This is a genomic window from Streptomyces sp. NPDC058240 (assembly GCF_042882135.1).
GTDB lineage: Bacteria > Actinomycetota > Actinomycetes > Streptomycetales > Streptomycetaceae > Streptomyces.
Window position 1 is genome coordinate 76,366 of sequence record NZ_JBHVWT010000012.1, and the last position, 57,671, is coordinate 134,036.

41 protein-coding genes and 1 pseudogene (1 of these 42 running past the window's edge) are annotated in these 57,671 nt (G+C 69.4%); 17 read left to right on the forward strand and 25 right to left on the reverse strand.

All coding sequences use genetic code 11. The annotated features are described in order from the left end of the window. Positions 1 to 102: 102 nt before the first annotated feature. Together hemQ and hemG are read right to left on the reverse strand one after the other, a co-directional pair. The gene (gene hemQ, locus ACFVX4_RS20860) at positions 103 to 831 is read right to left on the reverse strand and encodes a hydrogen peroxide-dependent heme synthase (protein ID WP_093542266.1); all 729 of its coding nucleotides are present in this window, start codon (positions 829 to 831) and stop codon (positions 103 to 105) included. 4 nt (positions 832 to 835) lie between these two features. Then, positions 836 to 2,323, reverse strand: a complete 1,488-nt coding sequence (gene hemG, locus ACFVX4_RS20865; protein WP_389979302.1) for a protoporphyrinogen oxidase — start codon at positions 2,321 to 2,323, stop codon at positions 836 to 838. A 174-nt stretch (positions 2,324 to 2,497) separates the two neighbouring features. Between hemG and ACFVX4_RS20870 the strand changes: the two genes are divergently transcribed. Together ACFVX4_RS20870 and ACFVX4_RS20875 are read left to right on the forward strand one after the other, a co-directional pair. Then, the gene (locus tag ACFVX4_RS20870; RefSeq protein ID WP_389979305.1) at positions 2,498 to 3,424 is read left to right on the forward strand and encodes a DUF4349 domain-containing protein; all 927 of its coding nucleotides are present in this window, start codon (positions 2,498 to 2,500) and stop codon (positions 3,422 to 3,424) included. 37 nt (positions 3,425 to 3,461) lie between these two features. Beyond that, positions 3,462 to 4,847 (forward strand): FAD-dependent oxidoreductase, encoded by a 1,386-nt coding sequence (locus ACFVX4_RS20875; protein ID WP_389979308.1) that lies wholly within the window; start codon positions 3,462 to 3,464, stop codon positions 4,845 to 4,847. A gap of 34 nt (positions 4,848 to 4,881) precedes the next feature. On the opposite strand, the gene hemE is transcribed toward ACFVX4_RS20875, so the two are convergent. Next, positions 4,882 to 5,955: a uroporphyrinogen decarboxylase gene (gene hemE, locus ACFVX4_RS20880; RefSeq protein ID WP_389979310.1), complete on the reverse strand. Its 1,074-nt coding sequence runs from the start codon at positions 5,953 to 5,955 to the stop codon at positions 4,882 to 4,884. A gap of 91 nt (positions 5,956 to 6,046) precedes the next feature. Between hemE and ACFVX4_RS20885 the strand changes: the two genes are divergently transcribed. The 5 genes from ACFVX4_RS20885 to ACFVX4_RS20905 all read left to right on the forward strand — a co-directional run bounded on the left by ACFVX4_RS20885 (position 6,047) and on the right by ACFVX4_RS20905 (position 12,776). Next, on the forward strand, positions 6,047 to 6,706 hold the full coding sequence (locus tag ACFVX4_RS20885; RefSeq protein WP_389979313.1) for a DUF3000 domain-containing protein: 660 nt from the start codon (positions 6,047 to 6,049) through the stop codon (positions 6,704 to 6,706). Positions 6,707 to 7,027: 321 nt separating this feature from the next. Then, entirely contained in the window at positions 7,028 to 7,690 is a 663-nt protein-coding gene (locus tag ACFVX4_RS20890; protein WP_024488613.1) for a response regulator transcription factor, read from the forward strand. Positions 7,691 to 7,805: 115 nt separating this feature from the next. Beyond that, positions 7,806 to 9,080, forward strand: coding sequence for an HRDC domain-containing protein (locus ACFVX4_RS20895; protein ID WP_389979316.1), 1,275 nt, complete (start codon positions 7,806 to 7,808; stop codon positions 9,078 to 9,080). A gap of 316 nt (positions 9,081 to 9,396) precedes the next feature. Beyond that, the gene (locus tag ACFVX4_RS20900) at positions 9,397 to 10,650 is read left to right on the forward strand and encodes a thiolase family protein (protein ID WP_389979319.1); all 1,254 of its coding nucleotides are present in this window, start codon (positions 9,397 to 9,399) and stop codon (positions 10,648 to 10,650) included. After that, positions 10,647 to 12,776, forward strand: coding sequence for a 3-hydroxyacyl-CoA dehydrogenase NAD-binding domain-containing protein (locus ACFVX4_RS20905; protein ID WP_389979322.1), 2,130 nt, complete (start codon positions 10,647 to 10,649; stop codon positions 12,774 to 12,776). Before ACFVX4_RS20900 ends, ACFVX4_RS20905 begins: the two co-directional genes overlap by 4 nt. A gap of 167 nt (positions 12,777 to 12,943) precedes the next feature. Here ACFVX4_RS20905 and ACFVX4_RS20910 read toward each other — a convergent pair whose 3' ends face one another. The 6 genes from ACFVX4_RS20910 to ACFVX4_RS20935 form a co-directional block, all read right to left on the reverse strand. Further along, on the reverse strand, positions 12,944 to 14,251 hold the full coding sequence (locus ACFVX4_RS20910; RefSeq protein WP_389979325.1) for a phosphodiester glycosidase family protein: 1,308 nt from the start codon (positions 14,249 to 14,251) through the stop codon (positions 12,944 to 12,946). Further along, positions 14,248 to 14,985 carry an Ig-like domain-containing protein gene (locus tag ACFVX4_RS20915; RefSeq protein WP_389979328.1) on the reverse strand — a complete coding sequence of 246 codons (738 nt, stop codon included), beginning with the start codon at positions 14,983 to 14,985 and terminating at the stop codon, positions 14,248 to 14,250. The genes ACFVX4_RS20910 and ACFVX4_RS20915 overlap by 4 nt, the downstream gene beginning before the upstream one ends. Continuing rightward, positions 14,982 to 15,764 (reverse strand): rhamnogalacturonan acetylesterase, encoded by a 783-nt coding sequence (locus tag ACFVX4_RS20920; protein WP_389979331.1) that lies wholly within the window; start codon positions 15,762 to 15,764, stop codon positions 14,982 to 14,984. Before ACFVX4_RS20920 ends, ACFVX4_RS20915 begins: the two co-directional genes overlap by 4 nt. Continuing rightward, the gene (locus tag ACFVX4_RS20925) at positions 15,761 to 20,248 is read right to left on the reverse strand and encodes a glycosyltransferase (RefSeq protein WP_389979334.1); all 4,488 of its coding nucleotides are present in this window, start codon (positions 20,246 to 20,248) and stop codon (positions 15,761 to 15,763) included. Before ACFVX4_RS20925 ends, ACFVX4_RS20920 begins: the two co-directional genes overlap by 4 nt. Beyond that, positions 20,245 to 21,390, reverse strand: coding sequence for a CDP-alcohol phosphatidyltransferase family protein (locus ACFVX4_RS20930; protein ID WP_389979337.1), 1,146 nt, complete (start codon positions 21,388 to 21,390; stop codon positions 20,245 to 20,247). The genes ACFVX4_RS20925 and ACFVX4_RS20930 overlap by 4 nt, the downstream gene beginning before the upstream one ends. Before the next feature lie 248 nt (positions 21,391 to 21,638). After that, positions 21,639 to 23,135, reverse strand: a complete 1,497-nt coding sequence (locus ACFVX4_RS20935; RefSeq protein WP_389979340.1) for a hypothetical protein — start codon at positions 23,133 to 23,135, stop codon at positions 21,639 to 21,641. Between the two features lie 399 nt (positions 23,136 to 23,534). Between ACFVX4_RS20935 and ACFVX4_RS20940 the strand changes: the two genes are divergently transcribed. After that, the gene (locus ACFVX4_RS20940) at positions 23,535 to 24,623 is read left to right on the forward strand and encodes an LCP family protein (RefSeq protein WP_266428276.1); all 1,089 of its coding nucleotides are present in this window, start codon (positions 23,535 to 23,537) and stop codon (positions 24,621 to 24,623) included. A gap of 102 nt (positions 24,624 to 24,725) precedes the next feature. On the opposite strand, the gene galE is transcribed toward ACFVX4_RS20940, so the two are convergent. The 10 genes from galE to ngcE all read right to left on the reverse strand — a co-directional run bounded on the left by galE (position 24,726) and on the right by ngcE (position 37,959). Continuing rightward, entirely contained in the window at positions 24,726 to 25,712 is a 987-nt protein-coding gene (gene galE, locus ACFVX4_RS20945) for a UDP-glucose 4-epimerase GalE (protein WP_389979343.1), read from the reverse strand. A gap of 42 nt (positions 25,713 to 25,754) precedes the next feature. Continuing rightward, a complete protein-coding gene (locus ACFVX4_RS20950) occupies positions 25,755 to 27,266 on the reverse strand; it encodes an amino acid permease (RefSeq protein WP_389979346.1) in 1,512 nt (503 codons plus the stop codon). Positions 27,267 to 27,458: 192 nt separating this feature from the next. Continuing rightward, on the reverse strand, positions 27,459 to 29,387 hold the full coding sequence (gene dxs / locus ACFVX4_RS20955; protein WP_389979349.1) for a 1-deoxy-D-xylulose-5-phosphate synthase: 1,929 nt from the start codon (positions 29,385 to 29,387) through the stop codon (positions 27,459 to 27,461). Between the two features lie 173 nt (positions 29,388 to 29,560). Further along, positions 29,561 to 30,874, reverse strand: coding sequence for a sugar ABC transporter permease (locus tag ACFVX4_RS20960; RefSeq protein ID WP_389979352.1), 1,314 nt, complete (start codon positions 30,872 to 30,874; stop codon positions 29,561 to 29,563). After that, positions 30,871 to 31,665: an ATP-binding cassette domain-containing protein gene (locus ACFVX4_RS20965; protein WP_385328145.1), complete on the reverse strand. Its 795-nt coding sequence runs from the start codon at positions 31,663 to 31,665 to the stop codon at positions 30,871 to 30,873. The genes ACFVX4_RS20960 and ACFVX4_RS20965 overlap by 4 nt, the downstream gene beginning before the upstream one ends. Positions 31,666 to 31,918: 253 nt before the next feature. Continuing rightward, entirely contained in the window at positions 31,919 to 33,016 is a 1,098-nt protein-coding gene (locus tag ACFVX4_RS20970) for a substrate-binding domain-containing protein (RefSeq protein WP_389979356.1), read from the reverse strand. A gap of 122 nt (positions 33,017 to 33,138) precedes the next feature. Next, positions 33,139 to 34,338: an ROK family transcriptional regulator gene (locus ACFVX4_RS20975; RefSeq protein ID WP_389979359.1), complete on the reverse strand. Its 1,200-nt coding sequence runs from the start codon at positions 34,336 to 34,338 to the stop codon at positions 33,139 to 33,141. A gap of 189 nt (positions 34,339 to 34,527) precedes the next feature. Further along, positions 34,528 to 35,445 carry a carbohydrate ABC transporter permease gene (locus tag ACFVX4_RS20980; protein ID WP_266428265.1) on the reverse strand — a complete coding sequence of 306 codons (918 nt, stop codon included), beginning with the start codon at positions 35,443 to 35,445 and terminating at the stop codon, positions 34,528 to 34,530. Between the two features lie 91 nt (positions 35,446 to 35,536). Then, entirely contained in the window at positions 35,537 to 36,460 is a 924-nt protein-coding gene (locus tag ACFVX4_RS20985) for a carbohydrate ABC transporter permease (RefSeq protein WP_266428262.1), read from the reverse strand. Positions 36,461 to 36,510: 50 nt separating this feature from the next. After that, positions 36,511 to 37,959 (reverse strand): N-acetylglucosamine/diacetylchitobiose ABC transporter substrate-binding protein, encoded by a 1,449-nt coding sequence (ngcE, locus tag ACFVX4_RS20990; protein ID WP_389979363.1) that lies wholly within the window; start codon positions 37,957 to 37,959, stop codon positions 36,511 to 36,513. A 501-nt stretch (positions 37,960 to 38,460) separates the two neighbouring features. On the opposite strand from ngcE, the gene ACFVX4_RS20995 reads away from it, so the two are divergent. Further along, positions 38,461 to 42,306, forward strand: coding sequence for a GH92 family glycosyl hydrolase (locus ACFVX4_RS20995; RefSeq protein WP_389979366.1), 3,846 nt, complete (start codon positions 38,461 to 38,463; stop codon positions 42,304 to 42,306). A gap of 108 nt (positions 42,307 to 42,414) precedes the next feature. On the opposite strand, the gene ACFVX4_RS21000 is transcribed toward ACFVX4_RS20995, so the two are convergent. Both ACFVX4_RS21000 and ACFVX4_RS21005 read right to left on the reverse strand, forming a co-directional pair. Beyond that, positions 42,415 to 43,059: a histidine phosphatase family protein gene (locus tag ACFVX4_RS21000; protein ID WP_389979369.1), complete on the reverse strand. Its 645-nt coding sequence runs from the start codon at positions 43,057 to 43,059 to the stop codon at positions 42,415 to 42,417. Between the two features lie 147 nt (positions 43,060 to 43,206). After that, complete coding sequence (locus ACFVX4_RS21005) at positions 43,207 to 43,605, reverse strand: MFS transporter (protein ID WP_389979372.1); 399 nt, start codon at positions 43,603 to 43,605, stop codon at positions 43,207 to 43,209. Between the two features lie 147 nt (positions 43,606 to 43,752). Between ACFVX4_RS21005 and ACFVX4_RS21010 the strand changes: the two genes are divergently transcribed. Next, complete coding sequence (locus tag ACFVX4_RS21010; protein WP_389979375.1) at positions 43,753 to 44,064, forward strand: ArsR/SmtB family transcription factor; 312 nt, start codon at positions 43,753 to 43,755, stop codon at positions 44,062 to 44,064. Between the two features lie 38 nt (positions 44,065 to 44,102). Here ACFVX4_RS21010 and ACFVX4_RS21015 read toward each other — a convergent pair. From ACFVX4_RS21015 to ACFVX4_RS21025, 3 genes and pseudogenes are all read right to left on the reverse strand, one after another. Beyond that, positions 44,103 to 44,273: pseudogene (locus tag ACFVX4_RS21015) on the reverse strand (phosphotransferase); the annotation flags it as partial. A 459-nt stretch (positions 44,274 to 44,732) separates the two neighbouring features. Continuing rightward, positions 44,733 to 47,453 carry an aconitate hydratase AcnA gene (gene acnA, locus ACFVX4_RS21020; protein ID WP_389979378.1) on the reverse strand — a complete coding sequence of 907 codons (2,721 nt, stop codon included), beginning with the start codon at positions 47,451 to 47,453 and terminating at the stop codon, positions 44,733 to 44,735. A gap of 686 nt (positions 47,454 to 48,139) precedes the next feature. Then, positions 48,140 to 48,403: a hypothetical protein gene (locus ACFVX4_RS21025; RefSeq protein WP_389979381.1), complete on the reverse strand. Its 264-nt coding sequence runs from the start codon at positions 48,401 to 48,403 to the stop codon at positions 48,140 to 48,142. A 41-nt stretch (positions 48,404 to 48,444) separates the two neighbouring features. On the opposite strand from ACFVX4_RS21025, the gene ACFVX4_RS21030 reads away from it, so the two are divergent. The 5 genes from ACFVX4_RS21030 (at position 48,445) to ACFVX4_RS21050 (ending at position 54,060) form a co-directional block, all read left to right on the forward strand. After that, complete coding sequence (locus tag ACFVX4_RS21030) at positions 48,445 to 49,053, forward strand: GNAT family N-acetyltransferase (protein ID WP_389979383.1); 609 nt, start codon at positions 48,445 to 48,447, stop codon at positions 49,051 to 49,053. 84 nt (positions 49,054 to 49,137) lie between these two features. Continuing rightward, positions 49,138 to 49,647, forward strand: a complete 510-nt coding sequence (locus ACFVX4_RS21035; RefSeq protein WP_389979386.1) for a hypothetical protein — start codon at positions 49,138 to 49,140, stop codon at positions 49,645 to 49,647. Positions 49,648 to 49,673: 26 nt separating this feature from the next. Then, the gene (locus tag ACFVX4_RS21040) at positions 49,674 to 50,297 is read left to right on the forward strand and encodes an RraA family protein (RefSeq protein ID WP_389979389.1); all 624 of its coding nucleotides are present in this window, start codon (positions 49,674 to 49,676) and stop codon (positions 50,295 to 50,297) included. Positions 50,298 to 50,560: 263 nt separating this feature from the next. Next, entirely contained in the window at positions 50,561 to 52,090 is a 1,530-nt protein-coding gene (locus ACFVX4_RS21045; protein ID WP_389979392.1) for a helix-turn-helix domain-containing protein, read from the forward strand. Between the two features lie 335 nt (positions 52,091 to 52,425). After that, positions 52,426 to 54,060: an amidohydrolase gene (locus tag ACFVX4_RS21050; RefSeq protein WP_389979395.1), complete on the forward strand. Its 1,635-nt coding sequence runs from the start codon at positions 52,426 to 52,428 to the stop codon at positions 54,058 to 54,060. A gap of 8 nt (positions 54,061 to 54,068) precedes the next feature. Here ACFVX4_RS21050 and ACFVX4_RS21055 read toward each other — a convergent pair whose 3' ends face one another. Next, a complete protein-coding gene (locus ACFVX4_RS21055) occupies positions 54,069 to 55,118 on the reverse strand; it encodes a LacI family DNA-binding transcriptional regulator (RefSeq protein ID WP_389979398.1) in 1,050 nt (349 codons plus the stop codon). Between the two features lie 134 nt (positions 55,119 to 55,252). Here ACFVX4_RS21055 and ACFVX4_RS21060 point away from each other — a divergent pair, with 134 nt between their 5' ends. Both ACFVX4_RS21060 and ACFVX4_RS21065 read left to right on the forward strand, forming a co-directional pair. Continuing rightward, positions 55,253 to 56,881 (forward strand): ABC transporter substrate-binding protein, encoded by a 1,629-nt coding sequence (locus ACFVX4_RS21060; protein WP_389979595.1) that lies wholly within the window; start codon positions 55,253 to 55,255, stop codon positions 56,879 to 56,881. Further along, positions 56,881 to 57,671: the 5' portion of an ABC transporter permease gene (locus ACFVX4_RS21065; protein WP_389979402.1), read on the forward strand. 163 nt of this gene lie beyond the right edge of the window; 791 of the gene's 954 nt are visible here — the first part of the coding sequence; its start codon is at positions 56,881 to 56,883; the stop codon falls past the right edge of the window. Before ACFVX4_RS21060 ends, ACFVX4_RS21065 begins: the two co-directional genes overlap by 1 nt.

Here is a 57,671-nt window from a genome sequence, read left to right on the forward strand (position 1 = left end):
AAAACCCGGAGCCGGACCCGGTGTCGCTGGAACGACGGGCAGCGCGAACGCGCCGGTGCCCGCCGTCTGATCTTCCGGGTCGGGGTGGTCGGAGCCCGCTCGCTACGCGAGCCCGGCCACCAGGTCTGCAACCGACTTCCTGCGCCCCGTGTAGAACGGGACCTCCTCGCGGACGTGCATCCGCGCCTCGGAGGCCCGCAGGTGACGCATCAGGTCGACGATGCGGTAGAGCTCGTCGGCCTCGAAGGCGAGAATCCACTCGTAGTCGCCGAGCGAGAAGGAGGCGACGGTGTTGGCCCGGACGTCGGGGTAGCCGCGGGCCATCTTGCCGTGGTCCGCGAGCATGCGACGACGGTCCTCGTCGGGCAGCAGGTACCAGTCGTAGGAGCGCACGAAGGGGTACACGCTGATGTAGTTGCGCGGCGTCTCGTCGGCCAGGAACGCCGGGATGTGCGACTTGTTGAACTCGGCGGGGCGGTGCAGCGCCATGTTCGACCAGACCGGCTCCAGCGCCAGGCCCAGCCTGGTGCGCCGGAAGAGGTTGTACGCCTCCTGCAGCTCGTCGGCCGTCTCGGCGTGCCACCAGATCATGACGTCGGCGTCGGCACGCAGGCCGGAGACGTCGTAGGTGCCGCGGACGGTGATGTCCTTGGCCGCGAGCTGGTCGAACAGCTCCTGGACCTCGTCGGCGTATCCGGCCCGGTCCGCGGGCAGGACGTCGCGCAGCTTGAAGACGGACCACAGCGTGTAGCGGATGACCTCGTTGAGGTCCTTGGCCTTCTTACCCGCGTTGGGGCCCTTGCTTGATTTCACAGTCTCAGGCGCACTCATACGGCTATTGTCCCGCCTCGCTCCGTGTGCCCTTGACCAGGGTCGACGTGGCGATGATCTCTTCCCCGGAACCGCCGGTGAGCTCGGCCGCGATTTCGTCCGCGGCGCGGTGGGCGCTCGCGATGCACGCCGGGATGCCGACGCCGTCGTAGACCGCGCCGCAGACCCGCAGCGCGGGCAGCTTGCCGACCTCGTCGCGGATCCGGGCGACCCGGGAGAGATGGCCGACGGGGTACTGGGGCAGTCCGCCGATCCACCGGGTGACCTCGGTGTCCACGGGCTTCGCGGTCAGTCCGGTCGCCTCGGCGAGGTCGCGCAGCGACACATCGACGAGCTCGCCGTCCTCGCGGTGGATGTGGTCCTCCTCGCCGTAGCGGCCGACGGAGGTACGCAGCACGAAGAGGTCCGGGGCGGATTCGGCGACCCAGTTCCACTTGTGGGAGGAGAAGGTGGACGCCTTGATGGTGCGGCCGTCGACCGGGGGGACGAGGAAGCCGGAACGGCCGTCGAGCGCGGTCGTGGCGGCGACGTCGGAGCGGCGGAACGCCATGGTGACGAGCGCCATCGACGCGTACTCGACACCGGCGAGCTCGGCGGAGGCCGCGGGGGACTCGGCGGCGAGCAGCGTGGAGGCGGACCAGGCCGGGGCGGCGAGCACGATGCCGTCGGCGGTGATCACCCGGGCGTCCGTGCGGACGTCCCAGCCCTCGGCGGTACGGGTCAGGCCGAGGACGGGGGTGGCGGTCAGGATCTCCCCGCCCGCCGCGCGCACGGCGTCGGCGACCGCGCCGGGCAGGGTGCCGATGCCGCCGTCGATGCCCTGGAAGACCGGTCCGGTCTGCTGCCGGGCCGCGGCCCGCTCCTGGATGCGCCGGACACCGTCGAGCAGCGAGCCGCCCTCCCGGGCCGCCTCGAAGAGCTGCGGTACGGCGGCGCGCATCGAGATCCGGTAGGCGTCGCCCGCGTACACACCGCCGAGCAGCGGCTCCACGAGCCGGTCGACGACCTCGCGGCCCAGGCGGTCGGCGACGTACGCGCCGACGGCGACGTCGTCACCGACGGTGGTCGGGGTGAGGTCGCGCTCCTGCGCGATGCGGGCGAGGCCCTCCGGGGAGAGCAGTTCGCCGAGCGCCGCCGGGTCGCCCGGTACGCCCATCACATGGCCCTTGGGCATGGGCCGCAGGGCGTCGCGCGTCCAGACCGACGCGGAGGCCGTGGCGGGCGGCTGGAGCCGCTCGCCGAGCCCGACGTCGCGTGCCAGCCCGACCGCCTCCGGGCGCCGGGCGAGCATCGACTCGGCGCCCAGGTCGACCCGGGTCCCGGCGATCTCACCGGTCATGAGCTTGCCGCCGAGCCGCTCGGTGGCTTCGAGCAGGGTGACGCGCAGTCCGGCCCCGAGGAGCCGGTGGGCGGCGGCGAGTCCGGCGATGCCTCCGCCGATGACGACGACATGTCCGGTGCCCGGGACCGCGCGGTTGAGTGAACGCTGCATGCCCCCACTCTCTCAAACCCTGTCCGAGTCCTGAACGTGACTGCTTCGAAACCGGCATTCGGCAACCCGCACCCGTGTCCGATACGTCGAACCGGCATCGTCAACGACCCGCCTTGGGGGGCAGTCATGCAGACCTACCGACATCCTGGCCGTTCATCCGTCCGTCGTCCGCGCATGGTCCTGGCGGCCGGCCTGGTCGCCGGCCTCCTCGCGCTGAGCGGCTGCGGCGCCGGAGACAGTGCGAGCGACGCGAGTTCCGGCGACAGCAAGAGGGCGATCGGCGCGGACGAGCGGGGCGCCGCGGACTCCGCCGCCGGAAAGGCGGAGCAGGGGACGGGCGGTTCGCCGTCGCAGCAGAAGAAGTCCGATGCCGTGCCTTCCGGCACCCATGTCATCCGTACCGCCGCGCTCTCGGTGGCGGTGAGGAACGTGCCGAAGGCGGCCGCGGTCGCCCGTTCGGCCGCGGAGAGTTCGGGCGGTCTGGTGTCCAAGGAGGAGACCGAGCGGATCGACGACACACACGACATGTCACACCTCGTGCTGCGCGTTCCGCAGGGCGAGTACGACGCGGTGCTGAAGCAACTCGCGGGCACCGGAAAGCTGCTGTCGCGCACCTCGTCGGCGAAGGACGTCACCGACCAGGTGGTCGACGTGGAGAGCCGGATCGCCACCCAGCGGGCGAGCGTGGCGCGCGTACGGAAGCTGATGGAACGGGCCGGGAAGCTCAGCGACGTGGTCACGCTGGAAGGCGAACTGAGCAGCCGTCAGGCGTCCTTGGAGTCGCTGCTCGCCCAGCAGGCGTCGCTGGAGGACCGCACCACGCTCGCCACGATCACCCTCGACCTCTCGGAGCCGGAGACGGCGGCGAAGGACGGCGGTGACGACGACCCCGGCTTCCTGGACGCGCTCGGCGGCGGCTGGCACGCGTTCGTGACGGTGCTGCTGTGGCTTGCGATGGCGGTGGGCGCCGCGGCCCCGTTCCTGGCCGCGCTCGCCGTGCTCCTGCTGCTGTGGCGGCTGCTGCGCCACCGGCTGCCCGGACGCCGAAAGCCCCGGACGCCCGAGCCCGCCGGGTCCTCGCCCGCTCCCCCGGCGTCGTAGCGTGGTCCCTTCGGACTCGGTGTCGAAGGGACCAGGCATGACGGCGGAGCGACTGGTGGTCATCGGTGGGGACGCGGCGGGCATGTCCGCCGCGTCCCAGGCCCGCAGGCTCAAGAGCCCCGACGAGCTGAGCATCGTCGCCTTCGAGCGGGGGAACTTCACCTCGTACTCCGCCTGCGGCATCCCGTACTGGGTCGGCGGCGACGTCGCGGGGCCGGACGAGCTCATCGCGCGTACCCCGAAGGAGCACCGGGCCCGCGACATCGACGTCAGGATGCGCACCGAGGTCACGGAGATCGATGTCGCCGGGCAGCGGGTGCGGGCCCTGGACCTCGGCACCGGCGAGGCGTACTGGACGGGCTTCGACAAGCTGGTGATCGCGACGGGGGCCCGCCCGGTGCGTCCGGCGCTGCCCGGCATGGAAGCGCCCGGGGTGCACGGCGTGCAGACGCTGGACGACGGACAGGCGCTGCTGGAGTCGCTGGACCGGGCGCCGGGCAGCAGGCGTGCGGTCGTCGTCGGGGCCGGCTACATCGGCGTGGAGATGGCGGAGGCGATGCTGAAGCACGGCTTCGACGTGACCGTGCTCAACCGCGGCGAGCAGCCGATGGCGACGCTCGACCCCGACATGGGGCGGCTGGTGCACGACGCGATGGACGGTCTGGGCATCACCACGGTCAACCGGGCCGAGGTCACCGCGATCCGCACCGGCTCGGACGGCCGGGTCCGCGCGGTCGCCACGGGCGACGCCTCCTACCCTGCGGACGTGGTGGTGCTCGGTATCGGTGTGGAGCCGGAGACGACGCTGGCGCGCGCCGTCGGCCTGCCGCTGGGCCCCCACGGCGGGCTGCTGACCGATCTGTCGATGCGGGTCGTCGGGCACGACAACATCTGGGCGGGCGGCGACTGCGTCGAGGTCCTCGACCTGGTGGCGGGACGTACCCGCCACATCGCGCTGGGCACCCATGCCAACAAGCACGGCCAGATCATCGGGTCCAATGTCGGCGGCGGCTACGGGACGTTCCCGGGCGTGGTCGGCACGGCGGTGAGCAAGGTGTGCGATCTGGAGATCGCCCGCACCGGCCTGCGCGAGAAGGACGCCCGCGCGGTGGGCCTGCGGTTCGTCACGGCGACGATCGAGTCGACGGGCCGGGCGGGCTACTACCCGGGGGCGCGGCCCATGACGGTGAAGATGCTCGCGGAGTACCGCACGGGCCGGCTGCTCGGTGTGCAGATCGTGGGCCGGGACGGGGCGGCCAAGCGCGTGGACATCGCGGCCGTGGCGCTCACGGCCGGGATGACGGTGGAGCAGATGACCGCCCTGGACCTGGGCTACGCCCCGCCGTTCTCGCCGGTCTGGGACCCGGTCCTGGTGGCGGCCCGCAAGGCGGTGACCACGGTACGCCGGGCGGGCACCGCCTAGGGCCGGGCAGGCCCTGAGTGCCCGCCCCGGCGGCTCAGCGCTCGGTGCTGGTGTGCACGTACTCGACGAGCCGGCTCAGCGCGTCCGGGTCCATCGTCGGCATCACGCCGTGGCCCAGGTTGAAGACATGGCCTTCGAGGCCGGCGGCGGCGTCCAGCACCTCCTGGGTCTTCTCCTCCACCGTCGCCGTCGGTGCGAACAGCACCGCGGGGTCGAGGTTGCCCTGGAGCGCCTTGCCGGGGCCGACCCGGCGTACGGCCTCGTCCAGCGGGACGCGCCAGTCGACGCCGACGACGTCCGCGCCCGCCTCGCCCATCAGTCCGAGGAGTTCGCCGGTGCCGACACCGAAGTGGATGCGCGGGACGCCGTAGTGGGCGACGGCCTCGAAGACCTTCGCCGAGGCGGGCAGCACCGAGCGCCGGTAGTCGGCGGGGGCCAGCGCGCCCACCCAGGAGTCGAAGAGCTGGACGGCCGAGGCACCCGCCTCGATCTGCACCTTGAGGAAGGCGCCGGTGATCTCCGCGAGCCGGTCCAGCAGATCCGCCCAGAGCTGCGGGTCGCCGTACATCAGGGCCTTGGTGTGCTCGTGGTTGCGGGACGGGCCGCCCTCCACGAGGTAGCTGGCGAGAGTGAAGGGCGCCCCGGCGAAACCGATGAGCGGGGTGGCGCCCAGCTCGGCGGTGAGCAGGCCGATGGCCTCGGTGACGTAGCCGACGTCCTCGGGCGTGAGGTCGCGCAGCCGGGCCAGATCCGCGCGGGTACGGATCGGGTCGGCGATAACCGGGCCGACACCGGGCTTGATGTCGAGGTCGATCCCGATGGCCTTGAGCGGTACGACGATGTCGCTGAAGTAGATCGCGGCGTCGACCTTGTGACGGCGGACGGGTTGCATCGTGATCTCGGCGACCAGCTCCGGCATCATGCAGGAGTCGAGCATCGGGATGCCTTCGCGCACCTTCAGGTACTCCGGCAGCGAGCGCCCCGCCTGGCGCATGAACCAGACCGGCGTGTGCGGCACGGGCTCGCGCCGGCACGCCTTCAGGAACGCCGACTCATGGGCGGCGGAGGTCTTCGTCTGCTGGCCCATGGGGCGATCGTTGGCACTCACACCAGGAATCTTCGCACGAAGCCCTAAGCAGCCGGGCCCGCCCGGGTGTCCCTCCCTGCGCGAAGCGCCGGTTCCGCCTACTCTTCCCCGCATGGCTCCGGCTCAGGGACAGTTCTCCGATCAAACCGATGGCGCTGACAGCAAGGACAGCGAGGAGGGTGGTTCCGTCCCGCCCGCGTTCCGGTCGGCGGTGGACGCGTTGCATGCGGCGCGGCTCCGCCCCGAGCTGGAGGTGGAGTCGATGAGGCCGCCCAAGCGGCTCGCTCCGTACGCGTACGCCCTGGAGGCGGCGGTCGTCGACGGCGAGGACGATCTCGCCGACGGCCGCCTCGTGCTGCTCCATGACCCGGCCGGGCACGACGCCTGGCAGGGCACCTTCCGCCTGGTGACGCTGGTGCGGGCCGAGCTGGAGCCGGAGATGGCTTCCGACCCACTGCTGCCGGAGGTGTGCTGGTCCTGGCTGACCGGTGCGCTGGAGGCGCGGGGTCTGTCGTACGGGGAGGCAGGCGGCACGGTGACCCGGGCGGGGTCGCACTACTTCGGCACGCTGGGCACGAGACGGCCGGCGACCCAGATCGAGATCCGGGCGTCGTGGACACCGCGCGAGGGCCGCGACGGGGTGCCGGACACGGGGGCGCATCTCATGGCGTGGGGCGACCTGCTGTGCCAGATCGCCGGCCTGCCTCCGTCGGGCCCCGCCGACGCGGCGGTGGTGACCCTCCCCCAGCGGCGCGGCCCACAAGTCTCCTGAACTCCCTCTCCGACCTCTTTCCCGAACTTTCTTTCCTGCCTCTTCCCTGAACTTCTTCGCTGAACTTCTTCGCTGAACTTCTCCTCTGGCCGAAACCTATCCCTCGCCGGTAACTATGCGTGATATTCGCCGCGCAGCTACCGGCGTTCTTTTCGTACAATCGATCGCATGTCCGATTTGCCCGAATTGTTACTCATCAATTCGCGATCTTCCCCTAAAGGAGCACGGGTCTGCTGCCGAAGAGGTCAATGACCCTTCAAGCACGGTTCGCCCCGGCTTCATCCCCGAGCCGGCCCGTCCCGCCACTCCCCAGGAGGCCTGGTGTCCGTTCTCCTAGAGCAGCCCGCAAGCCTGGTCGCCTACCGCCCGAACAAGCCGACGGCCATGGTCGTCGTGGCCGACCCGCGCGTCCGTTCCACCGTCACCCGCCATCTGTGGGCACTCGGAGTACGTGACGTCATCGAGGCGTCGTCCATCGCGGAGGCTCGTCCCCGCGTCGGCAATCCGCGCGACATCTGCGTAGCCGACGTCCACCTGCCCGACGGTTCCGGGCTGACCCTGTTGTCCGAGACCCGAGCAGCCGGCTGGCCGAACGGCCTCGCCCTTTCCGCCGCCGATGACATCGGCGCCGTACGCAACGCCCTCGCGGGCGGCGTGAAGGGCTATGTCGTCACCGGCACACGAACCAATATCGGCCACCCCACCCGTCCCGGCGTCGCCCCCATCGGCGCCAACGCCGCCCGTATGCACCGCCGGCCCCCCGGCACCCCGAGCCACCCGGGCGGCTACCGCGAACTGTCCGGCCGCGAGGTCGAGGTCCTCCGCCTCGTCGCCGAGGGCCAGTCCAACAAGGCCATCGGTGTCTCCATGGGCCTGTCCGCCCTGACCGTCAAGAGCCATCTCGCCCGAATCGCCCGCAAGCTCGGCACCGGAGACCGCGCAGGAATGGTCGCCGTCGCCCTGCGAACGGGAATCATCCACTGACGCCCGCACCCCGGCGGGTCCGCACAGGAACGGACCGGCTGGTTTGCATTCATCGGCGCCCGTCGACGGAACGTTCCGTCGACGGGCGCCGTACATACACAGATACCCTTGACACGTGACCGACGCCCAAGAGACCGCAGCAGACACTTCACTGCGAACCACCGGGGGCGCCCCCCCGGACGACGTCGCCCCGGCGCCGACCCCCTTGCTCGAACCTCGCGAGGGCATTCCCCCGGTGGTGGCGTCCGACGACGCCCTCGCCCGGGTGATCGCCGCCTTCGCCGCCGGCTCCGGCCCAGTGGCCGTCGATGCCGAGCGGGCCTCCGGCTACCGCTACGGCCAGCGCGCCTACCTCGTGCAGCTGCGCCGTGACGGCGCGGGCAGCGCGCTGATCGACCCCGTCGGCTGCCCCGACCTGTCGGGCCTCGGCGAAGTCCTGAGCGGCAGCGAGTGGATCCTGCACGCCGCCACCCAGGACCTGCCCTGTCTGCGCGAAATAGGGATGACCCCCACCGGGCTCTTCGACACGGAGCTGGCCGGGCGGCTGGCCGGCTTCCCGCGCGTCGGCCTCGGCGCCATGGTCGAGAACGTGCTCGGCTACTCGCTGGAGAAGGGCCACTCCGCCGTCGACTGGTCCACCCGCCCGCTGCCCGACCCCTGGCTGCGCTACGCGGCGCTCGATGTCGAGCTGCTGATCGATCTGCGCAACGCCCTGGAGGGCGAGCTCGACCGGCAGGGCAAGCTGGAATGGGCCCGCGAGGAGTTCGACGCGATCGCCTCGGCGCCGCCCGCTCCCCCGCGCAAGGACCCCTGGCGCCGCACGTCCGGCATGCACAAGGTCCGCCGCCGCCGCCAGATGGCGGTGGTACGGGAGCTGTGGACCGCTCGTGACCAGGTCGCCCAACGCCGCGACATCTCGCCCGGCAAGGTCCTGGGCGACGCCGCGATCGTCGAGGCGGCACTCGCGCTCCCGCCGAACGCGCAGGCGCTGACCGCGCTGCCCGGGTTCGGCCACCGCATGGGCCGGCGCCAGCTGGAGCAGTGGCAGGCGGCCATCGACCGGGCCAAGGCACTGCCGGACGCCGAGCTCCCCCAGCCCGGCCAGACCCTCGCCGGTCCGCCGCCGCCCCGTGCGTGGGCGGACAAGGACCCCGCGGCGGCGGCCCGGCTCTCGGCCGCCCGTGCCGCGGTGTCGGAGCTCGCCGAGCGGCTGCACATGCCGCAGGAGAACCTGATCACCCCGGACACGGTGCGCCGGGTCTGCTGGGAGCCGCCCAAGAACCCGACCCCGGACGCGGTCGAGACCGCACTCTTCGGGTACGGGGCGCGCCGCTGGCAGATCGAGCAGGTGGCACCGCTGCTGGTCCGTGCGCTGACACCGGCGGCCTGAGGGGCCGCTGCCGGAGGGCTTGCCGAGGGGCGTAATCGCGCCAGGTTGTGGCGCTGCGGCCACGTCGTGTTCCCGATCGCCGGACGGGCTGATTTCAGCCCGTCCGGCGATCGGCGTTCCGGGGCCGGCCCCGGTGCACCGGCGCCGTGGCCGCGGACGGAGCGGCCCCCCGCACCCGGCCCGCCCGCATGTGACCTTCGCCGCTCCCGACGTGGGGGGTGGGCAGTCTGGTTACCCGCAAGTAGCATGATGGTGGCGGCGCGCTTCCGGGCGTGCCGCGCAGCAGTGCCATCCCGCACCCTGGAGGAGAGCCACCGTGCCTCGTACCATCCGGGACGTCGTCTTCGTCGACGGCGTCCGCACCCCGTTCGGCAAAGCGGGCCCGAAGGGCATCTACCACGAGACCCGCGCCGACGATCTCGTCGTGAAGGCCATCCGGGAGCTGCTGCGCCGCAACCCGGGCCTGGACCCCGCGAAGATCGACGAGGTCGCCATCGCCGCGACCACCCAGATCGGCGACCAGGGCCTGACGCTGGGCCGTACCGCCGGAATCCTGGCCGGGCTGCCGCAGTCCGTCCCCGGTTACTCCATCGACCGCATGTGCGCGGGCGCCCTGACCGCCGTCACGTCGACGGCCGGCTCCATCGCCTTCGGTGCGTACGACGTCGTCGTCGCCGGTGGTGTCGAGCACATGGGCCGCCACCCGATGGGCGAGGGCGTGGACCCGAACCCGCGCTTCGTGTCGGAGAAGCTGGTCGACGAGTCCGCCCTGTTCATGGGCATGACCGCGGAGAACCTGCACGACCGGTACCCGCAGATCACCAAGCTCCGGGCCGACGAGTACGCGGTCCGCTCGCAGGAGAAGGCCGCCAAGGCGTACGCCAACGGCAAGATCCAGCAGGACCTGGTGCCGATCTCGGTGCGCCGCACCGCTGTAGCCGATGGCGGCTCCGCCGCGGGCTCGGCCGGCGAGACCGGCTGGGGCCTGGTCACCGCCGACGAGCCGATGCGCCCGGGTACGACCCTGGAGTCGCTCGCCGGTCTGAAGACCCCGTTCCGTGCCCACGGCCGGGTCACCGCCGGCAACGCCGCCGGTCTCAACGACGGCGCCACCGCCTCGCTGCTCGCCGCCGAGGACGTCGCCCGCGAGCTGGGCCTCCCGGTCAAGATGCGCCTCGTCTCGTACGCCTTCGCGGGCGTCGAGCCGGAGGTCATGGGCTACGGTCCGATCCCGTCGACCGAGAAGGCCCTGGCCAAGGCCGGGCTGACGATCGATGACATCGGTCTGTTCGAGATCAACGAGGCGTTCGCCGTCCAGGTGCTCGCCTTCCTCGACCACTACGGCATCGCCGACGACGACGCGCGCGTCAACCAGTACGGCGGCGCCATCGCCTACGGCCACCCGCTGGCCTCCTCCGGTGTGCGTCTGATGACGCAGCTGGCCCGCCAGTTCGAGGAGCAGCCGGAGGTCCGCTACGGCCTCACCACCATGTGCGTCGGCTTCGGCATGGGCGCCACGGTCGTCTGGGAGAACCCGCACTTCGACAAGGCAGACGGAGGCAACAAGTGAGCTCCACCACTGAGCTTCTGAAGGGTGCGGCCGAGCTGTTCCCCGGCGAGGTAGTCACCCAGGCGCACGTTCGTCACCTGGACCTGCCGGCCGGTGCGGGCCGCTTCGCCCTCATCACGCTGGACAACGGCCTGGACCACACCAAGCCGACCACCTTCGGACCGCAGTCGCTGGCGAACCTGGACGCCGCCATCGACCAGGTCGAGAAGGAGGCCGCCGAGGGTGCGATCACCGGTATCGGCATCACCGGCAAGCCGTTCATCTTCGCGGTCGGCGCCGACCTCAAGGGCGTCGAGCTGCTGAAGAACCACGACGACGCGCTGGCCATCGGCAAGGGAGGCCACGACGTCTTCCGGCGCCTGACCGGCCTCGCGGTCCCGACGTTCGCGTACTACAACGGCGCGGCGATGGGCGGCGGTGTCGAGGTCGGTCTGCACTGCTCGCACCGCACCGTCTCCAAGGCGCTGCCCGCCTTCTCGCTGCCCGAGGTCTTCCTCGGCCTGGTGCCGGGCTGGGGCGGCTGCGCGCTGCTTCCCAACCTGATCGGTGCCGACCGCGCGGTCTCGGTCATCATCGAGAACTCGCTGAACCAGAACCGTCAGCTCAAGGGCAAGCAGGTCTTCGAGCTCGGGATCGCCGACGCGCTCTTCGAGGGCGCGGACTTCCTGGAGCAGTCGCTGATCTGGACCGCGAACGTGCTGAACGGCACGGTCGCGGTGGAGCGTCCCGAGGTCGACCGCGGTGACGCCTGGGACCAGGCCGTCGCGCGTGGCAAGGCCATCGCCGACTCCAAGGTGCACGGCGCCGCCCCGGCCGCGTACCGCGCGCTGGAGATCATCGCCGCCGCGAAGGACGGCGACCTGGGCGCCGGCTTCGACCGCGAGGACCAGGCCCTCGCGGACCTGATCATGGGCGGCGAGCTGCGCTCCGGGATCTACTCCTTCAACCTGGTCCAGAAGCGCGCCAAGCGCCCGGCCGGTGCCCCGGACAAGAACCTGGCCCGTCCGGTCACCAAGGTCGGCGTCGTCGGTGCCGGTCTGATGGCCTCGCAGCTGGCGCTGCTGTTCCTGCGCCGCCTGGAGGTGCCGGTCGTGCTGACCGACATCGACCAGGAGCGCGTGGACAAGGGTGTGGGCTATGTCCACGCCGAGATCGAGAAGCTGCTCGGCAAGGGCCGGATCAACCAGGACAAGGCCAATCGCCTGAAGGCCCTGGTCTCCGGTGTGCTGGACAAGGCGGAGGGCTTCTCCGACGCCGACTTCATCATCGAGGCCGTCTTCGAGGAGATCGGCGTCAAGCAGCAGGTGTTCGCGGAGGTCGAGGCGGTCGCCCCGGCGCACGCGATCCTCGCCACCAACACCTCGTCCCTCTCGGTCACCGAGATGGCGTCGAAGCTGAAGCACCCCGAGCGGGTCGTCGGCTTCCACTTCTTCAACCCGGTCGCGATCCTGCCGCTGCTGGAGATCGTCCGCGGCGAGCAGACCGACGACGCCTCGCTGGCCACGGCGTTCGGTGTGGCGCGGAAGCTGAAGAAGACCGCGGTGCTGGTGAAGGACGCCCCGGCGTTCGTCGTCAACCGCATCCTCACCCGCTTCATGGGCGAGATCCAGAACGTCATCGACGAGGGCACCCCGGTCGAGGTCGCCGAGAAGGCCATCGAGCCGCTCGGTCTGCCGATGTCCCCGCTGGTCCTCCTCGAGCTGGTCGGACCGGCGATCGGCCTGCACGTCTCCGAGACCCTGAACCGCGCCTTCCCGGACCGGTTCACCGTCTCCGAGAACCTCGCGGCGGTCGTCAAGGCCGGCAAGCGCGGCTTCTACGTCTACGACTCCGGCAGGCCGGAGCTGGACCCGGAGGTCGCCGCCCTTCTCAAGCAGGGCGATGTCGTCCTGTCCGAGGAGCAGGTCCGCGACCGGGTCCTGGACGCGGTGGCGCAGGAGATCGGTCTGATGCTGGACGAGGGCGTCGTCGCCGAGGCCCAGGACATCGACCTGTGCCTGATCACCGGCGCGGGCTGGCCCTTCCACCTGGGCGGCATCACGCCGTACCTGGACCGTGAGGGCGTCTCGGAGCGGGTGAACGGCACGAAGTTCCTCGCGCAGGGCGTGGCGAGCGTTCCGGCGTAACACCACCTGGTCGGTAGCGACGGCGGGCCGTACGGAGAACTCTCCGTACGGCCCGTCCGGCGTACGCCCGTGATGTGCCGTGCCACGTGCGCGCACGTACGCCCGCGAGGTGCCGTGTCACATGTGCGCACGTAAGCCGAGCACATGTGCCATGTCACATGTGCGCGTCAGAGCGGCAGGACGACCACCGCATCGCCCACGGCGCGTTCCCGTACCGGTGCTCCCTCCGCGCTCCTGGGCCGGTTGCGGAGCCGTCCGTTCACCACCATCGTGGTGGAGCCTCCGCCGTCGAGGTTCATGGCGTCCCGTGCTCCCAGCGAGCGCATCAGTCCGGCGGACTCTGCCAGGGTCGCCCCGATGCTCACCCCGGGATCACGGCCGTCGACGGTCACCAGGAGGAGTGTGCCGTCGGCCGTGCTCCCTGCCAGGGTGCGGGGGTGGCGCTGGGTCAGGGCGGTGGCCGGCACCCCGTTGGCCTCGATGTCGATGTCGACGGCTCCGTCGCGCAGCAAGCGGGGCCCGGCCTGGACGACGGTCGGCCCCTCCCCCGGGATCCGGTGCCCCGTCCCGTCGTACACCCGGGAGGTGATCCGCAGCCGGGTGCCGGTACGGGCGTGGCGGCGCAGCCATGCGGCCCCTTCGCCGATGCCGGTCAGGACGGTGCCGCTCGCGGGTATCGGGCCGCCGCCGGGTGAACGCAACAGGGCGACGCGGCCGTCGGGCCCGAGCACGGCCTCGGTCGAGCCGGGGCCGGTGCGTGCGGTGCCGGTTCCCCATTGCCGCGTGAACAGGACCAGTTCGTCGGGGTCCTCGCACAGTTTGTTGTGGGCGGGAGCGAGCCGCACGCCCCGGGTGCCTCGCAGGACGTCCCCGCCGACACCGCCGCATCCGACGATGCGGCCCGGCATCCGGTTGATCCCGTCGATCCTCCGGCGGGTGCCGTCGGAGGCCACCACACCGCTCACCGACCGCGATTCGGTGATGCGCCCGACTCCACCGCCCTCGCCGAGCACCAGCGCGGTACGGCCGTTGGCCGCTTCGCTGAGCAGCGCGCCGTTCTCCATGTACAGCCCGAGCGGATCCCCGTCGTACCCGCTGAACACCGCGCTGGTGGCGATGTCGAAGAAGGAGCCGTTGACGGCGGCCACCGCCCGGACACGGTCCGCCATGGCGCGCACGGTCTCCGCCGTGTCGAGCCGGGCTCCGTGGGCCGCGCCCACGCGCACCCGTGCGGCCGGCGAGACGGACAGCGCCTGAAGGCGCACGGGGCCCGCGGCCGACAGCCGGCCGGTGTGCTGGTGATATGTCACACCCTCGGGCAGTCGGCCGACGGGTTCCGGCGAGCGGGGCGGTGCGTATGCCGGTGCCGACGTCCGGCCGCCGCCGGTGCCGTCCACCGGGTCGCATCCGGCCAGGGCCCAGGCCCCGGTCACGGCTCCCGCGGCTCCCACGGTGAGGAACCGCCGGCGTCTCATCTCGTGAGGGCTCCGGGCAGCAGCCCGGGAGTGCTGGCGACGTCGCCCGCGTACACGGTCACCTCGGACCAGTTGCGGTGGCCCGCCTGGTTCTCGTAGCAGACGGAGAACCGGTCGTACCCGGTCGCTCCCGGAACTCCCGTGTAGGTGATGCTTCCGTCCGGCACCGCGCTGACCGTGCCGTACTGGGCGAGCCCCACTCCCACGACGCGCAGGCCGGCCCCGGCGGCATCGGGGTCCGGGCCGAGGACCGCGTAGCCGCCGGGCGGAATGGCCAGGCTGCGGCCCGGCACCCAGGCCCGCCTCACCCGGTAGCCCGCGTCGGTGATCTGCGCGGACGACACCAGCTTCTCGCCGGCGTACGACATCACACCGACGCACACCCTGGGCAGCAGGACCGCCCCTTCCGGTGCGTCTTCGGCGACCTTGAGCACCGCGGTCACGGAGCGTTGTTCGTCTCCGCGGGCGTAGGTCGCGTAACGACCGTTGGGCAGGTGTCCCAGGCCCTGGAGATCGGTCATCGTGGCGTGCTCGGCGGCGATGTCGTCGAATATGTAGCCGTACGCACGGTAGGGCCCGCCGGTGGGCACCACGCTCAGATGCAGCGCGATCTCCTGGCCGGGCAGGACCGCGAGCACCGGGTCCGCGTCGGCGTGCAGTTCCAGGACCGCCGACACGGCGGTGCGTTCGGGGTGCACGACCTGAATGCGCGCCAACAGATACCAGTCGCTCATTCGACCACCTCCAGGGTCCGGATTCTCGTCAGTTCGTCGAACATGCGGTCATCGAGCCATTCGACTCCGTCCTCGGGGAACCGGGCGCGTTCGAGATCGGCGAAGCGGCCGGGCTCCAGCATCGAGCGCTCCCGCATCTCGGCGGCGACGAAGCGCGCGCACTCGATCGCTCCGGCCGCCCTGAGGTGGGTGTTGTCGGCGGCCCCGTCGGGATAGTTGGGATGCTCCCCGGGGTCGAGGTGGAGGAAGATCTCACGCGTTCCCCGGGGCCCCGCCCGGCGCCACCACCGCACGCTCCACTCGTTGAGGTCGATCAGCGGTACGCACTTCTCGGCCGCGATCTCCTTCATCGCCAGCGGATAGACACCGAGCAGCCGGCGGAGATTGCCCTGGGCGTCGAAGACCCGGCGCTCATGGCTGGTGACCAGGACCGGATGGGCGCCCCGGTCGCGCACGCCGTCCACGCAGCCGCGGAGGAAGCCCTGGTACTCCTTGAAGGGTTCCGTGTAGCGGCCCTCGTCCGGCTTCATGTCGATGAGCCCGAAGGAGAACAGCACCAGATCGCCCGGCCGGGCCTCGCGCAGAATCCAGGCGAGCCTGCCCCGGTCCACGAAACTCCGCGAACTCGCCCCGGCGCGGGCGCAGTTGATGATGTCGGCACCATGGATGAAGAGCGGCAGAGCCTGGCCCCAGCCCGCCATCGGCGCGAAGCTCCGCTGACGGCTGGTCACGCTGGAGTCCCCGGCCAGGAACACCCTGCGCATCGCGCGCCCCGTCACGCCCACTCCTTGCGGGAGTTCCGGTCGCGGATGTCCTGGCCCGGACCGCTCATGGTCTGCCGGACCGCGGGTACGTCGGACGTCCGGCTGCTGCCCACGGACGCGTCCAGTGCGTCGATGGCACGGAACACGCGCTCCGAGTTGCCGGTGTCACGGCGGCCGAAGAACGCGTCGACCCGGGCCCGGTACTGCGGCTCCACCGCGAAGTTCCGCTGCACGGTGTCGATGATCTCCCGCACCGTCGAATCGACGTCACGGCAGACCGGCCCGAACCCGTCCCGCTCGAACTCGTAGTAGCCGCGCTTGTAGTGGTTGCCGTAGAAGTCCTCCTCGTCGAACGGCGTGTACACGATGGGCGTGCCCATGTACGCGACGTCGAAGAAGACGGACGAGTAGTCGGTGACCAGCAGGGAGCACTCGCGCATCGCCAGCTGCACATCGCGGCCGTCGCCGGTCACGGTGACCGAGGGGTGGTCGATGCGGAAGTGGTGCAGATACGGGCGGATCTCGTAGTGCGGCATGAACTCCAGGTCCACTCCGCACTGTTCGAGCACGGTCAGCAGTCGCTCGTCGCGCAGGAGGGTGGAGAAGAAGCGGAAGTACTCCGACGCCGCGAACGGGATCTTCGCCTTGGCCGCCTTGTCGTAGGAGGGCGCCACGATGTCCCGCCGCCAGGTGGGCATCAGCAGGATCCTGGGCCGCTCTGAGCGCACCGGCTTCAGCGCGTCGAACCGGGGGAAGCCGGCCGCGGCGACCCGCGCGTAACCGTAGCCGCAGTGCTCGGCGAAGTAGGACCGCTCGGCCTCGCCCACCGTCAGCAGCAGGTCCACGCTGGTCACCTGGTGATGCACGGAGGGTGCCACGTCGTTGTAGGTGACACCGTGCTGGAGGAAGACCCGCCGGTAGTTCAGCAGATCTCCGTAGCCGCGCAGGAAGGAGCTCTTGCTCAGCTCAGGGAAGCCGAGGTAGGCCTCCAGGTCGTACGGGTCGATGAGCCGCTTGGCGTGCAGCAGGTACATCCGGTACCTGCGCGACGTCCGGTCGAGGACGTGCCCGTACGGGGCCACCTTGGCGCGGTCCTTGGCGTCGCCGTCGATGGCGTAGTAGACCTTGCGGCTCGGGTGGTTCTCCCGGATCCAGCGGAACAGGTGGTAGGCGTTGTCCTGCGCCGTGTCGGCCCGTTCGCCGATGATCCAGATGTTCTTGCGGTGCAGTCGCGGATAGCTCAGCAGGTACGCGAGCCGGGTGCGCCATCCCGGGCGGCCGGGCAGCGCGGCCCGTGCCTGGCGCAGCAGATGCCACAGCAGGCCGCGCAGCTTCTGGCCGGCGCCGGTGAAGTACCGCAGGACCACGGAGTCGTCATCGCGGACGCTGAGCCACAGCCGGTCCTTGCCGATGCGGCGCATGCCCTTGAAGCGGTGCAGCATCAGGCGCGCGCCGACCGGGGCGTCCACGTGGCGGTCGTCGTCGTGGAAGCGCAGGGCCACCGTGAGGTCGCGGCCGGAAAGCGGGGCCAGGACCTTGGGGTCCGCCGACGCCCGCCAGCCGCCGTACCAGTCGCGCTCCTTGCGGACGCGCCAGCGGTCGCGCCGGTACACCTGCTCGGCCGGGATTGCGACGGTCCGCTTCCCGTCGGTGCAGATCAGCTCGACCCGGTTGGTGAACAGCTGCCCGATGTCGACGCCGGTCAAGGTGAGCACACCTTCGAACTGGAGCTCTCCGTCCCGGTGGCGGACGCTTTCGAGCACGGCCCGCTGCCGCTCCACGCGCAGCAGCCGGGACTCCACCGGGTCGTTCGCCAGCTGCCGGTACATGCCCTGCTCGTCCAGGCGGACCCGCGGTTCGTACTCGGGGCTGTCGAACGGGTCGCAGAAGAGCCCGAAGTCACGGGTACGGACGGCGTGGTGCTGCACCCGGGAGACCGGGTGGGTGACGTACTGGAGCAGCAGCTCCTCGGGGATCCTGGAGTAGACGTCGCAGAGCTCGCCGAACACCTCGGCGATCTCCCGCCGGTTCATGATGCGGTGGTAGTTGCGCAGATAGGGCTGGTACGAACGCACCACGAACCGGTGGATCAGCCGGGCCGACGCCGCCTCGATCCGGTCGCCGAAGTCGAGCAGGTACCGGTTGAGCCGGAGCCGTTGCCGGACCTTGACCGGGTCGTTCCAGTCGACGTCGAAGAGCGAGTCGTTCTGCGCGGGGTCGCGGTCGAAGTACACGTAGCGGTCGACCAGGCTGAAGCTCCGGGCGGCCAGCAGCGCCATCACGCTCACCCAGGTCTCTGCGAATGGGCCGCCGTCCGCCGGGCGCAGCCGCTGGGCGTTGAGGAAGGAGACGCGGAAGAGCTTGTTGCCGAGGTCGGTCGAGAAGACCATGTGGGGTGCCTTCCTGACCATGTCGGTCAGGCCCTTCGCACCCTTGCCGAAGTACCGCTTCCACGGCTCGTCGCCATTGCGCCGCGGCCCCGGGAACGTGTCGTAGTTGCCGACGGCCACGTCGACGTCGTGCTGGACGGCGGATTCGGTGAGCTGGCGCAGGCAGTCGGCCCCGAGGATGTCCCGTCCCCGGGCGAACAGCACATAGGGCGCCACGACCCGGGCGAGACCCTGCTGATGCGCGGCTCCGATGCCCTGGGCGGGGATCCGCAGCACGCTCGTGTTGCGGTAGAAGGAGGCGAAGTTGTCCAGCAGCTGGGCCGTACGGTCGGTGGAGCCGTCGTCGACGAACACGACCTGCGTCTCGGGGAACAGGCTCTGTGCCGCCAGGGAGTGCAGGAACTCGAAGAGGTGGTGCTCGTCGTTGCGGCAGTGCACGACGACGGCCGCACGGTAGGTGCCGGTGTCCGGCAGTGGTGCGGGATCCTCGCTTCCCGCCCACCAGTGCCAGGGGGTACCCCGGCGGGTGTCCAGCTCGGTGCGCTCGCTCGTCTCGGGCCGCAGGGCGACATTGCCGCTGACCGTCTGGTACATCTCGTACGGCCCGAGGGGGCCGTCGTAGCGCTCGCGGCCGATGTCGACGCCGTGGACCGCCAGTGTCGTCGTCGCCCGCTCGCCCGCGTGCCGTACCTGGACGAAGAGGTTCCAGACCCCGTCGCCGGTGGCCGCGCCGACGCTGGAGGCGAGGTCGAGGACCGACTGGTAGTGGACCCGGTGGTCGTCCGTCTCGATCGCGTTCACCGGGAAGACGTGGTCGCTCTTGGTGCTGCGCAGACGCAGCACGGCCTTGAGCTCCACCTTGCCGCCCGAGGAGAACCGTCCGAGCTGGTTGAGTATGTGTCCCGAGATGTGGAGTTCGCTGCCCCTGATCTCCACCTCGGTCGCCTGGTTGAACAGGCGGGCCTCGCCGAGCGGCTTGTCCAGGAGGTCGAGGTCGGTGACATCGAGGAAACGTTTCGCCTGGGGAAGGCGCAGCAGCGACTCGGACCAGTAGACACGTCCGTCGCGCTCGACGAGATCGGAGCTGAGCACGCTGCGACGCTGCGAGTAGTCGGAGACGGACAGCGCGAGATCCACCCGCTCGTGGATGAGGCAGAAGGCCCGCACGCGCTCCATGACGCCGCACAGCTCGTAGACGGAGAGGTCCAGCGACCGCAGATACGGCGCGACGGCGGCGGCGAAGCCCTGGCGGTACCGCTCGTCGCCGGAGCGCAGCTCGCGGGCGTACAGATGCAGGTCGTGGGAGAGGAACTTCACCGCCTTGTGGGCGAGCAGCTCGTGCTCCCCGACCTGTCGCAGGAAGGAATCGGTGTACTGGTGGACGGCGACCCGGTCCTGGATGCTGCGCAGCTCGCCGCGGCGGTTGGTGATGGAGGGCGCCGCGGATTCCCGCTCCCACATCCAGCGGTACACGGGGGCGGTGAGGAAGGTGATCGAGCGGGCCCGGTAGTTGGCGAGCGTCGAGAAGTACGTGTCCTCGTAGTACACGCCCTCGGGGAACCGGACGCCGTTGTTGTGCAGGAAGTCCAGCCGGTACAGCTTGCCGGCCGCGATCGGGTCGTCGAAGAGCTGGGGCAGAGCGCGCAGCCCCGCCACGGTGCGCTCCGCGGTGTACAGCTGGGGCTGCCAGACGGTGGTCTCCTCGGTGTTGAGGTTGACCCGCACCGTCCGGCCCGCGGTGACGTCCGAGCCGGTGTTCACCGCCGAGGCGAGCAGTTCCTCACAGGCCTTGAGCGGCAGTTCGTCGTCCGCGTCGAGGAACATGACGTACTGCCCAGCGGCGGCCATGATGCCGTTGTTGCGCGGGGCGCCGACCCCGCCGCTGTTCTGCGGGCGCTCCATGATCCGTACGCGGCTGTCGCGGGCGGCGAACTCCCCGGCCACGCCGAGGGTCCCGTCGCCGGACGCGTCGTCGACGACAATGACCTCGATGTTCCGGTGCGTCTGGGCGAGCGCCGATCGCAGGGCCCGGCCGAGGGTCGCGCTCGCGTTGAAGGCGGGGACGACGATCGAGACCAGATAGGCCGACGGGTCGACAGGGGCACTCATCGTACGGAACCTTCGTTCTCCACCCAGTAGGGCAGCGCCCTCAGCTGCTGCGTCTCTGTGTCCTGGGCGTGCTGCGAATAGGGCTGCGGGTAGGGCTGGAAGCCCAGATCGTCGTCCTGTTCGGGGACGGGGAAGTGCTGGACCAGAACGGCACCGCGGTCCTCGTCGAGTTCGGCCCCGCGTCGGTGACGGCCGCGGTGGAGGTTCTCGGCGATGGTGCCGGCCGTGGACGGTGCGGGGGCGAGCTTCTCCATGAGCCGGGTGAAGTCCCGGGTGGAGAGCCAGAACTTGTACATGATCACAAGCTCGAAGAGGCCCAGCGCCAGGGCGGATATCGCGGTGGTCCACAGGATCTGCCCGATCAGCGGCGCCACGATGAAGATGAACATCTGGAACTCGATGCCGCTGATGAGGTGCGGCCTGATCCGGCTGCGCAGCAGGGCCTGGCGGAATCGGGTGTACCAGGGGAAGCGGTGCCGGAACTGGGCGTGCAGGTCGACGACATCGCCGCTCTGCTGCTTGAGCACCTCGGCCTCGACGCCGGGGTTCTCCCTCAGCAGGTCCTCGATGAAGACCACCTTGGGCCCCTGCTCGGGCTCGACGGCGTCCCGTGCTTCCGGCTTCGCCTGCTGCTCCTCGGCCGCCTTGCGTTCCAGGGTGACCTTTTCGATCTTCATGCGCATGGACATGCGCATCTTGTAGATCTGGAGGGCGTCGACGTACCTGAGCATGTCCAGGAAGACGACGGCCAGGGCGGCGAGCAGGTAGAGCTCGTTGTGGGTGCGCAGGTACTGGCCGCCCATGAGGGCGAGTGCGCAGAAGAGCACCCTGATGCGGTCGAAGACGTAGTCGAGCCAGCCGCCGAAGACGGTGCCGTTGCCCTTGAGCCGGGCGAGCTTGCCGTCGATGCAGTCGAGGATGAAGCTCAGGTGGTAGAGGCCTGCCCCGACGGCGAGGGACCAGGCGTCACCCTTGAGGAAGAAGTAGGCGGAGCCGAGGCCGACGAAGAGCGCGCTCCAGGTGACCCGGTTCGGGGTGATGAACTTGAACTTGGCCATCCCGATCAGCATCCGGGTGGCCACGGGATCGACCAGCAGGACCGTCCACCAGGCGTCACGCTTCTTGCACGTCAGCTTCTGCACGGCTCGTAGTGACAGCTTCCCCATGACCCCTCGCCCTGGCATACCGATGAGCAACACGGCCCCAGCGGCTTGCACGAACACGCGTGATCAAGGGGGCTTTCACCTCATGTGCACGTACGGTTCACCTTTGAGCCGTATGTGGTTCCCATAAAGGCAAGGCCAGACCCTAACAAAGTCAAAGTTAATCCGAAACTGTCAAACCTTGCACCAATCGCAGCCATGCCACGGAATGAGGCCGTATGCCCCATTTATGCGCTGATGATGGTCCATGAGCTGAACGCCAGACCGCTCGCGCCCGGCTCCTGACGCGCGATCCGCAACCGGCCGTCGGTCGCCACCACGGCGATCACCGCCCGCCCCTGCCCGTCGATGACCACCGCGGGAGGGACCATCGAGGACTCGCCCGCGTCGAACCACCACACGCCGGTCTCGGGCCGGCCGTCCTGATGGGCGCCCACGGCGCACGTCCCGTCGGACCCCGACCTCACCAGCACCGTGCAGCCCCAGCCCTGGATGTCCACACCGGCGACCCCGGCGACCGGGCCCTCGCCGTCCGGGCCGCCGAGGCTGACCGGCGCGGCGCCCGGCATCCCGACGCACACCTCGTTGCTCCCCGCGTACCGGTAGCGGATCGCGCCCGCCTCGGGGGCCGCCGAGAGTGTGCCGGGGTACGGACTCACGGAGGTGGCGGTGTCCTGGGCCCAGGCCTCGTCCGGAGTCTCGCGGTGCCAGCGCACGGCGACCGCGGAATCCCGGCCCCTCGCCCACACCTCGGCACCGCTCCGGCCGGTCACTGCCGCCAGCTCGTCGGCGGCGCTGACCCCTCGCAGATGCTGCCAGGCGCTCCACTTCCCGTCCGGCGCCTGACGTCGGGTGCTGACCCCGTGGCCGAAGTTCCGCACGAAGATGTGCAGATGGCCCTTGGCGTCGAAGACCGCCGAGGGGAAGCCGACCTCGCGCGCCTTGCGCCGGTCGTTGGCGTTCGGATTGCCGGCCGAGTGCCACGGGCCGATGGGGCGTCCGGTCTGGTACTGGGTCGCGTGGACGACCTCGACGTGCTCCGCGCCGTCCGCGCCCTTCCTGCGGCGGAGTCCGATCAGGTGCACATAGCCGAAGGCGTCCTGCACGACCGTGAGGCCGGGCAGCAGCGCGGGCCCGTCCAGCAGCTCGGGACCGCTCCACCCACCGGCGCCGGGTGCCTGTTCCGTCCAGCGGATCACGCCCGCCGCCGAGGGGAGGTACGCCGAGAGCCGCCCATCCCTGCCCCTGGTGATCCAGCGTGCGGGCCGGGGGTAGCGCGTGCACGCCGCCGCGCCCAGTCGCGGATCGGTGCCGGCGCGGTGGCAGTCCACGAAGACCGGGGCGCCGCTCTCCAGCTGGTACTTGCGCGCCGCCGCGACCGTGGCACGCGCCACACTGCCCCGCAGCGGGGGCTCGGCCATCACGGGCCGCTTGGCCTCGGCGTCGAAGGAGACGTGCGCCGGATCCGGATCGAGGGTGCGCACCCGCAGCGGGCGCAGTTCACGCAGGGCGTCGAGCACGAGCGGTGTGATCTTTCCCACCTCGGCGTCGAGGACCCAGGGCTCGCGGTCCACCCGTACACCGCGGCTCCCGCAGTCCGTCACCGCCCGCTCGAACGCCGCCCGTTCGTCCGCCGTGCCCGGCTGGGCGCAGACCACGTCGACGGTCGCACCGCTGCGCTCCGCCGCCAGCAGAGCGGGGGCATCTCCGGGCGTTGCGACCACGATCGCGACAGTTCCGGGACGGGGCGCGTGCCGCTCCCCCGTGCTCTGAGGCGTCGCCTTGCCGCGCCCCCCGCGGCGCTCCCCTCTGCGTGCCATGCGCCCGACGATCCCCTCTGAAGTGGAACCGGGACTCCAGATCCCTCCCGGCTTCCAAGAAGATATGCACTCTCCCTTCCGCTCGGGAAATCTGTCTATAGTGCTCCAGCGTCCGATCCATCAAGAAATGTGCGGCCATTGCGCCCGCCGTGACACCCGCTCAGCGTGCGCCCCACGAGCCGCGAGCGGATCTTCCGTACGACCCCCTTCTGTGACTCCTGCAGTCGCACGGCACAGGAGGGTCCGACTCGCCTCGGTGGTCCCCCACTGACCCAGGGGCCCAGACGATGACGAGCTGTGTGTATGTCTGACGACTCCGATCTGCCTTCCCGTCGCAAGCCCAAGAGCCGCAGGGGCCGCAAGGTCCGTACGCGTGGTCAGCGCATCCGGCGCGGCGTGCTCGTCACCCTGCTGGTGCTCGTACTGGCCGGTGGCGGAACCCTGTACTGGCTGTACAGCAGGCTCGACGGGAACATCACGGGCGTCGACATCGACAAGGCGCTCGGGGACAACCGTCCTCAGAAACTCCCCACCAGCGGCCAGAACCTGCTCGTCCTCGGTTCCGACTCGCGGGCCGGTGCGGAGAACAAGGAGCTCGGCGGTGGCGGCGACGTCAGCGGCGCGCGCTCCGACACCGCGATGGTGGTGCACATACCCGAGGGCCGGAGCAGGGCCGTCGCCGTCTCCATACCGCGCGACACCCTCGTGACCCGGCCCGAGTGCGTCAAGACCGACGGCTCGGCGGTGTCCTCGGCGAACCGTGTGATGTTCAACTCCGTCTACTCCCAGGTCGGCCCGGCCTGTGTGGTCAAGACCGTGGAGAAGATGTCCGGGGTCCGCATCGATCACTACCTGGAGATCAACTTCGCCGGGTTCAAGGACCTCGTCGACGCCATAGGCGGTGTCACCGTGGAAGTCGAGAAGCCCATCCACGACAAGTCGTCGGGGCTCGACCTGTCCGCGGGATCGCACAAGCTCGACGGCACCCAGTCCCTCGCCTACGTCCGGACCCGGCACGGCATCGGCGACGGCAGCGACCTCGGCCGCATCGGTCTCCAGCAGCAGTTCCTGCTGGCCCTGCTGAGCGAGGTCAAGTCCCAGGATCTACTTAGCAGTCCGACGAAGTCCTACAAGGTGGCGAGTTCCGCGACGAAGTCGCTGACCACCGACTCGGGGCTGGCTTCGCTCAAGTCCCTGGCGGAGTTCGCCCGTTCGATGAACGGCGTCGACCCGGGCTCGATGGAGACCATCATGCTTCCGGTGGCGTACGACAAGCAGGACCCGAACCGTGTGGTGGCTGCCGAGCCCCAGGCCGGTGACCTGTGGAAGGCGATCCGCAAGGACGGCACCATTCCCGAGTCGGCGAAGAAGTCACCGGCGACCGGGGGCTGACGCACCGTCCGCTCGCGGACCGGTGACAAGTGACAGGTGACATGGCGATGCCCCGGGAACACGTCCCGGGGCATCGTCGTGTTTCAGGTGTTGCCGGCCGCGTCAGCGCCGCGCCTCGGGGTGGTACAGGCACCAGCCCTCCCAGGCCGATGCGACCATTTCGCGCACGTCGTGCCGCGCGGTCCAGTTCAGTTCGGTGCGCATGCGGTCGGCGGAGGCCACCACCCTGGCCGGGTCCCCGGCCCTGCGGGGCAGCACGGTCGGCTCGGCGTCGGGTCCGTATCCGGTGACCTCGCCGATCAGCGCGATCATCTCGCGCACCGAAACACCTTCGCCCCGGCCGACGTTCACCGTCAGGTCGGTGCCGTCGCCGCGTGCTCCCAGCGCCCGCGCCACGGCGACGTGCGCCGAGGCGAGGTCGTCGACGTGGATGAAGTCGCGGACGCACGTGCCGTCCGGGGTGGCGTAGTCGTCGCCGAAGATCATCGGCGCATGGCCCTGCGTGAGCTTCTCGAAAACCATCGGGATGAGATTGAAGACCCCGGTGTCGGCGAGCTGCGCGGTGGCCGCGCCCGCGACGTTGAAGTACCGCAGGGAGGCCGTCGCCATGCCGTGCGCGGCGCCCGCCGCGCGGACCATCCACTCGCCCGCCAGCTTCGTCTCGCCGTACGGATTGATCGGGGCGCACGGTGTGCTCTCGGTGACCAGGTCCACGTCCGGCAGGCCGTAGACGGCGGCCGACGAGGAGAACAGGAAGCGGCGCGCGCCCGCGGCGGTGACCGCCTCCAGCAGGGTCTGCAGCCCGTGCACGTTCTCCCGGTAGTAGTGGAGCGGGAGGGCGACGGATTCGGCGACCTGCTTCTTGGCCGCCAGGTGCACGACGCCCTCGATGCCGAATTCCGCGAGGGTCCGGTCCAGCATGTCCCGGTCGAGGGTCGAGCCCTTGACGAAGGGCACCCCGGCGGGGACCCGGGCCGGGTCACCGGTCGACAGGTCGTCGTACACCACCGCCTGCTCGCCGGCTTCGAGCATCGCCCGTACGACGTGCGCCCCGATGAAACCCGCACCACCCGTGATCAGCCAAGTCATACGGTCATACTAGCCGCGGTCCCGGACATGCCGGACGAGCGTTCACCGGTCGGATACCTGCTGGTTGATCCTGCTGTGCCCACGCCCGTAAGCGAAGTAGATGATCACGCCGATGGCCATCCAGATGGCGAAACGCAGCCAGGTCTCCGCCGGAAGATTGAGCATCAGCCACACCGACGCGGCCACCGAGAGGATCGGGAGCAGCGGTACCCACGGGGTGCGGAAGGCCCGGTTGAGATCGGGGCGGGTGCGGCGCAGCACCATCACGCCCAGGGCTACCACGACGAACGCGAAGAGTGTGCCGATGTTCACCAGCGTCGCCAGTTCGTTGATGCTGGTGAAGCCGGCGACGATCGCGATGATCACGCCGAGCAGGATGGTCGGGCGGTACGGGGTGCCGAACTTCGGGTGCGTCTTGGAGAAGAACCGCGGGAGCAGTCCGTCACGGCTCATCGCGAAGAAGACCCGGGTCTGTCCCAGCAGCAGGATCAGGCAGACGGTGGTGAGGCCGATCGCGGCTCCGAAGCTGATGAGTCCGGCGTACACGGGATGGCCGACGGCCTTGAAGGCATCGGCCAGCGGGGCCTCCACCGACAGCTCGGTGTAGTGCTCCATACCCGTGACCACCAGCGATACGGCGACATAGAGCACGGTGCAGATGAAGAGCGAGGCGAGGATGCCACGTGGCATGTCACGTTGCGGAAGCTTCGTCTCCTCGGCGGCGGTGGCCACCACGTCGAAACCGATGAAGGCGAAGAAGACGACGGAGGCGGCGGTGAAGATGCCCATGACGCCGAAGTTGGTGGGCGCGTAACCGAACATCAGCTGGACCAGCGGTGCGGTCAGTCCGGAACCCGAGGTCTGCGGCTGTGCCTCGGGGATGAACGGCGAGTAGTTGGCGGCCTTCACGAAGAACAGTCCGGCGATGATCACGATCAGGACCACCGCGACCTTGATGGCGACCACGACGGTCGTGACCCGGGCGGACAGCTTCATGCCGAGCACCAGCACCACGGTCAGGACGAGCACCAGGGCGAAGGCCAGGATGTCGAAGCCGAATCCTTTCGCCACATCCGTTCCGGAGAGCGCATCGGGCATGTGCCAGCCGAAGTTGTCCAGCAGCGAGCGGACGTAGCCGGACCAGCCGACCGCCACCACCGCCGTGCCCAGCGCGAATTCCAGCACCAGGTCCCAGCCGATGATCCAGGCGACCAGTTCGCCGAGCGAGGCGTACGAGAACGTGTAGGCGGAGCCGGCGACCGGGACGGTGGAGGCGAACTCGGCGTAGCAGAGCGCCGCCAGCGCGCAGACGATGGCCGCGGCCACGAAGGCGAGGGCGGTGGCGGGACCCGCCGTCTCCTTGGCCACCTTGCCGGTGAGGACGAAGATGCCGGTGCCGATGATGACGCCCACTCCGAAGACCGTGAGGTCCAGGGCGGAGAGGGACTTCCTGAGAGCGTGCTCCGGCTCCTCGGTGTCGCGGATGGACTGCTCGACCGTCTTGGTCCTGAACAGTCCGTCACTGCTGGGTGGTGTGTCCTGCTGGGCGGTCACCGGCGTACCTCCACGCACTCGTCGTGTACGCCATGATTGGGACCGCACCGGCAGCGCAGGCCCCCGCACCAGGCGATTTCACGCGAATGGGCCGGTCGGACCACCCGTACAGGGTGACCCGACCGGCCCATCGGCCGTATCGCCGTCCGCCGCGGCGGACCCTTGGGCCTGATCCGAACGCGAAGTCCCAGGTCAGTCCCGGGCGGGCTCGATCACGGAGCGGGTGTCGGCGCCGCTCCCGAAGCGGCCGTCCAGCTTGGCCACGAGGCCGGTGACCTGGCGGGCGATGTCCGGCGCGGTCAGCCCGATCTCGGCCATGACCTCCTTGCGGGAGGCGTGGTCGAGGAAGCGCGGCGGGATTCCGAAGTCACGCAGTGGTACGTCGACCCCGGCGTCGCGCAGTGTCTGGGAGACTGCGGAGCCGACGCCGCCGGCCCGGCTGTTGTCCTCGACGGTGACGACGACCCGGTGCTGCTCGGCGAGCGGGGCCATGGCCTCGTCGACCGGCTTGACCCAGCGCGGGTCGACGACGGTCGTCGAGATGCCCTGGGCCTCCAGCAGTTCGGCGATCTCCAGGCACATCGGGGCGAGCGCACCGACGGAGACCAGGAGGACGTCCGGCCGGGTGGTGCCGGGCTCGCGCAGCACGTCCATGCCGCCGACCCGGCCGAGGGCCTTGACCGCCGGGCCGACCGCGCCCTTGGAGAAGCGGACCACGGTCGGTGCGTCGTCGACCTCGACGGCCTCGCGGAGCTGGGCGCGGACCTGATCGGCGTCGCGCGGGGCGGCGATCCGGAGCGTGGGCACGCACTGCAGGATCGACATGTCCCACATGCCGTTGTGCGAGGCGCCGTCGGTGCCGGTGACTCCGGCCCGGTCCAGGACGAAGGTCACACCGCACTTGTGCAGTGCGACATCCATCAGGACCTGGTCGAAGGCGCGGTTGAGGAAGGTGGCGTACACCGCGAAGACGGGGTGCAGTCCGCCGGTGGCGAGGCCGGCCGCGGAGACCGCGCCGTGCTGCTCGGCGATGCCGACGTCGTAGATCCGGTCCGGGAACGCCTTCTCGAACTTGGTCAGGCCGACCGGCTGGAGCATGGCCGCGGTGATCGCGACGATGTCCTCGCGCTCCTTGCCGAGCTTGACCATCTCCTCGCCGAAGACGGAGGTCCAGTCGAGACCCGAGGTGGCGACCGGAAGGCCGGTGTCGGGGTGGATCTTGCCGACGGCGTGGAAGCGGTCGGCCTCGTCGAGCAGGGCGGGGGTGTAGCCGCGGCCCTTCTCGGTGAGACAGTGCACGATGACGGGTCCGCCGAAGCGCTTGGCGCGCTGGAGCGCCGACTCCAGGGCCTCCATGTCGTGGCCGTCGATCGGGCCGACGTACTTCAGGCCGAGGTCCTCGAACATGCCCTGCGGGGCGATGAAGTCCTTCAGCCCCTTCTTGGCCCCGTGCAGCGTCTCGTACAGCGGCCTCCCGACGACGGGGGTGCGCTCCAGGATGTCCTTGCCGCGGGCCAGGAAACGCTCGTAGCCGTCGGTGGTGCGCAGCGTCGCGAGGTGGTTGGCGAGGCCGCCGATGGTCGGCGCGTAGGAGCGCTCGTTGTCGTTGACGACGATGACGAGCGGGCGGTCCTTGGCGGCGGCGATATTGTTCAGCGCCTCCCAGGCCATGCCGCCGGTGAGGGCGCCGTCACCGATGACCGCGACGACATGGTCGTCCTTGCCCAGCACCTCGTTGGCCTTGGCGAGGCCGTCGGCCCAGCCGAGCACCGTGGAGGCGTGCGAGTTCTCGATGATGTCGTGCTCGGACTCGGCACGGGAGGGGTAGCCGGAGAGGCCGCCCTTGCTCTTGAGCCTCGAGAAGTCCTGGCGGCCGGTGAGGAGCTTGTGCACATAGCTCTGGTGACCGGTGTCGAACAGCACCTTGTCCTTCGGCGAGTCGAAGACCCGGTGCAGGGCGATGGTCAACTCGACCACGCCCAGGTTGGGGCCGAGGTGGCCGCCGGTCTTCGATACGGCGTCGACCAGGAAGGTCCGGATCTCTTCGGCGAGCTGTTCCAGCTGCTCGGGAGTGAGCCGGTCCAGGTCACGCGGTCCACCGATGCGGGTCAGCAGGGCCACCCGTGCCTCCTTGCGTCTTGAGCTGGTCGAGCATGCCGATCCGATGAGTCTAATGTTCCGTCCGGCCGCGTGGGCATCGGGCATGGAGTGGGCTGTCCCACCCCGTGCCCGGCACCCGGAAGTGCCCGGTGCCCGCTTCGGGGCACCGGGCACCGGACCGTGCGGCGTGGTATTTACGCGCGTCCCGCGGTCTTCTGGGTGCGGCGGGAGACCGAGTCGATGACCACGGCGGCCAGCAGCACCGCGCCGGTGATCATGTACTGGATGGCGTTGGCCATGCCGATCATGTTCAGGCCCTGCTGGATCGACTGGATCACGATCATGCCGAGCAGCGCGGACCAGACCTTGCCCCGGCCGCCGAAGAGGCTGGTGCCGCCGATGACGGCGGCCGCGATGACCAGCATCAGAGTGTTTCCGCCGCCGACGCTCTTGGTGGCGCCGCCGGAGAGGCTGGCAATGAAGAGTCCGCCGAAGGCGCCCAGCATTCCGGAGAGCGCGAAGACGGTGATCCGGATCCGGTCGACGTTGATACCGGCGCGGCGCGCGGCCTCCGCGTTGCCGCCCACCGCGAAGACCTGGCGGCCGAAGGTGGTCCGGCGGGCCACGAAGTCCGCGACGACCAGCACGGCGAGGAAGAGCACCAGGGCCAGCGGCAGACCACGGGCGCCGGAGGGCTCGTTCAGGACGTACGCGACGGCGAAGCACAGGATCGCGACGACGCCCGTGCGGAGCAGGACCTCGGTGGTGGGACGGGCCGGCAGGCCCGCGGCCCCGCGACGCCGGCTGTCCATCAGGAGCGACCCGGCGTAGGCGAGGACGGCGACCAGGGCGACACCGTACGCGACGGCCTTGTCCTCGAAGAAGTAGTTGGTGAGGTTCTCGACGATGCTGCCGGACGGCGTGTTGATCGAGCCCTCACCGCCCATCATCCACTCCTGCAGACCGCTCCAGCCGAGGAAACCGGCCAGGGTGACGACGAAGGCCGGCACCCCGATCTTGGCGAAGAAGAAGCCGTGCAGCGCGCCGAGCACCATGCCGGAGAGCACCGCGACGAGGACCGCCGACCAGTCGTTCCAGCCGTGGTTGACGTTGAGCACGGCCCAGACGGCCGCGCCGACACCGGCGACCGAGCCGACGGACAGGTCGATCTCGCCGAGCAGCAGCACGAAGACGATGCCGACCGCCATGATGCCGAGGCCGGAGCTGTAGACGGCGACGTTGGCGATGGAGCTGGCGGAGAGGAAGTTGCTGTTCTGGAGCTGGAAGACGATCGCGATGACGATCAGGCCGACGAGGACCGGCAGTGAGCCGAGCTCGCCGCCGCGCACCTTGCGGGTGAACTCGGACCAGTAGCCCTTGAAGCCCTCCTCGCGGACGAGCAGGCGCGGGTCCACCGCGGGGACGGGGGCCGCCGACGGCTCGGCCGCAGGTGTCGCCGCGGCAGGCTTGCCGGCGGCGGTCTCGGGGGTCTTGGCGAGGTCGCTCACTTCGCGTCCTCCTTCGTGGCTGAACGGGCCTGGCGGCGCGTGACGGCGTTGTCCGTGGCACCGGTGATCGCGGAGATGATCTCCTCGTGGGACGTGGTCGCCACGTCGAAGACTCCGTTGTTGCGGCCCAGCCGCAGCACCGCCACCTTGTCGGCGACGGCGCGCACGTCGGCCATGTTGTGGCTGATGAGGATGACGCCGTGGCCGCGCTCGCGCAGCCGCTCGACGAGGTCGAGGACCTGGGCGGTCTGCTCGACGCCGAGGGCGGCGGTCGGCTCGTCGAGGATGACGACCTTGGGGTCACCGATCAGGGCGCGGGCGATGGCCACGACCTGGCGCTGGCCGCCGGAGAGCGAGGCGACCGGGATACGGACGCTGGGTATCCGGATGGACAGCGTGTCGAGCAGTTCCTTGGCGCGCTTCTCCATCCCGATCTCGTCGAGGACGGAGGCCTTGCGCAGTTCGCTGCCGAGGAAGAGGTTGGCGACGACATCGAGGTTGTCGCAGAGCGCCAAGTCCTGGTAGACGGTGGCGACCCCGAGCTCCTGGGCGTCGTTCGGCCGGTTGATGCGGACCGCTTCGCCCTCCCACTCGATGGCGCCTTCGTCGATCGGGTGGACACCCGAAATGGTCTTGACGAGGGTCGACTTGCCGGCGCCGTTGTCGCCGACCAGGGCGACCACTTCGCCGGAGCGAATCTCCAGGTCTACATCGGTGAGCGCCTGGACGGCGCCGAACCGCTTGGAGATTCCGCGCAACGCCAGCACGGGCGTAGCGGACACGTGAATCATCTCCTTCGCCGCCTGACCGGCGGGGATGGTACTGCTGAGCACAGGGGCGGAGCCGGTCGCCGGACCACCGGGGCGACCGGGGGCCCTCGAAACGCCGTCGCCCGGGGACGACCGCGCGCCGAGGTGCGGAACCGGGGGTCCGGGGTCCGTGAGAAGTCCGGAACCGGTGAGAAGTCCGGCGCCCGCCCCTGCTGCGGGGCATGTGACGGGGCGGGTGCCGGACCGGACCGGGGGGACGCCTGCCGGCGGGTGACTACTTGATGCCGGCGGCGTCGCAGGCCGCCTTGTACTGGGCGGTGCAGATGTCCTCGACCTTGTAGACCTTGTCCGCGACGATCGTGGACGCGATGTTGTCCTTGGTCACGACCGAGGCGTCGTAGAGCTTCGACGGGGTGCCCTTGAACTCGCCGGAGATGCTGTCGACCTTGACCGGGGCCAGGTCGTCGATCTTCTCGCCCTTGAGCAGCCTGACAGCGATCTCGGCAGTGGTCTCGGCCTCCGGCTTGATCTGCTTGTAGATCGAGAAGGCCTGCTCGCCCGTGAGGATGCGCTGCAGACCGGCGAGCTCGGAGTCCTGACCGCCGACCGGGATCTTCACACCCTGCTTCTTCAGGGCCGTGATGATGCCGCCGGCCATGCCGTCGTTGGCGGAGTAGACGCCCTGGAAGCCGTCCTTGCCCAGGGAGTCGATGGCCGCTCCCATCTTCTTGTTGGCCTCGTCGGCCGACCAGTCCGGGATGTCCTGCTCGTAGACGACCTTCTTGACCTGCTTGTCGAGGACGCTGTGCGCGCCCCTCTTGAAGAAGGGGGCGTTCGGGTCGGTCGGCGAGCCGTTGATCATGACAACGTTGCTGTCCTTGGCCTTGGCGCCGAGCGCCTTGACCAGCGCCTCGCCCTGGAGCTGGCCGATCTTCTCGTTGTCGTACGAGACGTAGGCGGAGATCGGGCCCTCGGCCAGACGGTCGTACGCGACGACCTTGACGTCCTTCTTCGCGGCCTGCTGGACCCAGGACTTCGCGGCCTTGTAGTCGACGGTGTCCAGGATGATGACCTTCACGCCCTGCGTGACGAGCGCGTCGAACTGCTTCTTCTGGGTCTCGCTGTCCTGCGCGGCGTTGTTGTACTTGACGTCGCAGTCGGAGCACAGCGCCTTGATCTTCGCCTCCATGATGGGGCGGTCGAAGGTCTCGTAGCGCGTGGTCTTGTTCTCCGGAAGGAGCAGGCCGATGGTCTTGCTGTCGCCGCCGCTGCCGGAGTCCTTGTCGTCGCCGGCCTTGCCACACGCCGCGAGGGAGACGGCCATGGAGAGTGCGGCCGTGCCTATGACGATGCGTCGCGTCGTTGCGTTCATTACGGGTTGCCTCCCTGACGAGGCCGCGACGTCGCGGCCGAGGTGGCTGGAAGTCAACTCGGCCGCGACGCCAGCGTCAAGGAGTAAATCCTTAACGAGATGACAACGGTGCCATCCGTTATCTAAGTGAAGGCAGGAGTGGCTTTCGGCAAGGTGCTTTCCAAAAGGGTTGAATCCCCCATCTCGCTGAGCACGAGGGCCAGTGCGCCCAGCACTTCGGCCCGGCCGCCCAGCGCCCCGGGCAGCACCGAGAGCTGCCGGGCGGCGCTCGGAATGGCGTAGCGGGAGACCGAGTCACGGATCGGTGAGAGCACCAACTCGCCCGCCTCGGCGAGCGATCCGCCGAGGATCACGCGGCTGGGGTTGAGCAGATTGCAGAGATTGGCGACCCCGCTGCCGATGTGCCGCCCGACGTCCCCGATCACCCGGCGGCAGCCCGGATCGCCGTCGCGGGCCAGCTGGACCACCCGCTCCATGGTGAGATCGGACCCGTGGCTGGGCTGGAGCAGCGGCAGCACGTACCGGGCGGCCGTGAAGGTCTCCAGGCACCCGCGGTTGCCGCAGCGGCACACCGGGCCCGATTCGTCGAGCGTGATGTGCCCGATCTCGCCGGCCGTGCCGCCCGGCCCCCGGTAGATGCGCCCGTCGATCACCAGGCCGGCGCCGACACCGCTGGCGACCTTGATGTAGGCGAGGTCCTTGACCCCCCGGCCGCTCCCCCAGACCAGCTCGCCGAGCGCGCCGAGGTTGGCGTCGTTGTCGACGTACACCGGCACACCGAGCCGGCCGGCGAGCTCCTTGCTGGGGTTGATGCCCGTCCAGCCCGGCAGGATCGACGTGGAGCCCAGCGTCCCGGACTCCACGTCGATCGGGCCGGGAACACCGAGGCCCACCCCGATCACCTTGTCCGGACTGATCCCGGTCGTCTCGATCAGCCGCCTGACCAGCTGCTCCGCCCGCCCGAACCCCTGCGCGGAGGAGGCGTCGACGTCCAGCGGCTCGGCCTCCTCGGCCAGCACCTGGTGGGCGAGGTTGCCGACCGCCACCCGCAGATGCGTATGACCGAAGTCGACCCCGATCACGATGCCCGCGTCGCCGCTGAGCGAGACGCTGCGGGCCCGGCGGCCGCCCGCCGAGGTGGGGGTGACCTCGACCGTGCCGCCGCCCTTCAATTCACGAACGATATTGGAGACGGTGGCCGCTGACAGGCCGGTGCTCCGTGCGATCTCCGCCTGGGTGAGCGAACCGGCCATGCGTACCGCGCGCACGACCCGCTCAAGGTTGGCGCGATGCAGAGATGTCTGCGACCCCGGAGTCTCCATCGACTCTCTCACTCCTGCCGTTTTCTCTAACATGTGAACTCTAAGCTGAGCGTTTTGCGGTACTCCCCGTCAAGACCTTGAGCGACCGAAGCCTCGGATGAGCACCTGGGACGGCCGTCCCGTACACGCGAACCGCCCGCCGGCTCATGGCCGGCGGGCGGTTCGTGGGTAGGGGGACGGTGCGGGCCGCTACTTCACCGCACCCGCGGTGAGCCCGGCGACGACCTGGCGCTGGAAGATGATGTAGGCCGCGAGGACCGGCAGCATCGCCATCACCAGACCGGCGAAGAGACCGGACCAGTCACCCTTGTACCCCTGGCTGGTGGCCAGTTCGACCAGGCCCTGGGAGAGCACCCGGTACTTCGGGTCGGTGTTGAGCACCGTTGGCAGCATGTACTGGTTCCACTGCCCCAGGAAGTTGAAGATACCGACGCTGATCAGGCCGGGCTTCGCCATCGGCAGCATCACCTGGAAGAACGTCCGGGTGTGCGAGGCCCCGTCGAGCATCGCCGCTTCCGCCACCGAGCTCGGCAGCGTCCGGAAGAACGAGGTGAGGAAGAAGACGGTGAACGGCAGCGAGTACGCGATGTAGACCAGGATCAGTCCGTGCCGCGTGTTCAGCAGTCCCATGTTGTTCATGACGAAGAACAGCGGGACCAGCGCCAGGATGATCGGGAAGCTCATCCCGCCGATGAACAGGTAGTAGATGAAGCGGTTGCCGGGAAAGTCGAACCGCGCCAGTACGTACGCCGCCATCGACCCCAGCAGCAGGGTGCCGACGAGCGAACAGCCCACCACCACGACGGTGTTGAAGAAGTAGTCGCTCATGTGCGCCTGGCTCCAGGCGCGCGACCAGTTCTCGAAGTGCAGCTTGTCGGGCAGCGCCCACGGCGTCGACAGGATCGAGTCGTCCGTCTTGAAGGACGCCATCACCGCCCACAGCAGCGGCATGACGACCAGGATCGCCCAGATGATCAGCACACCGTGCGAGAAGACGTTGAGGACCTGGCCCTCACTGCTCTTCTCCTTGGCGGCCGGTGCGGGCGCCTTGGCCACCGGGGCCGGGTCCGCGGCCGGGGCCGCAGGAGGGGTGTCAGTCGTCTTCACGTGTACTCACCTCGTACTGTCGAGCCGGACACGGAGGCCGACCTGTGGTGCCTGCTGGGGGTCCGGGGATCGTCTCCCGGGAATCGCAGCATCAGAACTCCAGCCGATCGCGCCGGCCCAGTCGCATCACGATGGCGGCGAAGGCCAAGGTGACGATGAGCAGTCCGACACCGATCGTCGTCGCGTAGCCGGCCTGCCCGTCGCGGAAGGCCGTCTGGTACACGTACAGCGGCAGGACCGTGGTGGAGTAGTCGGGACCACCGGGGCCCACGGTCATGACCTGCACGGCGGTGAACGCCTCGACGCCGAGGGCCAGGATCCCCATGTAGACCCAGCCCGACTGCACCGTGTCCCAGAGCAGCGGAAGGGTGATCCGGAAGAACGTGGTGAAGCGGTTGGCGCCGTCGAGGAGCGCCGCCTCGTAGAAGTCCTTCGGGATGGACGCCATTCCGGCCGAGAACAGGACGACGAAGAATCCGACCGTCGACCAGACCAGCACCGACATGACGCAGACCAGCGCGAGACTCGGGTCGCCCAGCCAGTCCGGCTGAATGGAACCCAGACCGATCGTCTTCAGTGTCGAATTCAGCATCCCGCTGGTGGGGTTGAACGCGAACTGGAAGAGCAGGGCCACGATGACGATCGAGAGCACCTGCGGGAAGAAATAGGCGATCTTGTAGAAACCCGAGCCGCGCACGCCGGAGACCGCGGCGTTCTTGCGCCGCCGGCCCCCGACATTGAGCATGAAGGCGAAGAAGAGCGCCAGGCCCAGCGTCACCAACGGCAGCAGCAGCACAAGCAACACGCTGTGCTGCAACGACTTCCAGAAGATGTCGTCCTTCAGCATCCTCGTGTAGTTGCTGAACCCGACCATCTTGAAGTCCGGGCTCAGGCCGGTCCAGTCCGTGAACGAGTAGTAGATGGACTGGATGAACGGCCAAATGACGAAGACCGCGTACAGCGCGAGTGGGACTACCAAGAATCCCACGATGAAACGGTACTTGCCGTGCTGCATCGTTTACCGACCCCGATCTTTCCGCGGGTGCCGCCGCTGGTGACGGTTGCTCACTGGTGCTTGTAGTGCTTGATGGACTGGTCCTTGGCCGCCGCGTCGGCGAAGGCCTGGATCTTCTTGATGGCTTCCGCCGGGGTCGCGCGGCCGGCCATCATCTCGCCGATACCGGCGACACCGATCTGCTCCTTCTGGAGCTTCACGTACCAGTCCTGCAGACGCGGGTTCACCACGTTGTCGCCGGCCTTCTTCAGCGAGTCGACGCCGGACTGCATGGCGGTCGACAGGGTCAGACCGTCGGTGCCGCCGTTGAAGGCACTGAGGGACTTGACCTGCTTGGTGAAGTTCTTCGAGGACTCCTCGGAGAGCATGATGCGCAGCTGCTCCATGCCGCCCTCGGGGTTCTTCGCGTTGGCCGGGACGATGAAGGGCTCGCCGCCGGAGGCCCAGATGGTGCCGAACGGCAGCTTGTCGGACGCGTCCAGGCCGGACGGCGGCGCGACCATCATCTTGAAGTCCTTGGGCGTGGTCGGCGCGGCCTCGTTCTCCACCCACGAACCGTTCGGGATGAAGAGCGCCTTGCCCTTGGTCCACTCGGTCTGCGACTGGATGTGGGTCAGACCGGGGGTGCCCTTGAGGATGTACCCCTTCTTGTACAGCTCGTAGTACGCCTCGAACGCCGCCTTGACCGCGGGGTCCTTCCAGGCGTTCGGCTCCAGGTTGTCGATCTTGTCGAGAACCTCCCGGCCACCGATCTTGGCGATGAACGGGTAGAGCGAGAACGGCAGGTAGTACGGGTACTTACCGGCGTACGTCCAGCCCGCGATGCCCTGCTTCTTCGCCTTCGCGCAGAGGGCGAGCATGTCGTCCCAGGTCTCGGGGTACTGCGCGTCGAGCTTCTCGAGCGCGGTCTGCGAGTACCAGACGCCGTACACGGTGTACGCGTAGTACATGATCCAGACCGGGTCGCCGTCGAACTGACCCATCTCCAGGACACCGGGGCGCAGCGTGTCGCGGACCTTCTTGCTCGGGTCGTCGATGGACGGGGCGTCCATCAGCGGCGTGAGGTCGAGCAGCTGCTTCTTGCCGACCAGGACACCCATGTCCATCTGCTCGGCGCCGGAGTTGTCGATCAGGTCCGGCGGGGTGCCACCGTTGAAGCGGGGCTGCAGCTGCGACTGGATCTTCTGGGTCGCGACGTGCTTGACCTTCGGGGCCTTCGGGAACGCCGCGTTGTACTTCTTCTCCGCGTCGATCGCGTACTGCTGGCCGAAGCCGCCGTCGAAGATGACCACCTCGAGCGGGGCCGTCTCGTTGACGCCGAGCGGGTTGGCCTTGGTGGCCTTGCCCTTCTCGACCTTCTTGTCGCCGCTGCTGTCGCTGCTCGCGCACGCCGACAGGAAGCCCATCGTCGGAACGCTGATCAGGCCGAGTGCGGCCGATCGCTTGATCACATCGCGACGGCCAAGGCCCTCATTCTTGTGGGCGGAGGTGGATCCCATGCTCAAGTCCTCGCCTTCTCCAGGACTCAGGCGGTGTGTACCGGTCGCCCGTCGATATTCGCCTCAGGCGAAGGGCCCCGCCACCGCGGTCAGTTGCGCTTGGGTAGTGCTGATTTCAGGCTAGCCATGTGCAGTGGGGGGCTCAGGGGGATCAGGCATCGGATGCACCCGTCGTGCCGTCCTCGGCCGTTCCCCCTTGTCCCCCTTGCCCGCGTCGCCGAAACGGCTGTGCAGACGCCGACAGGTATAGTCCACTCACGGCCGACTGAGCAAGATCGAATGCGAGTTTGAGCAGCAGTCTTTCCCGAGTTGAGACCTCGCAGATACATGGCCCCCGCATGCTCCCGGTCCGGGTGTAACGATTTCCGCATTCCGGTCGATTCGGCTTGCCATTCACACCCAACACCCTTGACACACCCCGGCACTTGGCTCCCTACTGGACCTTGCGCATCTCTCTGACAACGTTGTCCAGGTGCACTTCCCCGGGAGGAATAGCTCGACATGCAGCCCCGACATGGTTCTCGCAAGAGACAAAGCCGTACGGCCGCACTGATCGCGGCTTCACTGGTTCTGGTCGTGACCGCCCCCACCGCAGCCGCCGCACAGTCGGCCGGCACGCGCGACAAGGGCCGGACCCCCTCGGGGGACCGGACATTCAGCTCGTCCTTCGAAGCGGATGAAAAGCAGCCGGACTGGCGCAACACCGTGGAAGAGGGTCCCGATGGAAAGAAGCGGTCATCGGGTGTCGATGGCGGCTTCTCCGCAGGAATACCGGGCAATATCACCGACAAGGTGACAGACGTCCGCGCCAGCGGCGAGAACACCGGCGGCGGGGAGGTGAAGGAGAACCTGATCGACGGGGAGCCCGGCACCAAGTGGCTGGCCTTCCAACCCACCGGCTGGGCCGAGTTCGATCTCGACGAACCGGTCAAGGTCGTGACATACGCGCTGACTTCGGCCAATGACCACGACGAGCGCGACCCGAAGGACTGGACCCTGCAGGGCTCCACCGACGGCAAGGACTGGAAGGACCTCGACTCCCGGACCGGTCAGACCTTCGCCGAGCGGTTCCAGACGAAGTCGTACGATTTCACATCTGACACGGCATACCAGCACTACCGCCTCCAGATCACGAAGAACAACGGCGCCTCCGACGCCACCCAGCTCGCCGACGTCCAGTTCTCCGACGGCGACACCTCGGTCCCGGCCCCCGCCGAGATGCGCAGCCAGGCCGATCGCGGCCCCTCCGGCTCCCCCACCGCGAAGGCGGGCGCGGGCTTCACCGGGAAGAAGGCCCTGCGGTACGCCGGTACGCACAAGGCGGACGGCCGGGCGTACTCGTACAACAAGGTCTTCGATGTGAACACGGCTGTCACCCGTGACACCTCACTGTCCTATCTGGTCTATCCCCAGATGGGCGAGACCGACCTCTCCTACCCGGCGACGCATGTCGCGGTGGACCTGGCGTTCACGGACGGCACGTATCTGAGCGATCTGCGGGCCACCGACAGCAACGGCGGCCTGCTGACCCCGCAGGGCCAGGCCGATGCCAAGCGGCTGTACGTCAACCAGTGGAACAAGGTCGAGTCGACGATCGGCACGGTCGCGGCGGGCAAGACCGTGGACCGGATCCTGGTGGCGTACGACTCCCCCAAGGGAACGGCGAAGTTCCAGGGCTGGATCGACGACATCGAGATCGCCCCGAAGGCGCCCGAGAAGCTCCGCTCCCACCTCTCCGACTACGCGTCGACGGTCCGCGGCACCAACTCCAGCGGTGGTTTCTCCCGGGGCAACAACTTCCCCGCCACCGCGGTCCCGAACGGCTTCAACTTCTGGACCCCGGTCACCAACGCCGGATCCACGAGCTGGCTGTACGACTACGCGCGGGGCAACAACGACGACAACCTGCCCACCCTCCAGGCCTTCAGCGCCAGCCATGAGCCGAGCCCCTGGATGGGCGACCGGCAGACCTTCCAGCTGATGCCGTCGGCGGTCGTCGGCACCCCGGACGCCTCCCGCACGGCGCGTGCGCTGCCGTTCCACCACGAGAACGAGACGGCGAAGCCGCACTACTACGGTGTGACATTCGACAACGGCCTCAAGGCCGAGATGACACCGTCCGACCACGCGGCCCGGATGCGGTTCACCTACCCCGGCGACGACGCGAGCATCGTCTTCGACAACGTCTCCAACGACGGCGGGCTCACCCTCGACCCGGGGACCAGCTCCTTCACCGGCTTCTCCGACGTCAAGAGCGGCGGCTCGACCGGCGCCACCCGCCTCTTCGTGTACGGCGTCTTCGACGCCCCGGTCACCGCGAGCGGCAAGCTGTCCGGCGGCGGTGGCGACGACGTCACGGGCTACCTCCGCTTCGACGCCGGCAAGGACCGCACGGTCGGCCTGCGGCTGGCCACCTCGCTGATCAGCATCGACCAGGCGAAGCGGAACCTCGCCGCCGAGATCCCCGCCTCGCGCTCCTTCGGCCGCGTCGAGGACCGGGCGCAGCGGGCCTGGGACGACATCCTGGGCAAGGTGGAGGTCGAGGGTGCCACGGCCGATCAGCTGACCACCCTCTACTCCAGCCTGTACCGGCTGTACCTGTATCCGAACTCGGGCTTCGAGAAGGTCGGCGGCAAGGACAAGTACGCCAGCCCCTTCTCCCCGCAGGTCGGCTCCGACACCCCGACCCACACCGGAGCGAAGATCGTCGACGGCAAGGTGTACGTCAACAACGGCTTCTGGGACACCTACCGGACGACGTGGCCCGCGTACTCCCTCCTCACTCCGGACAAGGCCGGCGAGATGGTGGACGGCTTCGTCCAGCAGTACAAGGACGGCGGCTGGATCTCCCGCTGGTCGTCTCCCGGCTACTCCGACCTGATGACCGGCACCTCCTCGGACGTCGCGTTCGCGGACGCCTACGTCAAGGGCGTGAAGTTCGACGCGGAGGCGGCGTACGACGCGGCGCTGAAGAACGCCACGGTGGTCCCGCCGTCCTCGGGCGTCGGCCGCAAGGGCATGGCGACGTCCCCGTTCGTCGGCTACGCCGACACCTCGACGCACGAGGGCCTGTCCTGGTCGCTGGAGGGCTACCTCAACGACTACGGCATCGCGCAGATGGGCCGGGCTCTCTACAAGAAGACGAAGAAGGCCCGGTACAAGGAGGAGTCCGAGTACTTCCTGAACCGCTCCCGCAACTACGTCCAGCTCTTCGACGACAAGGCCGGCTTCTTCCAGGGCAAGGACGCCGAGGGCGACTGGCGGCTCCCGTCGGAGAAGTACGACCCCCGGGTCTGGGGTTACGACTACACGGAGACGAACGGCTGGGGGTACGCGTTCACGGCCCCGCAGGACAGCCACGGTCTGGCGAACCTGTACGGCGGCCGGGACGGCCTCGCGAAGAAGCTCGACACGTACTTCGCCACTCCGGAGACGGCCCGCCCCGAGTTCGTCGGTTCGTACGGCGGTGTCATCCACGAGATGACGGAGGCGCGTGACGTACGGATGGGGCAGTACGGCCACAGCAACCAGGTCGCGCACCATGTCACATATATGTACGACGCGGCCTCGCAGCCCTGGAAGGCACAGGAGAAGGTCCGCGAGGTCCTGAGCCGGCTCTACACGGGCAGCGACATCGGGCAGGGCTACCACGGCGACGAGGACAACGGCGAGCAGTCGGCCTGGTACCTCTTCTCCTCGCTCGGCTTCTACCCGCTGGTCATGGGCAGTGGCGAGTACGCGATCGGCTCCCCGCTCTTCAAGAAGACCACGGTCCATCTGGAGAACGGCCACGACCTGGTCGTCAGGGCGCCGAAGAACAGCGCGAAGAACATCTATGTGCAGGGCCTGAGGGTCAACGGCAAGAAGTGGAGCTCGACTTCGCTGCCGCACGACCTGCTGGCCAAGGGCGGTGTGCTGGACTTCGACATGGGCCCGAAGCCGTCGTCGTGGGGCACCGGCAAGGACGCGGCGCCGACCTCGATCACCACGGACGACAAGGTGGCGTCGCCGCAAACGGACGTGCTGAAGGGCGGCGGCGCCCTGTTCGACAACACGTCGGCCACCTCGGCGAAGGTCACCACGGTGGACCTGCCGGTCTCCGCGGCCACGGAGGCGGTCCGGTACACACTGACATCGGACAAGGCGGCCGGGGCGCCGGCCGGCTGGGTCCTCCAGGGCTCGTCGGACGGCACCACGTGGCAGGACCTCGACAAGCGGTCGGCCGAGTCGTTCGCCTGGGACAAGCAGACGAGGGTGTTCTCCGTGAGCCGGCCGGGCTCGTACGCCCACTACCGCCTGGTGTTCGCCGGTGAAGGCACGCTCGCGGAGCTGGAGTTGCTCTCCTGATCCGACGTTCCGCTCGCGTCGAGGCCGATGGCCGGTACCCCGCCCCGGGGTGCCGGCCATCGGTCCGCTCTGCGGGGCGGCGTGGCCACGGGGCCGCGTGGCTCCCGCTCAGTCCCGTTCCGGGGTCTCCGGAACGGCCCGGGGGAACAGGCTCTCGGGCAATGTCACATTCCACGCCGTGATGACCGGCTTCCCGTGCTCGGTGCCGAGCCGGGAGACAGCGCCCGTGGCGAGCTGGAACAGCGTGCCCTCGGCCGGGGTCAGGCCGAGGTAGCGGGCGGTGAGCACGCGCAGGAAGTGGGAATGGGCGACGAGCGCGATGTCCTCGTCCGCATCACGGCCCGCCGCCTCCGCGGCCTCGGCCAGCACCCGGTCGGCGCGGGCCCCGACCTCGGCCGGGGTCTCGCCGGGGTGCGCCTCGGGGCCGGGGGCGACCCCGTCGGTCCAGAGGTTCCACTCGGGGCGGGTGCGGCGGATCTCGTCGGTGGTCACCCCTTCGTAGCCGCCGTAGTCCCATTCGCGCAGCTCGGGTGTGATGCGGGGTACGGCGAGTCCGGCGAGCTCGGCGGTGCGCCGGGCGCGTACGGCGGGGCTGACGAGGGTGAGCGCGATCCGCCGGTCGGCGAGCAGGGGCGCCAGCGCACGCGCCTGCCGTTCCCCGAAGGGGGTCAGGGGCAGATCGGTGTAGCTCGTGTGCTGCCCGGACCGCGACCACTCCGTCTCGCCGTGCCGGATCAGGATCAGCTCGCCCATGGGTGTCATCCGCTCTCTGTGCCGTTCGTTCCGCGTAGCTCGCAGTTCTGCGAACCCGCTGGACCACCATCGCATTCCGTGCGCCCACGATGAGGCGGGCGGTGGCCCGTTTCCGGGTACGGCGACCCGGTGGTCCGCGACATTCCGTCAAATGCCCCAGCCGGACGGACCGGACCCGGCAGGGCCGCGACCGGTCACGTCCAGCCACAGCACATCGGTGGCGAAGGCGGAGGCGAGCGAGGCGGCGGCGTAGAGCGCGACTCCCGCGGCGAAGGCCCTGACGCGGCCGATGATGTCGGCGACCGATCCCCAGACCAGCGTGAAGCAGGCGAAGGCCACGTTGAAGGCGTTGACCACCCACTGGAGCGGCGCGAGTGCGGCGTGCGTGGAGGCGCCGATCCCGGGGAGCGCGACCGCGGTCCCCGAGATGGGCATGGGCACGACGAGCACGGCGAGGAGCACGGCGATCAGGGCCGGGGCGCGGCCGGGCCCCTCCTGTGCCACGGGCGTGGGCGGCGGGGCGGACGACGCGGTCTGCGTGCTCATGGGACAAACTCCAGGCTCGGCCCGGCCACTGGCGATCAGGTACGATTTCTGTCGTACCTCAAATTGGCACACCGCCAGGTAGGAAGCAAGCCGTACCTAGGATGGAGGCCGACAGCTCACGGACGGGTCCAGGAGAGGAGAGCAGCGATGCCAGACGAGGAAGGCCATCCGGCACCGGAGGAGATGGACCTGCGCACGGTCCTGAACGCTGTCTCCGACCCCCTGCGGTGGGGGATCGTCGTGGCCCTGCTCCATGAGCCGGAGGGCACGGCCCGCACCTGCGCGTCCTTCGATCTGCCGGTCTCCAAATCGACGACGACGCACCACTTCAGGACCCTGCGGGAGGCGGGCCTGGTCCGGCAGGTGGACCGGGGCAACAGCCGTGCGGCCACCCTTCGCAAGAAGGAGCTGGACAAGCGCTTCCCGGGACTGCTGGACCTGATCCGCGCCCACTCCTGAATCGTGGCCGTCGGAGCCGCGTCACGGGCCGTTCCGTCGCCTGCGAGGACTTCGCGGATGACGTGCCGCGCGATCGTCGCCATGGCCGGATTCGACTCCCGGTAGTAGCGCAGTTCGCCGAGCGCGGTCGACAACGCCCAGCCCCGGCCCCGCGCCCAGGCCGCGTCATCGGCGTTCAGGGCCGTACGGAAGACTCCGCGCGCGTGCGCCATCGACTTCGGCTGCACGGGGCTGGGAGATGCCGCCGTCGACCTCGTCACGGCGTGGTACCTGCTCCCGTCGAGCCACCGGAAGACCGACCAGTGCCACGGATGGCCCTCCGCGGGCACGCCCCTGGAGCACCCTTCAGGAATGGGACACCGGCCGGCGGTTGGCGGCCGACGGCCATACGAACGCCGGCCCGCGCCGCCCGTCAACTCGTTTACCGCCGCCCGGCCCTCGACGACCGGGCGACGGTAGCCACCTACGGGTGGCGCATCCCGCGATTCCCGGTCCGGCGCGTGCCCCCAAGCCGGCCGACAGCCCGGTCCTGACCCTGCCTGCGAACCGCGAGTCGGGCGGCCTTCGTGCAGAGCATCAAGCGGCAGGGACCGGTTCGGAAGACGCGCGAAGGGCCGCACTCCGGGATTCCGGGGTGCGGCCCTTCGGCTCTGCTGCCTGCCTCGCGACTACTTGCGGATCAGGTTGCGGAGCACGTACTGCATGATGCCGCCGTTGCGGTAGTAGTCCGCCTCACCAGGGGTGTCGATGCGGACGACCGCGTCGAACTCCACACCGGTGTCGGTGGTCACCTTGACCGTGCGCGGCGTGGTGCCGTTGTTCAGCTCGGTCACGCCGGTGAAGGAGAAGGACTCCTCGCCGGTCAGGCCGAGGGACTCGGCGGTCGCGCCCTCCGGGAACTGGAGCGGGAGGACGCCCATGCCGATGAGGTTCGAGCGGTGGATGCGCTCGTAGGACTCGGCGATGACGGCCTTGACGCCGAGGAGCGCGGTGCCCTTGGCGGCCCAGTCGCGGGACGAGCCGGAGCCGTACTCCTTGCCCGCCAGGATGACCAGCGGGGTGCCGGCGGCCTGGTAGTTCTGCGAGGCGTCGTAGATGAACGACACCGGCGCACCTTCATCGGACCGGGTGAAGTCGCGGGTGAAGCCACCCTCGGTGCCCGGGGCGATCTGGTTGCGCAGGCGGATGTTCGCGAAGGTGCCGCGGATCATGACCTCGTGGTTGCCTCGGCGCGAGCCGTAGGAGTTGAAGTCACGGCGCTCGACGCCGTGCTCCGTGAGGTACTTGCCGGCCGGGGTGTCGGCCTTGATCGCACCGGCCGGGGAGATGTGGTCGGTGGTGACCGAGTCGCCCAGCTTGGCGAGCACCCGGGCGCCGGTGATGTCGGCGACCGGGGTCGTCTCCATCGTCATGCCCTCGAAGTACGGGGGCTTGCGCACGTAGGTGGACTGCGGGTCCCACTCGAAGGTGTTGCCGGTCGGGATCGACAGCGCCTGCCACTGGGCGTCGCCCGCGAAGACGTCCCGGTAGGACTTGTTGAACATGTCCTCGCCGATGGAGTTGGCGACGACGTCGTTCACCTCGGCCTCGGTGGGCCAGATGTCGGTGAGGTAGACCGGCTTGCCGTCCTGGTCGATGCCCAGGGCGTCCTTGGTGATGTCCACCTTCATCGAACCGGCGATGGCGTACGCGACGACCAGCGGCGGGGACGCCAGGTAGTTCATCTTGACGTCGGGGTTGATCCGGCCCTCGAAGTTGCGGTTGCCGGAGAGCACCGAGGTCACGGCCAGGTCGTGCTCGTTGACCGCCTTGGAGACCTCCTCCGGCAGCGGGCCGGAGTTGCCGATGCAGGTGGTGCAGCCGTAGCCGACGAGGTTGAAGCCGACCTTGTCGAGGTACGGGGTCAGGCCCGCCTTGTCGAAGTAGTCGGTGACGACCTTGGAGCCCGGGGCGAGGGTGGTCTTGACCCACGGCTTGCGGGTCAGGCCCTTCTCGACCGCCTTCTTCGCCACGAGCGCCGCGGCGACCATGACGTAGGGGTTCGAGGTGTTGGTGCAGGAGGTGATCGCGGCGACGGTGACGGCGCCGTGGTCGATCTCGTACGTCGTGCCGTCGGGGGCCGTGACCGTGGTCGGGTTCGACGGGACGCCGTTGTGGGCGGCCGGGGAGTCGGAGGCCGGGAAGGACTCCTTGCCCGACTCCTCGTCGTCCGAGACGTAGTTGCGCACGTCCTGGGCGAACTGCGCCTTGGCGTTCGCGAGGATGATGCGGTCCTGCGGGCGCTTCGGGCCGGCGATCGACGGGACGACCGTCGACAGGTCCAGCTCCAGCTTCTCGGAGAAGTCCGGCTCGGCGGCCGGGTCGAGCCAGAGGCCCTGCTCCTTGGCGTACGCCTCGACGAGCGCGACCTGCTGCTCGTCACGGCCGGTCAGACGCAGGTACTTCAGCGTCTCGTCATCGATCGGGAAGATCGCGGCGGTGGAGCCGAACTCCGGCGACATGTTGCCGATGGTGGCGCGGTTCGCGAGGGAGGTGGCGGCGACGCCCTCACCGTAGAACTCGACGAACTTGCCGACGACACCGTGCTTGCGGAGCATCTCGGTGATGGTCAGCACCAGGTCGGTGGCGGTGGTGCCGGCCGGGAGCTCGCCGGTCAGCTTGAAGCCGACGACGCGCGGGATGAGCATGGAGACCGGCTGGCCGAGCATCGCGGCCTCGGCCTCGATGCCACCGACGCCCCAGCCCAGCACGCCGAGGCCGTTGACCATGGTGGTGTGCGAGTCGGTGCCGACGAGGGTGTCGGGGTACGCCTGGCCGCCCCGGACCATGACCGTACGGGCCAGGTGCTCGATGTTGACCTGGTGGACGATGCCGGTGCCCGGGGGGACGACCTTGAACTCGTCGAAGGCGGTCTGGCCCCAGCGCAGGAACTGGTAGCGCTCCTTGTTGCGGCCGTACTCCAGCTCGACGTTCTGCGCGAACGCGTCGTTGGTGCCGAACTTGTCGGCGATGACGGAGTGGTCGATGACCAGCTCGGCCGGGGCGAGGGGGTTGATCTTGTCCGGGTCGCCGCCCAGCTCCTTGACGGCCTCACGCATGGTGGCGAGGTCCACGACACACGGCACACCGGTGAAGTCCTGCATGATCACGCGGGCCGGCGTGAACTGGATCTCCTGGCTGGGCTGTGCCTGGGAGTCCCAGCCACCGAGCGCCCGGATGTGATCGGCGGTGATGTTCGCGCCGTCCTCGGTGCGGAGCAGATTCTCCAGCAGCACCTTCAGGCTGTAAGGGAGGCGCGCGGAGCCCTCGACCTTGTCCAGCTTGAAGATCTCGTACGACTCGTCGCCCACGCGCAGCGTGCTGCGGGCGTCGAAGCTGTTCGCCGACACGACAGTCTCCTTCATCAATGTGCGCGTACTCCGCGCCGCGCCTCATTACGGCGGGCGCCGCGTGGTGCCGCCTACGGCCCCTCGACCATCCGCTAAGGTAAGGATTAGTTAGGTAACCCTTACCGACTGGCGGACTGCGGTGCGCCTTCGGCATATATCTCGATGTCGAGATAACTCTAGTACATCACCGTCGCACGGTCATGCGCGGGCGCCACCGATCTCCCGCGCCGCGGGTCGGGGGGTGGCGATGAGCCCGCCGAGCCGCGTGGCGAGCCACGGCCTGCGGCCGCCGGTCTCACGGCCGCGAGGTGCACGCCTACGTCGCCCACCGACCACACCGGGATGCCGGAGGCCGCGCCCCGGTCGGCGACGTCGCTCAGCAGCCGGACCAGCCGGAGGGGCGCGGCACCCGGCGCAGCGCGGGCCTTCTCGTGCTCGGCGACAGGGTCGAATCCCGTGACGGCACCTGTGCCACTCCCCCATGCCACTCCCTCATGCCGCGGACGGGCCCGCAGATTACCGCCGGTAGCAAGGCTGCATCAGCGCCTTGCGCGATCCCGCGGCAGCGCGTGGGGGCGGTGGCCGGGCGGATCAGTCCGGTCGACGGGGCAGCTGGTCGTCGAGGTGGTCCGCGCTGTATCCGAGCTGTTCGGCGAGCGCCTGGTAGCGGACGCGCTGGGCATCGGTCACGGGGACGTCGTACGTGAAGAGCATCCCCAGGAACAGGCGGAAGCCCAGGTCCGGGTCCACGGTGGTGACCACGCCCCGGCGAGGGCGAGCACCACGGGTGCGTCGGTGCGGAGCGTCGCCCGGGAGCACAGCGCGCCGGCGAAGCCGCTGAGCCCGAAGTCGTTCGCGTAGTCGTAGTAGTACAGCTCGCGCATCCGCGTCACCATCGGCTTCCCCCTCAGGACCACCACCCCGCCCTTCACCGCCCTGTCACTCGCCACCCCGCTTCGCCGTCGAAGATCACCAAATGCAGAATGTCCGTATGCCGATAACGAATACGCCGAAAACGGCAACGGTCGACGACGCCCCGCAGATCAGCCGTTCCCTGGCCCTCGCCTTCGACGACGACCCGATGATGCGCTCGTTCTTCCCCGACGACTCCTCGCGCCAGGCGTCGCTGGTCAGTTACTTCACCACGATCTTCACCCGGCAGTACGTCCACAGCAGCGTGTGCGAGCGCACCGAGTCCGCGGCGGCCTTCTGGGTGCCGCCGGAGGCGCAGGCCAAGGCCGTTCCGGACGCGGAGACCATCCAGGAGCTGCTGAACATACTCGGCGACCGGGCCGGGCTGTTCAAGGACACCGTCGAGACGGCCGCCAAGCACACGCCCGAGGAACCGCACTGGTACCTGGCGTTGATCGGCGCCGACCCCGCCGCCCAGGGACAGGGCCAGGGGGCCGCCCTGCTGCGCTCGGGGCTGGCCAAGGCCGACGCGGCGGGCCTGCCCGCCTACCTGGAGTCCTCCAAGGCCTCCAACCTCCCCTTCTACGAACACTTCGGCTTCACCGTGCGCCAGGAGGTCCGGCTGCCGCAGGACGGGCCGACACTGTGGGCCATGTGGCGCGAGCCGCGCGGTCCGGTCAACGCCTGAGAACCGTCGGCGGATCCGGCCGGCCGTGGCCGGATCCGCCGCCCCGGCTGCGGGCAAGTCCGATGCCGTATCTATGGTTTCGCCATGGCAGTCCCAGCGATCATCCCCATCGCCCACGAGCCGGACTACCGCACCGACACCATCGGGCGGTACGCAGGCGGACAGTTCCTGGCCTCGATCACCTACGCCTTCCCGGACGGGTTCACGGTCGACGACGGCTGGGAGGAGCACAAGCGCCTCTACACCGTCCTCCACCGGTTCGACCACGAGGGCCGGCACATCGACTCGGACATCCGGTGCGCGGGCACATGGGCCGAGCAGCTGCAACGCCCTCCTGGCGAGAACTCCGTCATGGCGCGGGCACAGTCACGGATGACAGCGCTCCTCGACGGTCTTCCCGGGCGCGAGTACGGGGACATCGCGATCCGGCCCTTCCGGCTGACGGTCGACGGCGTGCTCTTCGGGCTGGTCGTCGAACGCCACGACGGCGGCGAGGACGAGTGCGACGAGGACGAGGACGAGGACGAGTGGGTCGAGCTCTACCCCGACCACCTCGGCTTCTACGCTCCCTGGGACGGCCAGTACGACACCTGACGTGCGGACCCGGACGACGGAGGAACATGAACGACGTGAGCGAGTTCAAGAACATCTCCCCGACCACCCTCGCCGATCTCCTGGGGCGCGGGCAGGTCATGGACATCGGCATCCGGCCGCTGTGGTCCTCGGTCCCGCGAGTCGTCGGCCCGGCGTTCACCGTGCGGTGTCCCCCGGGCGACAACCTCATGCTGCACGCGGCCATCCATCGCGCGGGGCCCGGCACCGTCATCGTCGTCGAGTCGGGTGACGTGGACTACGCGCTCGCGGGCGGCAACGTCTGTGCCGTCGCCCAACGCCGGGGCATCGCCGCGTTCGTGACCGACGGCGTGATCCGCGACCTCGCCGAGGTGCGCGAGATGGGCTTCCCCGTCTTCGCCAGGGGCGTCATCCCGATCCCCGGAACCAAGAAGGCCGTCGGCCCGCTCAACGGCCCTGTGCGGTGCGGAGGGGTGGACGTGGACGCCGGCGACATCGTGGTGGCGGACGAAGAGGGCATCGTGGTCGTTCCCCGCGCCGGGCACGAGCAGGTGCTCCTCGACGCGCGGACGAAGGCGGCCAAGGAGGCCGGCGAATCCCTCGACGCATGGGAGGCGGCGCATCGCGCCCGCATCGACAGCATCCTGCGCAGCGGCGGCTTCGAGGACTGACCGCCGGAAGACGACCGCCGGAAGACGACGGCCGTACGGCGACGGCCGGGACACGACGGCCAAGAGACGACGTCCGTACCCGTACGGACGCACACCGCGCGCGCTCGCGGCGCTCCGGGTGGACCATGGAACGCACGGCCCGCACCGGACCCGCGCTTTTCATACAGGCCTGACCTGCAACTGCCGCGCCGACACGCCCGAGCGTCACCCGAACACCACACCCCGACACAGGTCCCATCTCATATCTGAGATAACCTTTCGTCATGTCAGACGATTACCTCGTACGCATCGGCAAGCTCATCCGCGACGCCCGTCAGCATCGGGGCTGGACACAGAGTCAGCTCGCCGAGGCGCTCGCCACCAGCCAGAGCGCCGTGAACCGCATCGAGCGCGGCAATCAAAACATCAGCCTTGAGATGATCGCGCGCATCGGTGAGGCACTCGACAGCGAGATCGTGTCGCTCGGCTACGCCGGGCCCATGCACCTGCGGGTGGTCGGCGGCCGCCGGCTCTCGGGCTCCATCGACGTCAAGACGAGCAAGAACGCGTGCGTGGCACTGCTCTGCGCCTCGTTGCTCAACAAGGGCCGTACGGTGCTGCGCCGCGTGGCCCGGATCGAAGAGGTCTACCGCCTCCTGGAGGTGCTGAACTCCATCGGCGTGCGGGCCCGGTGGATCAACGAGGGAACCGATCTGGAGATCGTCCCGCCCGCCCGGCTGAACATGGACGCCATCGACGCGGACGCCGCCCGCCGGACCCGTTCCATCATCATGTTCCTCGGCCCGCTGCTGCACCGCATGGACCGCTTCAAGCTCCCGTACGCGGGCGGCTGCGACCTCGGTACGCGGACCATCGAGCCGCACATGATCGCGCTGCGCCGCTTCGGTCTGGAGATCGCCGCGACCGAGGGCATCTACCACGCCCAGGTCGACCACTCGGTCACCCCCGGCCGCCCCATAGTGCTGACCGAGCGCGGCGACACCGTCACCGAGAACGCGCTGCTGGCCGCCGCCCGGCACGACGGCACGACCGTCATCCGCAACGCGTCCTCCAACTACATGGTCCAGGACCTCTGCTTCTTCCTGGAGGCACTGGGCATACGCGTGGACGGCATCGGCACGACCACACTGACCGTGCACGGCGTCCCGCACATAGATGTGGACGTCGACTACTCCCCCTCCGAGGACCCGGTCGAGGCGATGAGCCTCCTCGCCGCCGCCGTGGTGACGGAGTCCCGGCTGACGATCCGCCGGGTGCCGATCGAGTTCCTCGAGATCGAGCTCGCGGTCCTTGAGGAGATGGGCGTCGACTGCGACCGTACGACGGAGTACGCCGCCGACAACGGCCGTACCCGGCTGGTCGACCTCACGGTCCGGCCCTCCAAACTGGAGGCGCCGATCGACAAGATCCACCCCATGCCGTTCCCCGGGCTCAACATCGACAATGTGCCCTTCTTCGCGGCGATAGCCGCCTCGGCCCACGGCCAGACCCTCATCCACGACTGGGTCTACGACAACCGGGCCATCTACCTCACCGACCTGAACCGCCTCGGCGGCAGGCTCCAACTCCTGGACCCGCACCGGGTGCTGGTCGAGGGCCCGACCCGGTGGCGCGCCGCCGAGATGATGTGCCCGCCCGCACTGCGGCCCGCCGTGGTGGTGCTGCTCGCCATGATGGCGGCGGAGGGCACGTCCGTACTGCGCAACGTGTATGTGATCAACCGCGGTTACGAGGAGCTCGCGGAGCGCCTCAACTCCGTGGGCGCGCAGATCGAGATCTTCCGGGATATTTGATCGACAAACGCCGCCGCCTCCTTCCTGACCAGGCAAAATGCCGGCTCGAAAGGGGGCGGCAGCACCCGTGGGGCTTCCCCGGGACGTTGCGCCTGAGCCGGGACTGCTGCGGGCCGTTGTCCGGACCCGGCACGGTCCGGGCCGAGTTGCGCGAGGATCGCGGCGGTGGCGGCGGCGCCGTGTGCGCCCGCGCGTGGCAGGCGAGAAGGGCCAGGTCGGCCGAGCCGTGGTCGTCCTCTCTCCGGACGTCTTACGACAACAGCATTGACATGTGATGGGCACCTCGGTTGCATGACCGTTCGGCACACCCCCTCCCAGTCACCTCGGAGCACCTCATGGCCAAGCCCGATCTGATCTTCACCCGTGGCCCCATCCACACCGGCGATCCCGCGCGCACCCGGGCAAGCAGCCTGGCCGTCACGGGCGAGCGCATCACCGCCGTCGGCCATGACGAGGTGCGCGAACTGATCGGCCCGGACACCGAAGTCATCGATCTCCAGGGCAAGTTGCTACTCCCCGGATTCCAGGACTCCCACATCCACGCCGTGTTCGGCGGAATGGAACTGGCCGAGTGCGATCTGACCGGCACCGTGGGTGTCGAGGACTATCTCACCCGCATACGCTCCTACGCCGACGCGCACCCGGACCGCCCGTGGATCACGGGCAGCGGCTGGTCCATGGAGAGCTTCGACGGCGGACTGCCCACCCGGCAGCTCCTCGACTCCGTAATCCCGGACCGCCCCGTTCTTCTCACCAACCGCGACCACCACGGCGCCTGGGCCAACACCCGGGCGCTCGAACTGGCCGGTCTCACGCGGGAATCCGCCGATCCTGTCGACGGCCGGATCGAGCGCGAGCCGGACGGCACCCCGACCGGAATGCTGCAGGAGGGCGCCACTGCCCTGGTCTCCCGGATCGTGCCGCCGAGCACGGCGGCGGACCGCCTCGCCGGTCTGCTGCGGGCCCAGAAGCTGCTGCACTCCCTCGGTGTCACCGGCTGGCAAGATGCCCTGCTGGGCGTGTTCGGCGGCAATGCGGACCCGTCCGACGCCTATCTGACAGCCGCCCGTGAAGGCACGCTCACCGCCCGGGTGACCGGGGCCCTGTGGTGGGACCGCGAGCGGGGGGCCGAGCAGATCCCCGAGTTGCTGTCCCGGCGGGAGCAGTTGAGCCACGGACGGTTCCGGGCCCGTGCGGTGAAGATCATGCAGGACGGCATCGCCGAGAACTTCACGGCGGCCATGACCACCCCCTACCTCGACGGGTGCGGCTGCGCCACCGCCAACTCGGGTCTGAGCTTCGTCGACCCCGTCGCCCTGCGCTCGTACGTCACCGAACTCGACGCCCATGACTTCCAGGTCCACTTCCACGCGCTCGGCGACCGGGGGGTGCGCGAAGCCCTGGACGCGGTCGAGGCAGCTGTCGAGGCCCATGGGCGACGCGGCAACCGCCATCATCTCGCCCACCTCCAAGTGGTCCACCCCGACGATCTGGACCGCTTCACACGGCTCGGCGCCATCGCCAACATCCAGCCGCTCTGGGCCGCACACGAACCTCAGATGGACGAGCTGACAATCCCCTTCCTCGGCCCCGAACGGGCCTCCTGGCAGTACCCGTTCGGCTCCCTGCTGCGCGCCGGCGCCACTCTGGCCGCAGGCAGCGACTGGCCCGTCAGCAGCCCCGACCCGATCGCCGGAATCCATGTCGCGGTGAACCGGATGGAGCCCGAGGCCACCGACGGGCGGGTCTTCCTGCCGGAGCAGCGCCTCGACCTGGCCACCGCGGTCGCCGCCTACACCGCCGGCTCGGCGCATGTGAACGGGCTCGACGACACCGGCAGTCTGCTCCCCGGCCACCTGGCCGACCTGGTGGTGCTGGACCGGGACATCTTCACGCTTCCCCCGGAGGAGATCGCCGAGGCCCAGGTCCTGCGCACCTACGTCGGCGGCACGCTGGTGCACTCCGCCTGAGGCGGAACCTAGGACGACCGACGCGAGGACTCCCGGACCATCAGGCGTGTCGGCACGAGCACGCCCGGGGGTCCTTCGTCACCGTTCTCCAGGGCGGCGACGAGAAGTTCGATCCCGGCCTCGGCAACCTCCCGCGGCTGAAGGCTCAGCGTCGAGATCGGAGGTTCGGTGTGCTCGGCCGAACCGTCCTCGCTCACACACACCACGAGAAGGTCTCCGGGTACGTCGTAGCCGTGGCGGCGTGCCGCCTCCAGGACGAGCGGCGGGCTCAGCTCCGCCACCACAAAGAGGGCGTCGGGCCGCTCGGCGGCCGTCAGCGCGCTGTCCATCGCCCGGAGCACCGGGCCGTTGCCGACGTCGGTGGCGTAGGTCACCCGGGCCGTGCAGCCGTGTGCGGCACACCAGTCCCGGTAGGCGGTCAGAACCCCCCGGTGGAAGCGGGTGGTGCTGTCGGGCAGCACCAGCGCCGTCCGCCGCGCGCCCTGCGATTCCAGATGCTCCAGAGTTTCGCGGACCGCCTCCTCGGCGTCGACGTCCACCCAGTGCGCGCCAGGTCTGCCGTCCACCGATCCGTCGCTGAAGACGGGGATACGGGCGGCGAGCAGATCATCCAGCACCCGGTCGTCGGCAACCGGATCGGCAACGATCACCGCTTCGAGCGGCAGGTCGGCCCACTCGCTCTGCAGCGATCCCGCGGGCAGCATCACCAGGGCGTAGCCGTGTTTGAGCGCCGCAGCCGCCGTAGCGCTGGTCAACTGGGCGAAGTACGGCGACTCCAGATACGTCCACGGGGTTCCTGCGAACTCCCCCACGACGTAGCCGATCAGCCGGGCCCGCCCCGCACGCAGTTGCCGGGCGGTGGCGTTGGGTCGATATCCCATTCTGCGCGCAGTCTCCCTGGCTTTCTCCCGTACGGCCGGCGAGAGCCGTCCCGTGCCGTTGAGAGCCGCCGAGACGGTGGTCTTGGAGAGGCCCGCCTCGCGGGCGACATCGACGAGACGGACGCGCGGCGGGGCGGTCCGCCGAGTGAGTCCGCCGCGTTGGGGAGCTGAGGTCATGCGCTGATGCTGCCACCCTCACGACCTCGGCAAAACCGTTCCCGCAAAGCCTTGCGCGGGAACGTTCCCGCATCAATACTCGCTCCATCTCCGCGCCCGTCACTACACCCGAAAAGGGGTGGGTCTCCTTGCGCATGTCCAGAGCCACCGCGCTGCTCGTCTGTTCCGCCGTCGTCACGACCGCCACCGCCGGGTGTTCCGGTGCGACCGGATCGCGATCCGGCGGCGGCGCCCCCGCCTACACCGTCACCGCGAACTCCCCGGCGGCGAAGGGCTCCCTCGACTCCCTCACCTGGTCGCTGTACGCCGAGCCGTACACGCTCGACTACGCCCTCGCCTACGACTACCCGCCGAACACCGTGCTCGCCAACGTGTGCGAGCAACTGCTGCGGGTCACCCCCGACATGAAGATCGAACCCGGGCTGGCCGTGAAGTACGCGAACCCGGACCCGAAAACCTGGGTGTACACCCTTCGACGGGGTGTGAAGTTCCACGACGGATCGACCATGACGGCGGACGACGTGGTCGCCTCCCTCAAACGCCACATGGATCCGGCCACCGGCTCCCCGTGGGGCTCGGCCTTCAAGAACGTCTCCTCCATCAGGAAGAGCGGGCCGCTGGAGGTGACGATCCGGCTCAGCAAGCCCGACGTGCTCCTCAACGAACTCATGGCGGCCTCCCCCGGCACCGTCGAGAGCGCCGCCTTCCTGGCCAAGACCGGTAAGAACTACGGCGGCCCCAAGGGCAAGGTCAACTGCACCGGCCCGTACACGCTCGACAGCTGGGCCCAGGGCGACAGCCTCACTCTGAAGAAGTACACCGACTACTGGGACCGGTCGCTGATTCCCAGGACCAACACCGTGAGGTTCACCTTCATCGAGGACCCGTCGGCCCGCACCAACGCCTTCCTGTCCGGCACGGCCGACGGCGGCTACCTGGTGCCCTCCTCCTCTCTCGCCCAGCTGCGCGCCAGCTCCAAGGGCACGGTGCACTTCGGCCCCAACACGGCGGCCGCCGATCTCTCCGTGCTCGACCTCAAGGGCACGCTCGGAAACCTCAAGGTCCGCCAGGCCCTCTCCATGGCCCTCGACCGCAAGAACATGATCAAGGCTGCCGCCGGCGGCATCGGCGTTCCCGCGAAGGCGCCCACCGCGCGCGGCGCGTGGGCACTGGCGCCCGAGAAGGCCGACGACTACTTCAAGGCGCTGCCCGAGCCCGTGTACGACGTGGCACGCGCGAAGAAGCTGATCGCCGAGGCCGGTGCCACGGGGCGCAAGGTCACCCTCGTCACCAGTTCGCTCGCCCCGGAGATCAGCGTCATGGCCAACGCCGTCCAGGCGGCCGGCAAGCAGATCGGCCTCGACGTAGTACTGAAGGCCGTTGCCCCGGAGGCGTACACCAGCATCTTCGTCGACCCCGGCGCCCGCAAGGGACTGGACCTCGTCATCACCAACGGGTACGACAACACGCCCGACCCGCTGGAGTTCTACCAGTACCTGCGCACAGGTGACTTCGGCAACTACGGCAACTGGTCGAACGCCGAGTTCGACGCCCTCTTCGACAAGGCGAACGCGGAGCCCGATGCGGCGCGCCGAGCGGACCTGACCGCCGAACTCCAGCGCATCGCCGTGCGCGAGCTCCCGATCATCCCGCTGTACGAAGCCCCTTACTCGGTCTTCCTCGGCAGCCGGGTGACAGGTGCCCCGACCGGCATCGCTCAGCTGTACTACCCCTGGGCCGCGAAGATCGGGGCCGCGCAGTAATGACGCGCTATCTGATGAGCCGCCTCGGCGGCCTGGCGGTGGTGCTGCTCATCACCTCGTTCATCGTCTTCGGCACCGTGCATCTCGCGCCGGGCGACCCGGTGACCTTCCTGCTCCACGGCCGCCCCGCGACCCCGGACGCGGTCGCGGCGCTGCGCACGCAGTACCACTTGGACGACCCGCTGCCCGTCCAGTACGCGAAGTGGCTCGGCGGCGTCCTGCACGGCGACTTCGGCCGCTCCACCCAGTTCCACCAGGACGTCGGCTCCCTCATCGCCTCCCGTCTGCCGGGCACCGCGCTGCTCGTCGGTTACTCGGCACTGCTGGTCGGCGTCCTCGGCGTGACGGGCGGCATCTTGGCCGCCCTGCGCCCCGGCGCGGTGGACCGCGCGGTGCTCCTCGGAACCGGCGTCGCCACGGCCACTCCCTCGTTCGTCAGCGCCATCGCGCTCGTCTCGCTCTTCTCGGTCCAACTGGGCTGGTTTCCCGGGCCCGGTGGCACTCCCGAGGGCTTCGGCGACCGCCTCTACCATCTGACGCTGCCCGCCTTCGCCCTGGCGGTGACGTTCGCCGGACTGCTGGCCCGGGTCACCCGGTCGGCGATGCTCGACGAACTCGGGCGTGAACACGTGGAGGTGGCGCGCGCCCGCGGTGTCGCGAGAGGCGCCGTGGTCCGTCGGCATGTGCTGCGCAACGCACTGGGCCCCATCGTCACCGTCGGCGGCACCATGCTCGCCGGCCTGTTGATCAGCACCTCGATCGTCGAAACCGCCTTCAACGTGTCCGGTAT

Coding starts and splice junctions, on each gene's coding strand:
- ACFVX4_RS20915 (WP_389979328.1), bottom strand. CDS start 14,985: ATGAGCGACTGGTATCTGTTGGCGCGCATTCAGGTCGTGCACCCCGAA.
- ACFVX4_RS21000 (WP_389979369.1), bottom strand. CDS start 43,059: ATGGGCGAGCTGATCCTGATCCGGCACGGCGAGACGGAGTGGTCGCGG.
- ACFVX4_RS20885 (WP_389979313.1), top strand. CDS start 6,047: ATGGCTCCGGCTCAGGGACAGTTCTCCGATCAAACCGATGGCGCTGAC.
- ACFVX4_RS21005 (WP_389979372.1), bottom strand. CDS start 43,605: ATGAGCACGCAGACCGCGTCGTCCGCCCCGCCGCCCACGCCCGTGGCA.
- ACFVX4_RS21060 (WP_389979595.1), top strand. CDS start 55,253: ATGTCCAGAGCCACCGCGCTGCTCGTCTGTTCCGCCGTCGTCACGACC.
- galE (WP_389979343.1), bottom strand. CDS start 25,712: ATGACTTGGCTGATCACGGGTGGTGCGGGTTTCATCGGGGCGCACGTC.
- ACFVX4_RS21010 (WP_389979375.1), top strand. CDS start 43,753: ATGCCAGACGAGGAAGGCCATCCGGCACCGGAGGAGATGGACCTGCGC.
- ACFVX4_RS20940 (WP_266428276.1), top strand. CDS start 23,535: ATGTCTGACGACTCCGATCTGCCTTCCCGTCGCAAGCCCAAGAGCCGC.
- ACFVX4_RS21040 (WP_389979389.1), top strand. CDS start 49,674: ATGAACGACGTGAGCGAGTTCAAGAACATCTCCCCGACCACCCTCGCC.
- ACFVX4_RS20970 (WP_389979356.1), bottom strand. CDS start 33,016: ATGAACGCAACGACGCGACGCATCGTCATAGGCACGGCCGCACTCTCC.
- ACFVX4_RS20875 (WP_389979308.1), top strand. CDS start 3,462: ATGACGGCGGAGCGACTGGTGGTCATCGGTGGGGACGCGGCGGGCATG.
- ACFVX4_RS21030 (WP_389979383.1), top strand. CDS start 48,445: ATGCCGATAACGAATACGCCGAAAACGGCAACGGTCGACGACGCCCCG.
- ACFVX4_RS20910 (WP_389979325.1), bottom strand. CDS start 14,251: ATGAGACGCCGGCGGTTCCTCACCGTGGGAGCCGCGGGAGCCGTGACC.
- ACFVX4_RS20925 (WP_389979334.1), bottom strand. CDS start 20,248: ATGAGTGCCCCTGTCGACCCGTCGGCCTATCTGGTCTCGATCGTCGTC.
- ACFVX4_RS20870 (WP_389979305.1), top strand. CDS start 2,498: ATGGTCCTGGCGGCCGGCCTGGTCGCCGGCCTCCTCGCGCTGAGCGGC.
- ACFVX4_RS20985 (WP_266428262.1), bottom strand. CDS start 36,460: ATGCAGCACGGCAAGTACCGTTTCATCGTGGGATTCTTGGTAGTCCCA.
- ACFVX4_RS21035 (WP_389979386.1), top strand. CDS start 49,138: ATGGCAGTCCCAGCGATCATCCCCATCGCCCACGAGCCGGACTACCGC.
- hemG (WP_389979302.1), bottom strand. CDS start 2,323: ATGCAGCGTTCACTCAACCGCGCGGTCCCGGGCACCGGACATGTCGTC.
- ACFVX4_RS20975 (WP_389979359.1), bottom strand. CDS start 34,338: ATGGAGACTCCGGGGTCGCAGACATCTCTGCATCGCGCCAACCTTGAG.
- ACFVX4_RS21050 (WP_389979395.1), top strand. CDS start 52,426: ATGGCCAAGCCCGATCTGATCTTCACCCGTGGCCCCATCCACACCGGC.
- hemQ (WP_093542266.1), bottom strand. CDS start 831: ATGAGTGCGCCTGAGACTGTGAAATCAAGCAAGGGCCCCAACGCGGGT.
- ngcE (WP_389979363.1), bottom strand. CDS start 37,959: ATGGGATCCACCTCCGCCCACAAGAATGAGGGCCTTGGCCGTCGCGAT.
- ACFVX4_RS20995 (WP_389979366.1), top strand. CDS start 38,461: ATGCAGCCCCGACATGGTTCTCGCAAGAGACAAAGCCGTACGGCCGCA.
- ACFVX4_RS20965 (WP_385328145.1), bottom strand. CDS start 31,665: ATGATTCACGTGTCCGCTACGCCCGTGCTGGCGTTGCGCGGAATCTCC.
- ACFVX4_RS21055 (WP_389979398.1), bottom strand. CDS start 55,118: ATGACCTCAGCTCCCCAACGCGGCGGACTCACTCGGCGGACCGCCCCG.
- ACFVX4_RS21045 (WP_389979392.1), top strand. CDS start 50,561: ATGTCAGACGATTACCTCGTACGCATCGGCAAGCTCATCCGCGACGCC.